General features: G+C 62.6%; 53 protein-coding genes and 2 pseudogenes (2 of these 55 running past the window's edge). 23 read left to right on the top strand and 32 right to left on the bottom strand.

Annotated features, from left to right (window positions below; genetic code table 11):
• The 8 genes from GA0004734_RS17900 to GA0004734_RS17865 all read right to left on the bottom strand — a co-directional run.
• On the bottom strand, window positions 1–635 hold the 5' portion of the coding sequence (locus GA0004734_RS17900; RefSeq protein WP_092936566.1) for a carbohydrate ABC transporter permease. The gene continues 283 nt to the left of window position 1, outside the view; 635 of the gene's 918 nt are visible here — the first part of the coding sequence; the start codon lies at window positions 633–635; its stop codon lies beyond the left edge, outside the window.
• 120 nt (window positions 636–755) lie between these two features.
• The gene (locus GA0004734_RS17895; RefSeq protein WP_092938137.1) at window positions 756–1,994 is read right to left on the bottom strand and encodes an ABC transporter substrate-binding protein; all 1,239 of its coding nucleotides are present in this window, start codon (window positions 1,992–1,994) and stop codon (window positions 756–758) included.
• A gap of 25 nt (window positions 1,995–2,019) precedes the next feature.
• Window positions 2,020–3,045: a LacI family DNA-binding transcriptional regulator gene (locus tag GA0004734_RS17890; protein WP_092936564.1), complete on the bottom strand. Its 1,026-nt coding sequence runs from the start codon at window positions 3,043–3,045 to the stop codon at window positions 2,020–2,022.
• A 108-nt stretch (window positions 3,046–3,153) separates the two neighbouring features.
• Window positions 3,154–4,728 carry a response regulator gene (locus GA0004734_RS17885; RefSeq protein ID WP_092938134.1) on the bottom strand — a complete coding sequence of 525 codons (1,575 nt, stop codon included), beginning with the start codon at window positions 4,726–4,728 and terminating at the stop codon, window positions 3,154–3,156.
• Entirely contained in the window at window positions 4,725–5,300 is a 576-nt protein-coding gene (locus tag GA0004734_RS17880; RefSeq protein ID WP_092936562.1) for a chemotaxis protein CheB, read from the bottom strand. Before GA0004734_RS17880 ends, GA0004734_RS17885 begins: the two co-directional genes overlap by 4 nt.
• A complete protein-coding gene (locus GA0004734_RS17875; RefSeq protein WP_092936560.1) occupies window positions 5,297–6,136 on the bottom strand; it encodes a CheR family methyltransferase in 840 nt (279 codons plus the stop codon). The genes GA0004734_RS17880 and GA0004734_RS17875 overlap by 4 nt, the downstream gene beginning before the upstream one ends.
• Window positions 6,133–9,615, bottom strand: a complete 3,483-nt coding sequence (locus tag GA0004734_RS17870) for a response regulator (protein ID WP_092938136.1) — start codon at window positions 9,613–9,615, stop codon at window positions 6,133–6,135. Before GA0004734_RS17870 ends, GA0004734_RS17875 begins: the two co-directional genes overlap by 4 nt.
• Window positions 9,616–9,775: 160 nt before the next feature.
• Window positions 9,776–10,135 carry a hypothetical protein gene (locus GA0004734_RS17865; protein ID WP_139056300.1) on the bottom strand — a complete coding sequence of 120 codons (360 nt, stop codon included), beginning with the start codon at window positions 10,133–10,135 and terminating at the stop codon, window positions 9,776–9,778.
• 200 nt (window positions 10,136–10,335) lie between these two features.
• On the opposite strand from GA0004734_RS17865, the gene GA0004734_RS17860 reads away from it, so the two are divergent.
• Window positions 10,336–10,557, top strand: a complete 222-nt coding sequence (locus GA0004734_RS17860) for a hypothetical protein (RefSeq protein WP_092936555.1) — start codon at window positions 10,336–10,338, stop codon at window positions 10,555–10,557.
• A 213-nt stretch (window positions 10,558–10,770) separates the two neighbouring features.
• On the opposite strand, the gene recX is transcribed toward GA0004734_RS17860, so the two are convergent.
• Window positions 10,771–11,352 carry a recombination regulator RecX gene (recX, locus tag GA0004734_RS17855; protein WP_280949522.1) on the bottom strand — a complete coding sequence of 194 codons (582 nt, stop codon included), beginning with the start codon at window positions 11,350–11,352 and terminating at the stop codon, window positions 10,771–10,773.
• Window positions 11,353–11,697: 345 nt separating this feature from the next.
• Between recX and GA0004734_RS17850 the strand changes: the two genes are divergently transcribed.
• A complete protein-coding gene (locus GA0004734_RS17850; protein WP_092936553.1) occupies window positions 11,698–12,072 on the top strand; it encodes a hypothetical protein in 375 nt (124 codons plus the stop codon).
• Window positions 12,073–12,146: 74 nt separating this feature from the next.
• Here GA0004734_RS17850 and GA0004734_RS17845 read toward each other — a convergent pair whose 3' ends face one another.
• The 4 genes from GA0004734_RS17845 to GA0004734_RS17830 form a co-directional block, all read right to left on the bottom strand.
• Complete coding sequence (locus GA0004734_RS17845) at window positions 12,147–12,443, bottom strand: PRC-barrel domain-containing protein (protein ID WP_092936551.1); 297 nt, start codon at window positions 12,441–12,443, stop codon at window positions 12,147–12,149.
• A gap of 69 nt (window positions 12,444–12,512) precedes the next feature.
• On the bottom strand, window positions 12,513–12,803 hold the full coding sequence (locus GA0004734_RS17840) for a hypothetical protein (protein ID WP_092936549.1): 291 nt from the start codon (window positions 12,801–12,803) through the stop codon (window positions 12,513–12,515).
• The gene (locus GA0004734_RS17835) at window positions 12,800–13,693 is read right to left on the bottom strand and encodes a hypothetical protein (RefSeq protein WP_092936547.1); all 894 of its coding nucleotides are present in this window, start codon (window positions 13,691–13,693) and stop codon (window positions 12,800–12,802) included. Before GA0004734_RS17835 ends, GA0004734_RS17840 begins: the two co-directional genes overlap by 4 nt.
• A gap of 16 nt (window positions 13,694–13,709) precedes the next feature.
• The gene (locus GA0004734_RS17830; RefSeq protein WP_092936545.1) at window positions 13,710–14,411 is read right to left on the bottom strand and encodes a RibD family protein; all 702 of its coding nucleotides are present in this window, start codon (window positions 14,409–14,411) and stop codon (window positions 13,710–13,712) included.
• Between the two features lie 176 nt (window positions 14,412–14,587).
• Here GA0004734_RS17830 and GA0004734_RS17825 point away from each other — a divergent pair, with 176 nt between their 5' ends.
• The gene (locus GA0004734_RS17825) at window positions 14,588–15,178 is read left to right on the top strand and encodes a 3'-5' exonuclease (RefSeq protein ID WP_092936543.1); all 591 of its coding nucleotides are present in this window, start codon (window positions 14,588–14,590) and stop codon (window positions 15,176–15,178) included.
• Between the two features lie 76 nt (window positions 15,179–15,254).
• On the top strand, window positions 15,255–15,578 hold the full coding sequence (locus GA0004734_RS17820) for a hypothetical protein (RefSeq protein WP_092936541.1): 324 nt from the start codon (window positions 15,255–15,257) through the stop codon (window positions 15,576–15,578).
• 27 nt (window positions 15,579–15,605) lie between these two features.
• Here GA0004734_RS17820 and GA0004734_RS17815 read toward each other — a convergent pair whose 3' ends face one another.
• Together GA0004734_RS17815 and GA0004734_RS17810 are read right to left on the bottom strand one after the other, a co-directional pair.
• The gene (locus tag GA0004734_RS17815) at window positions 15,606–16,028 is read right to left on the bottom strand and encodes a type II toxin-antitoxin system VapC family toxin (RefSeq protein ID WP_092936539.1); all 423 of its coding nucleotides are present in this window, start codon (window positions 16,026–16,028) and stop codon (window positions 15,606–15,608) included.
• Window positions 16,025–16,279: a type II toxin-antitoxin system Phd/YefM family antitoxin gene (locus GA0004734_RS17810; RefSeq protein WP_092936537.1), complete on the bottom strand. Its 255-nt coding sequence runs from the start codon at window positions 16,277–16,279 to the stop codon at window positions 16,025–16,027. The genes GA0004734_RS17815 and GA0004734_RS17810 overlap by 4 nt, the downstream gene beginning before the upstream one ends.
• Before the next feature lie 135 nt (window positions 16,280–16,414).
• On the opposite strand from GA0004734_RS17810, the gene GA0004734_RS17805 reads away from it, so the two are divergent.
• The 3 genes from GA0004734_RS17805 to gnd all read left to right on the top strand — a co-directional run bounded on the left by GA0004734_RS17805 (window position 16,415) and on the right by gnd (window position 21,058).
• Window positions 16,415–18,253, top strand: a complete 1,839-nt coding sequence (locus GA0004734_RS17805; protein ID WP_348626112.1) for a glycoside hydrolase family 15 protein — start codon at window positions 16,415–16,417, stop codon at window positions 18,251–18,253.
• Window positions 18,254–18,296: 43 nt separating this feature from the next.
• Entirely contained in the window at window positions 18,297–19,940 is a 1,644-nt protein-coding gene (locus GA0004734_RS17800) for a Na+/H+ antiporter (protein WP_092936533.1), read from the top strand.
• 107 nt (window positions 19,941–20,047) lie between these two features.
• The gene (gene gnd / locus GA0004734_RS17795) at window positions 20,048–21,058 is read left to right on the top strand and encodes a phosphogluconate dehydrogenase (NAD(+)-dependent, decarboxylating) (protein WP_092936531.1); all 1,011 of its coding nucleotides are present in this window, start codon (window positions 20,048–20,050) and stop codon (window positions 21,056–21,058) included.
• Between the two features lie 215 nt (window positions 21,059–21,273).
• On the opposite strand, the gene GA0004734_RS17790 is transcribed toward gnd, so the two are convergent.
• From GA0004734_RS17790 to GA0004734_RS17780, 3 genes are all read right to left on the bottom strand, one after another.
• Window positions 21,274–21,864, bottom strand: coding sequence for a TetR/AcrR family transcriptional regulator (locus tag GA0004734_RS17790; RefSeq protein ID WP_092936529.1), 591 nt, complete (start codon window positions 21,862–21,864; stop codon window positions 21,274–21,276).
• Window positions 21,865–22,390: 526 nt separating this feature from the next.
• On the bottom strand, window positions 22,391–23,377 hold the full coding sequence (locus tag GA0004734_RS17785; protein ID WP_092938130.1) for an acrylyl-CoA reductase (NADPH): 987 nt from the start codon (window positions 23,375–23,377) through the stop codon (window positions 22,391–22,393).
• Between the two features lie 37 nt (window positions 23,378–23,414).
• Window positions 23,415–24,203 (bottom strand): SDR family NAD(P)-dependent oxidoreductase, encoded by a 789-nt coding sequence (locus GA0004734_RS17780; RefSeq protein ID WP_092936527.1) that lies wholly within the window; start codon window positions 24,201–24,203, stop codon window positions 23,415–23,417.
• 279 nt (window positions 24,204–24,482) lie between these two features.
• Between GA0004734_RS17780 and GA0004734_RS17775 the strand changes: the two genes are divergently transcribed.
• Complete coding sequence (locus tag GA0004734_RS17775; protein ID WP_092936525.1) at window positions 24,483–25,070, top strand: TetR/AcrR family transcriptional regulator; 588 nt, start codon at window positions 24,483–24,485, stop codon at window positions 25,068–25,070.
• 4 nt (window positions 25,071–25,074) lie between these two features.
• On the opposite strand, the gene GA0004734_RS17770 is transcribed toward GA0004734_RS17775, so the two are convergent.
• Together GA0004734_RS17770 and GA0004734_RS17765 are read right to left on the bottom strand one after the other, a co-directional pair.
• Window positions 25,075–26,388, bottom strand: coding sequence for an MFS transporter (locus tag GA0004734_RS17770; RefSeq protein ID WP_092936523.1), 1,314 nt, complete (start codon window positions 26,386–26,388; stop codon window positions 25,075–25,077).
• Window positions 26,389–26,569: 181 nt separating this feature from the next.
• Entirely contained in the window at window positions 26,570–26,743 is a 174-nt protein-coding gene (locus GA0004734_RS17765; RefSeq protein ID WP_092936521.1) for a DUF2256 domain-containing protein, read from the bottom strand.
• Window positions 26,744–26,844: 101 nt separating this feature from the next.
• Between GA0004734_RS17765 and GA0004734_RS17760 the strand changes: the two genes are divergently transcribed.
• The 9 genes and pseudogenes from GA0004734_RS17760 to istB all read left to right on the top strand — a co-directional run bounded on the left by GA0004734_RS17760 (window position 26,845) and on the right by istB (window position 35,486).
• Window positions 26,845–27,342 (top strand): metallophosphoesterase family protein, encoded by a 498-nt coding sequence (locus tag GA0004734_RS17760; protein WP_092938128.1) that lies wholly within the window; start codon window positions 26,845–26,847, stop codon window positions 27,340–27,342.
• A 66-nt stretch (window positions 27,343–27,408) separates the two neighbouring features.
• A complete protein-coding gene (locus GA0004734_RS17755) occupies window positions 27,409–28,320 on the top strand; it encodes a LysR substrate-binding domain-containing protein (RefSeq protein ID WP_092936519.1) in 912 nt (303 codons plus the stop codon).
• A gap of 118 nt (window positions 28,321–28,438) precedes the next feature.
• Window positions 28,439–29,599 (top strand): ABC transporter substrate-binding protein, encoded by a 1,161-nt coding sequence (locus tag GA0004734_RS17750; protein ID WP_092936517.1) that lies wholly within the window; start codon window positions 28,439–28,441, stop codon window positions 29,597–29,599.
• A 265-nt stretch (window positions 29,600–29,864) separates the two neighbouring features.
• The gene (locus GA0004734_RS17745; RefSeq protein WP_092936515.1) at window positions 29,865–30,860 is read left to right on the top strand and encodes an ABC transporter ATP-binding protein; all 996 of its coding nucleotides are present in this window, start codon (window positions 29,865–29,867) and stop codon (window positions 30,858–30,860) included.
• A gap of 5 nt (window positions 30,861–30,865) precedes the next feature.
• Window positions 30,866–31,822: an ABC transporter permease gene (locus tag GA0004734_RS17740; RefSeq protein ID WP_175386644.1), complete on the top strand. Its 957-nt coding sequence runs from the start codon at window positions 30,866–30,868 to the stop codon at window positions 31,820–31,822.
• A complete protein-coding gene (locus GA0004734_RS17735) occupies window positions 31,812–32,627 on the top strand; it encodes an ABC transporter permease (protein WP_092936513.1) in 816 nt (271 codons plus the stop codon). The genes GA0004734_RS17740 and GA0004734_RS17735 overlap by 11 nt, the downstream gene beginning before the upstream one ends.
• A gap of 25 nt (window positions 32,628–32,652) precedes the next feature.
• Window positions 32,653–33,114: pseudogene (locus GA0004734_RS17730) on the top strand (aldehyde dehydrogenase family protein); the annotation flags it as partial.
• A gap of 120 nt (window positions 33,115–33,234) precedes the next feature.
• The gene (istA, locus tag GA0004734_RS17725; RefSeq protein WP_139056207.1) at window positions 33,235–34,731 is read left to right on the top strand and encodes an IS21 family transposase; all 1,497 of its coding nucleotides are present in this window, start codon (window positions 33,235–33,237) and stop codon (window positions 34,729–34,731) included.
• A complete protein-coding gene (gene istB, locus GA0004734_RS17720; RefSeq protein ID WP_092930036.1) occupies window positions 34,728–35,486 on the top strand; it encodes an IS21-like element helper ATPase IstB in 759 nt (252 codons plus the stop codon). Before istA ends, istB begins: the two co-directional genes overlap by 4 nt.
• A 133-nt stretch (window positions 35,487–35,619) precedes the next feature.
• Here the strand turns inward: istB and GA0004734_RS17715 are convergent.
• The 3 genes and pseudogenes from GA0004734_RS17715 to GA0004734_RS17705 form a co-directional block, all read right to left on the bottom strand.
• Window positions 35,620–35,793, bottom strand: a pseudogene (locus GA0004734_RS17715) (sugar ABC transporter ATP-binding protein); the annotation flags it as partial.
• A gap of 123 nt (window positions 35,794–35,916) precedes the next feature.
• Window positions 35,917–36,921 carry an ABC transporter substrate-binding protein gene (locus GA0004734_RS17710; RefSeq protein WP_092938124.1) on the bottom strand — a complete coding sequence of 335 codons (1,005 nt, stop codon included), beginning with the start codon at window positions 36,919–36,921 and terminating at the stop codon, window positions 35,917–35,919.
• 180 nt (window positions 36,922–37,101) lie between these two features.
• On the bottom strand, window positions 37,102–38,121 hold the full coding sequence (locus GA0004734_RS17705) for an aldo/keto reductase (protein WP_092936509.1): 1,020 nt from the start codon (window positions 38,119–38,121) through the stop codon (window positions 37,102–37,104).
• 162 nt (window positions 38,122–38,283) lie between these two features.
• Here GA0004734_RS17705 and GA0004734_RS17700 point away from each other — a divergent pair, with 162 nt between their 5' ends.
• On the top strand, window positions 38,284–39,174 hold the full coding sequence (locus GA0004734_RS17700) for a GntR family transcriptional regulator (RefSeq protein ID WP_092936507.1): 891 nt from the start codon (window positions 38,284–38,286) through the stop codon (window positions 39,172–39,174).
• Window positions 39,175–39,198: 24 nt separating this feature from the next.
• Here the strand turns inward: GA0004734_RS17700 and GA0004734_RS17695 are convergent, their stop codons facing one another.
• From GA0004734_RS17695 to GA0004734_RS17675, 5 genes are read right to left on the bottom strand one after another with little or no spacing between them, the layout of a single operon-like run.
• Complete coding sequence (locus GA0004734_RS17695) at window positions 39,199–39,714, bottom strand: GAF domain-containing protein (RefSeq protein WP_210173760.1); 516 nt, start codon at window positions 39,712–39,714, stop codon at window positions 39,199–39,201.
• Window positions 39,715–39,774: 60 nt separating this feature from the next.
• Window positions 39,775–40,584 (bottom strand): ABC transporter ATP-binding protein, encoded by an 810-nt coding sequence (locus tag GA0004734_RS17690; RefSeq protein ID WP_092936505.1) that lies wholly within the window; start codon window positions 40,582–40,584, stop codon window positions 39,775–39,777.
• On the bottom strand, window positions 40,581–41,621 hold the full coding sequence (locus GA0004734_RS17685; protein ID WP_092936503.1) for a FecCD family ABC transporter permease: 1,041 nt from the start codon (window positions 41,619–41,621) through the stop codon (window positions 40,581–40,583). Before GA0004734_RS17685 ends, GA0004734_RS17690 begins: the two co-directional genes overlap by 4 nt.
• Window positions 41,618–42,664, bottom strand: coding sequence for a FecCD family ABC transporter permease (locus GA0004734_RS17680; RefSeq protein WP_175386548.1), 1,047 nt, complete (start codon window positions 42,662–42,664; stop codon window positions 41,618–41,620). The genes GA0004734_RS17685 and GA0004734_RS17680 overlap by 4 nt, the downstream gene beginning before the upstream one ends.
• The gene (locus GA0004734_RS17675) at window positions 42,661–43,653 is read right to left on the bottom strand and encodes an iron-siderophore ABC transporter substrate-binding protein (RefSeq protein ID WP_092936499.1); all 993 of its coding nucleotides are present in this window, start codon (window positions 43,651–43,653) and stop codon (window positions 42,661–42,663) included. Before GA0004734_RS17675 ends, GA0004734_RS17680 begins: the two co-directional genes overlap by 4 nt.
• A 294-nt stretch (window positions 43,654–43,947) precedes the next feature.
• On the opposite strand from GA0004734_RS17675, the gene GA0004734_RS17670 reads away from it, so the two are divergent.
• Window positions 43,948–46,080 (top strand): TonB-dependent siderophore receptor, encoded by a 2,133-nt coding sequence (locus GA0004734_RS17670; protein WP_175386546.1) that lies wholly within the window; start codon window positions 43,948–43,950, stop codon window positions 46,078–46,080.
• A 46-nt stretch (window positions 46,081–46,126) separates the two neighbouring features.
• Here GA0004734_RS17670 and GA0004734_RS17665 read toward each other — a convergent pair whose 3' ends face one another.
• Entirely contained in the window at window positions 46,127–47,026 is a 900-nt protein-coding gene (locus GA0004734_RS17665; RefSeq protein ID WP_092938120.1) for a helix-turn-helix domain-containing protein, read from the bottom strand.
• Between the two features lie 329 nt (window positions 47,027–47,355).
• Here GA0004734_RS17665 and GA0004734_RS17660 point away from each other — a divergent pair, with 329 nt between their 5' ends.
• The 3 genes from GA0004734_RS17660 (at window position 47,356) to treS (ending at window position 50,841) form a co-directional block, all read left to right on the top strand.
• The gene (locus tag GA0004734_RS17660; RefSeq protein WP_245292536.1) at window positions 47,356–48,180 is read left to right on the top strand and encodes an alpha/beta fold hydrolase; all 825 of its coding nucleotides are present in this window, start codon (window positions 47,356–47,358) and stop codon (window positions 48,178–48,180) included.
• A gap of 135 nt (window positions 48,181–48,315) precedes the next feature.
• On the top strand, window positions 48,316–48,516 hold the full coding sequence (locus tag GA0004734_RS17655) for a hypothetical protein (RefSeq protein ID WP_092936495.1): 201 nt from the start codon (window positions 48,316–48,318) through the stop codon (window positions 48,514–48,516).
• A gap of 258 nt (window positions 48,517–48,774) precedes the next feature.
• Window positions 48,775–50,841, top strand: coding sequence for a maltose alpha-D-glucosyltransferase (gene treS, locus GA0004734_RS17650; RefSeq protein WP_092936493.1), 2,067 nt, complete (start codon window positions 48,775–48,777; stop codon window positions 50,839–50,841).
• A gap of 55 nt (window positions 50,842–50,896) precedes the next feature.
• Here treS and GA0004734_RS17645 read toward each other — a convergent pair whose 3' ends face one another.
• Together GA0004734_RS17645 and GA0004734_RS26095 are read right to left on the bottom strand one after the other, a co-directional pair.
• A complete protein-coding gene (locus tag GA0004734_RS17645) occupies window positions 50,897–52,225 on the bottom strand; it encodes a sensor domain-containing diguanylate cyclase (RefSeq protein ID WP_175386544.1) in 1,329 nt (442 codons plus the stop codon).
• A 70-nt stretch (window positions 52,226–52,295) separates the two neighbouring features.
• Window positions 52,296–52,532, bottom strand: coding sequence for a hypothetical protein (locus GA0004734_RS26095; protein WP_175386542.1), 237 nt, complete (start codon window positions 52,530–52,532; stop codon window positions 52,296–52,298).
• 578 nt (window positions 52,533–53,110) lie between these two features.
• Between GA0004734_RS26095 and GA0004734_RS17640 the strand changes: the two genes are divergently transcribed.
• Complete coding sequence (locus GA0004734_RS17640; RefSeq protein ID WP_245292535.1) at window positions 53,111–54,493, top strand: enoyl ACP reductase FabMG family protein; 1,383 nt, start codon at window positions 53,111–53,113, stop codon at window positions 54,491–54,493.
• Window positions 54,494–54,542: 49 nt separating this feature from the next.
• Here the strand turns inward: GA0004734_RS17640 and GA0004734_RS17635 are convergent, their stop codons facing one another.
• A protein-coding gene (locus GA0004734_RS17635) for an acyltransferase family protein (RefSeq protein WP_245292534.1) crosses the window boundary here: on the bottom strand, window positions 54,543–56,415 show its 3' portion. It continues 158 nt past the right edge of the window; only the last 1,873 of its 2,031 coding nucleotides appear in the window; its start codon lies beyond the right edge, outside the window; the stop codon is at window positions 54,543–54,545.

The raw sequence follows: 56,415 nt of genomic DNA, 5'->3' as shown, positions 1-56,415 counted from the left end.
TGCCAGCGCTTCGCCCCGTCGATGCGTGCCGCCTCGACGATATCGGCCGGAATAGCCTGCAGGCCGGTGAGCAGGATGATCATGGTGAAGCCCGCAATTTTCCAGACGACCATGACGATGATGGTCAGAAACGCGCTGTCGAAACTGGCAAGCAGGTTGGGGATGCGCTCGACAATACCAAGCGCTTTGAGGAGTGGCCCGATGAAGCCACTGTCCACATTGGCCAGCCACACCCACAGGAGCGATGCAGTGGCCAACCCGACGACGACGGGCAGGAAGATGACCGTGCGATAGGCGCCCACGAAACGCCGCTGCTTTTCCACAAAGAGCGCCAGCGGAAAGGCAACGGCGAAGATCGCGATGGTGGCAACGACCGTGTAAAGCGCCGTGAACCGCAGGGCCGACAGAAACCGCGTGTCATTGATCATACGGATATAGTTGTTGATCCCGATCCAGCGCTGAGCGCCCATCAGTGGCCAGGCATGCAGGCTCATCCAAGCCGTCATTATCACCGGAATGACGAAGAACAGGAGGACGAGCGCCATGGCGGGTGCGATGTACAGTAGACCACGCCAGGCCGACGACCTCGGTTTCGGGCGTCCCGCAGCGGGCGACAGGTTGGAAACGACGGTCATGAGCAGATCTCACACTTCACAGTCCGACCGACGACCCGAACAATTCCGGGCGCGGTCGCTGAAGGAACCGGGCGGAGGGGATACGTTCCCTCCTCCGCCCGTGGGCGACCAGCGGGAGGATCACTGGCCGCTGTCGATGATCGACTGCATCTCGGACTGTGCCGAAGAGAACGCGCCATCGACGTCGTCGCCGAAGATCGAGGCGTTGATGAAGGTTGCCCAAGGACCGTTGGCGCTGTTGATCAGATCGTTGAACTGCAGGGTATAGGGCGTCTTTGCGACCGCGATCGCCTTCATGCCCACGCCCATGCGCGGATCGAGACCCTTCAACACCTCATCGGCGATATCGCCACGGGTCGGCAGGCTGCCGTACTTCGCCATGATCTTCTGGCCTTCTTCCGAATAGATGAACTGGATGAAGGACTTGACCGGCTCTAGCTTGGTCGTGCCCTTGGTCACCACCACATTGTCGCCGCCGGCAAAGGACGAGGGTTGCCCGTTGACGCCGGGGATCAGCGTGACGCCGAAATCGATCGTCGGATGCTCGGTGACGAGTGTGCCGATGGCGAAGGCGCCAAGGCTCTGCTGGCCGATCTTGCCATTGGTAAAGGACAGAAAATTCGTGCCGTTGTCACTGGCCGCACCCGATGGCACGAGGTCCTTCCTGACCATATTGCGGTAGATATCGACCGCCTTGCGCATTTCCGGTGTATCCAGCGTCGCAGTCTTGCCGTCTGCCGACAATATATCGGCACCCGCACCCCAGACGAGCGGCGTGAAGGTGAAGATCATGCAGCCGCCACAGCCGCCGCCCGAAAAGTAGAAGCCGTAGGTGTCGTCGCCGAGCGCGCGGATCTTCTCGGCGTTCGCGGTGATCTCGTCCCAGTTGGCGGGTGCCTTTTCGGGGTCGAGGCCGGCTTTGCGGTAGAGGCCCTTGTTCCAGGCGAAGACGGAGGTCTCGACGGACAATGGCAGGCCGTAGAGCTTGTCCTCATAGGTGCCGAGACGAACATGCGACGGCGACAGGGCATTGAAGTAGGGCAGGCTTTTTGCCCAGTCGGTTAGGTCTTCGAGCTGGCCAGCAGCGGCGAAGGCCGGGGTATAGATCAGGTCCATCGACAGCGCGTCCGGCGCCTGACCGCCGGCAATCGAGGTCGCGTATTTCTGCACGAGTTCCGAGAAAGGAACTTCGGTCAGCTCGACCTTGTCCTCATGGCCCGCATTGTAGGCGGCGACGACATTCTTGAAGGCGTCGCCAACGCCGGTGCGCACCCACATATTGATGGTTTCGGCCGAGGCGAGGCCTGGGCTCAGAGACAGAGCGAGCAGGCTTGTCGCAGCGAGAAGCTTTTTCATCATGGTCATTCCTCCCTTGTGGCGCTCCTCAGCGCCGTTTCTCAGTCTCGGGGCTCCCGACCCCACATGATTGCCGAACCACCAACCGGCACGGCAACGTTCTCACGCCCGGCTCCACGGGCTGGCCTTCCGCCAGCGCGAGGATGGTCAGGCCCGCCTGACGCCCGAGTTCTTTCAGGTCCATGTCCACCGATGTCAGTGGCGGACGCATCTGGGCTGCGACAATCTCCCAATTGTCGAAACCGACGATCGCAACATCCTCAGGCACACGAATGCCGCGTTCTCGTAGAGCGTCCACCGCGCCCCGAGCGATCTGGTCGTTGCCGCAGAAGAGACCATCGGGCTTCTCGCCGGGGGAAGCCCAGATCCTGTCGACGGCATCCCGTCCCCAGGTCTCCGACCATTCGCCGAAGAGAACGCTTGCCCCCTTCCCGATCACTGCGCGAAAGGCGCCGCTCCGCTCGCGGACCGAAAAGAAGTCCTCCGGGCCGGTCACATGCACGATCCGTTGCCGCCCGCTCGCCTTCAGCCATTCCACGGCGAGCGTCGCGCCATGCGCATCGTCCGAGCGGAAAGACACACTGTCCGGTCCGCCCTCGGTAAAGGCGTAGACCACGGGCACCGGCACATCCGACAGGTCGATCGGCAAGCGACGATCGACGCGTTTTCCCGTAGCGATGATACCGTCCACCTGCTTGTCGAGCATCGCATCCACATGCACCTGACCGAGCGCCGGATCGTCCTCGATGGCGCAAAGGAAAACCGAGACGCCGCGATCGACCAGGGCTTCGGAAACGCCCGCCATGACCGGCAGAGTGAAGCGACCGTAGGTGTCGTTCGTCAGGAGGCCTATGGTGAAGCTGCGCTTCGACAACAATCCCTGCGCCAGCGCGTTCGGCCGAAAGCCGATCTCGCGTGCGACGCGCTTGACCCGCTGGCGCGTCTCCTCGCCCATGCGACCCGTGTCGTTCAGCGCCTTCGACGCCGTGGAAATGCTGACCCCTGCCATGGCCGCAAGATCCCGGATCGTCTGCCGTCCTCCCTTGCCGCGCATGGCGTCCCGCAACCTCCCTGCCGCTGTTAGTGCAGAGAAAAGCTTTTCTCACGCGCTTAGTCAAATGAGAAAACGTTTTCTCAGTGAAAAACTTGCGGAGGGGGTTTTTCAGGCGACGGGGATCATTTTGAGCAGGTGCTCAAGGTCGTCGATCAGGACCGGCTTCGTCAAGTGATGGGTAAAGCCCGCCTCGAGCGCCTTCACCTTGTCCTTGTCCTGCCCCCACCCCGTCTGGGCGATGATGGTCGTCGCCTTGAACCGGTCCTGGTTGCGGAAGGCGCGGCAGACTTCGTAGCCGTCCATGCCCGGCAGGCCGATATCGAGAAGGATGACATCCGGCCGGAAGCGCGTAGCGACGTCGAGCGCTTCGCGCCCGTCATGGATCGCCTCGCACTGATGGCCGATCTCTTCCAGCATCAAGCCGAGCGCATCCGCCACGATGACATTGTCATCCACGATCAGCACCTTCAGAGAACGCGGCGTCTGTGTCGCCCCATGCTGGGGCTCGTCCGTCGTCGGCTCGATGAAGATAGCGGGCGCGGCGACGACGTCAGGCGCTTGCCCAAGCGGAAGGCGAACAGTGAAAACGCTCCCCTTGCCGGTGCCGGCGCTCGTAACCTCGACGGTGCCGCCATGGAGAACGACGAGTTGGCGGACGAGGGCAAGCCCGATACCCAGGCCGCCCTGCGCGCGCTCCAGATGACCATCGACCTGCGCGAACAGCTGGAATACGTCGGACTGCAGCGTTTCGGGAATGCCGATGCCGTTGTCGGAGACGTCGATAACGGCGCTGCCGCCCAGCGCGCGGACCGCAATCCCGATCTGCCCGCCGGCCGGCGTATATTTCGCGGCATTGTTGAGAAGGTTGGCGACGACCTGCGCCATGCGGGTCGGGTCTGCATCCAGCCAGAGGGGTTCGCCGGGCAGATCCACGGTCAGCCGGTGTCCGGAAGCGTCGATGAGCGGAAGGCTCGCCTCAATGGCGGACCGGATGATCGTCTCGACCGCGATGCGCTCCTTGCGCAGTCCGATCTTGCCCTGGCTGACGCGGGAAACGTCAAGCAAATCATCGATCAGCCGCACCAGATGCACCATCTGCCGATCCATCATCTCGCGAATGCCCTCGGCGGCCTCCCCTGTCGGGTTCCGGCGCAGCACATCGAGCCCATGGCGCAGAGGTGCCAGCGGATTGCGCAACTCGTGCGCCAGCGTCGCCAGAAATTCATCCTTGCGGCGATCCGCTTCGCGCAGGGCCTGCGCCTGCGCCTCCAGTTCGTCGCGCTGCTCGGAGATTTGCTGGCGCTGCCGGTAAAGTTCGAAGAAGACGTCGGCCTTGCTCCGGAGAATGTCGGTTTCGATCGGTTTCTGAATGAAATCGACGGCTCCAGCCTCGTAGCCGCGGAATCGGCGCTTTCCATCCGTGCTGCCGGCCGTGACGAAAATGATGGGCACGCGGCGGGTGCGTTCGTTGCCGCGCATCAGCTCGGCAAGCTCAAAGCCATCGAGGCCGGGCATCTGCACGTCGATCAGCGCCAGAGCCACGTCATGCTGCAGCAGGAGTTCCAGTGCCTGGTCGCCGGAGCGCGCCTTGAGAAGCGTCAGGCCGTCGCGGCGCAGAAGGGCTTCCAGCGAGAGGAGGTTTTCCTCCAGGTCATCGACCAGCAGAAAGGTAACGGGGGTCATGCGCATACGACCTTCTGAAGGTACGCCGCGATTGCGTCAAGCGGCAACACTCGAGCGTCGGGACACCGTGCGATTGCACCTTCGGGCATTGCTGCGGCAAAAGCCGTCGCCGGATCCTGAACGACGGCATGGCCGCCGGCATCCGAAATGGCACGAAGGCCCCGGGCGCCGTCGTGATTGGCGCCGGTGAGCACGATGCCGATCAGCGCTCCCCCGAACGCATCAGCAGCACTCTCGAAAAGGACATCGATGGAAGGTCGGGAGTACATCACAGGTTCGTCGCTGGAGAGTGAAAGCGTTCTATTCCCTTCGACGAGCAGATGATAGTTGGGCGGCGCGAAATAGGCCGTTCCGCCGGACAGCGGCTCCTTGTCCTCCACCTCCATCACTCTGATCCGGCATTTCGCCTGAAACAGCTCGGCGAGCACGCTGCGTTTGTCGCCGGGAATATGGACGACGAGCATGATCGGCACTGGGAAATCGGCCGGCAAAGCCGGCAGGATGAGCGTGAGGGCCTCCAAAGCACCGGCAGAGGCACCGATGACGACAGCTTGGGGGCGAACGTCGCTCATTCGCCGATCCTCTGGTAGATCTTTTCCTCGCGCACGAAGTCGCGAAACGCGCCAGCATGATCGGAAAAACGGATGCTTTCCTTCGCGCCGAGGCCGAGGAACCCGTTTCGTGGCAGCGAGTCCTTGAAGAGGCCCAGCGCGCGATCCTGTAGGGTGCGATCGAAATAGATCAGCACGTTGCGACAGGAAACCAGGTTCATCTCGCCAAAGACGGCATCCGTGACGAGGCTGTGATCGGAGAACACAACGTTGCGCCGCAGTGTCCGGTCGAAGGATACCCGGCCATAGGCTGCCTGATAGTAATCCGAGAGCGACGACTTGCCGCCTGACTTACGATGGTTTTCGGTGAAAAGCTGCATGCGGTCGAGCGGATAGACGCCGGCCTCCGCGATCTGCAACGCGTCCTGGCTGATGTCGGTCGCGTAGAACAGCGTCCGGTCTTCGAGCCCCTCCTCGCGAAAGAGGACGACGAGGGAATAGAGTTCCTCGCCATGGCTGCAGCCAGCCACCCAGACTTTCAGCGAAGGGTAGGTCCGCAGATGCGGTATGACCTGTTCGCGGATCGCACGGAAATAGTCGGGATCGCGAAACATCTCACTGACCTGAACGGTCAGGTAGCCAAGCAGTTGCGGCAGCATGTCCCGGTCGTGCAGAAGGCGTTCCTGAAGCCCCGAAATGGTGGAGATATGAAGCTGCTCCAGCGCCTGGCGCAGGCGTCGTTTGATGGATGCCATGGCGTAGCCGCGAAAATCATAATGGTATCGGGAGTAAAGAGCTTCCAACAGCAGCCGGATCTCGATATCCTCGACCTTTTCCAACGCGCAAAGATCACTCATCGCGGCATCCAGACGCGAACAAGCGACAGCAGTTTCTCAACGTCGAGCGGTTTTGCCATGTAGTCGTTCGCCCCGGCCTCGATGCAGCGCTGCTGGTCGTCGGGCATGGCTTTGGCCGTGAGGGTGATGATCGGCAGCTTCTTCCATTGGGTGTTCTTCCGGATCTCCCGCGTCGCCGTCAGGCCGTCCATGACCGGCATCATCACGTCCATCAGCACGAGATCGATGCCGGTACCCGGCTGGCCTGTCGATTTTGCCAGCGCATCCAGCGCTTCCTGTCCGTTGCGCGCGATCTCGATCACGGCGCCGCGCGGCTCAAGAATATTGGTCAACGCATAGACGTTGCGCACATCGTCCTCGACGACGAGGATGCGGCGGCCTTCCAGAAGCGCGTCACGGCTGCGGGCCTTGCGGATCATCTTCTGCTGCTCGGCAGGCAGGTCGGACACGACCTGGTGCAGAAACAGACTGACCTCGTCCAAGAGCCGCTCCGGCGATTTCGCGCCCTTGATGATGATCGACTTGGAATAGCGGCGCAGTTGCAGTTCGTCATCGGCCGACAGCACACGGCCGGTATAAACGATGACCGGCGGGAAGGCGCTTTCGCTGTCCTGGCTCAGCGTCTCCAGCAGCGAATAGCCGGAGGCATCGGGCAGCGAGAGATCGAGAACGATGCAGTCGAAAGTCTGCTCCTGCAGGAGCTTCAGGCATTCGGCCGCGGTTCCCGCGGTCACTGTCTCCACGTCGTGGGAGGTGAGGAGGCGCGCCACCGCCTCGCGCTGGACGTCGTTGTCCTCGACGATCAGCACGCGGTGCACCCGCTGCGAAAGTTTCGCCTCGAGCTTCTGCAGCACCTCGACCAGCTGCTCGCGTTTCACCGGCTTCAGCATGTAGCCGACGGCACCAAGCGAGAGCGCCGTTTCCGTATGGTCGTCGCCCGAAACCATGTGGATGGGAATATGCCGCGTCTGCACGTCGCGCTTCAGCCGGTCGAGGACCGAGAGCCCTGACTGGTCAGGAAGGCCGACATCGAGCACGATGGCGCTCGGCATGAATTGGCGGGCGAGCTCCAGAGCCTCCTGCGCCGTGCCGGCAACCAGCGTGCGGAAGCCCATCTCGCGCGAGAGGTCCCGCAGGATCGCCGCGAACGTCACGTCGTCCTCGATGATCAGCAGCACGCGCTTGTTGTCGAACGGTGCGGCGCGGTCGTCTTCCACGAGACGTGCCCTGGAAACGGCAGGTGTCTCGCGTTGCTCGATCATGGCAGTGCCGACCGGGGGGCGCACAGGTGCAGGTGCGGCAGGCGCCGCCGCAGCGCTCTCGCGCGGCTGCCGCGCGGCGACCCGCGTCGCGTCGTAGGTTTCCGGGACGGTGATCGTAAACGTGCTGCCCTGACCCGGCTGGCTCTCCAGATGGATCGCCCCGCCCAGCAGACGAACGAGCTCGCGGGAGATCGACAGGCCGAGGCCCGTTCCGCCATAACGACGGCTGATCGTGCCGTCGGCCTGATGGAAGGCCTCGAAGATGTTGCGCTGCTGGTCCTCGGGGATGCCGATGCCGCTGTCGGTGACGGCGAGCGCGACCTGCCCCTCCCCGCCGCCATGCCTTATCCCAGCACGACGGATGGACACGGATACCTTGCCGGCGGAGGTGAACTTGAACGCGTTGGACAGGAGATTCTTCAAAACCTGTTCAAGCCGCTGCAAATCGGTCTCGATCACCGGCGGGCATTCCGGCGCGATCTCCACCGCGAAATCAAGTTGCTTGTTCTTCGCCACGGGATCGAACACCTGCCGCAGATTGTTGGCAAGCCGCTCGACAGAAACCGCCTCCGGGCGAATATCGATGTGCCCTGCCTCGATCTTCGAGAGATCGAGGATGTCGTTGATCAGGGTGAGAAGGTCGTTGCCGGAGGATTCGATCGTCTGGGCGTACTTCACCTGTTCGCCGGTCAGGTTGTCCTCGGAATTGTCGGCGAGCAGCTTTGCGAGAATCAGCAGCGAGTTGAGCGGCGTGCGCAACTCGTGCGACATGTTAGCGAGGAAGTCGGATTTGTAGCGGCTGGCCTGCTCCAGCTCACGCGCCTTCAGTTGCACCGCCCCGTTGACGCGCTCCAGATCGTCGCGCTGCGTTTCCAGCTGGCGCGTCTGCTCTTCCAGCTGCGAATTGGTCTGTTCGAGTTCCACCTGCTGCTGCTCGAGCTTCGCCTGGGATTCCTTCAGCGCCCGGCCCTGCTCCTCCAGCTCTTCGTTGGAAACCCGCAGCTCTTCGCTCTGGACTTGCAGTTCCTCGGATTGGCGCTGGGTTTCGGCCAGAAGGTTCTGAAGGTCGGTGCGGTAGTTTGCCGACCGGACGGCGGTCGCGATCGATGCGGCCGCCTGCTCCAGCAGAGCGAGAACGCTCTCGTCGATCGGGCGGAGGAATCCCAGCTCGATCACCGCATTGACCTCCCCATCGATGATGGCAGGGGAAATGACCAGGTGCCGAGGCTTATCGCCCCCGAGCGCCGAGCCGAAGGACAGGTAGCCATCGGGAACATCCGCGACCAACACCGCCTTCTCGCCGGCCGCCGCCTGCCCGAGCAGGCCTTCCCGCAGCTTGAACTGACGCGGAATGTCCGCGCCATCGGGAACGCCATAGGTCGAGGACCGTTGGAAAATGCCCCTGTCACCGACGAAAATCGCGCCCGCTAGGGCTCCGGCATAGTCCGCCAGAAAGGTGAGAATACTGTCGCCCAGCTGCTCCGTGCGCTGGTCGCCCATGACCGCGGTGCTGAGGCCCACCTGCCCTGCCTGCAGCCAGTCCTCTCGGCGGCGCGCAAGGGTGGCGCGGCGGATGAGGACGCCGATGGCAACCGTCAGGAGAAGCCCCAGAATGCCGGAAAAGATGCTGCTAACGAGGGCGGTGCCATAGGCGTCGTCCATCTCGCTCAGCCACTGCTGCCGCTGGCGCGTTTCTTCCTGTCCCATCTCGAAAAGCTGTGATCGAATGGCGTCCATCGCCGCCTTGCCGCGATCCGAGTTGACGACGGCAAGCGCTGCCGGAAGGCCTTGGCTCCGGCGCAGCTCGATAGTTTCTCTCAACTCGGCGAACTTGGCATCGACGCTGAGACGGATCGCCTCGATACGGCGCTCTTGTGCGGGATTGTTCTGCACCAGCCGGGCAATATCGTTGAGGTGCCGGGGAACGGCAAGGACGGCGACATTGTAAGGATCGAGATAGCGGGCATTGTCCGTCAGCAGGAAGCCACGCTGCCCGGTTTCCGCATCCTGCGCACTCGACAGAAGCTTGCCAAGCGCCACGATGACCTCGTGGGTATGGACGATCTTGTCGTTGTTGTCGCGCAAGGTATGCAGGTTGAGATAGGCGACGGCGCCGCTGATCAGGAAGAAGACCAGCGCTCCGGCAAGGCTGAAGGCGACGACAGGATCAAGACCGAGCTTGAGGCTCGATGTTCTGGGCTGATTGATATCTGTCATCGGAATCTCGGCGAGGTAGGAGCGGCGACGGTACGGAAGCAGATGGCGACGGAGCTGTCGCGCAACGCGCTGTATCATTGCAGACGATCACTGCACAACGCGTTCCGTCGTCAACGCGGGCGGATATGGATCGAAACCGCGGGAAGACAAGGACGCCGGCTCATGACGACACCGTGAGATGCGCGATCAATGGCCCGAGTGTGAAAGAAAGACCGGAGGCTGGTACGTAAGCCGGATTCTCGATAGCGTAGAGACCGACGTGTTTTTCTCGCGTCATGGAGACGACCAAACCATCCGCATCACGGTCCGCACGGTCCTTGGTGAGAACGACCCGCTGTTTCTGGAGGACGACCACCAGAAATTCCCGGTCTTTGGGGTTTCCCACGTCGTGGAGAGGCGGCGTGAACGGGTTGGTGTAGGTGGCGCCCTTCACCCAGACGGTGGAGGCGAGCGGAACGAGTTCGCCATCGATGCGGGCATACCGACCGTCCACCTCGCCGCTGATCTCTTTTACGATCACGTTTTTCTCCTCGTGCTTGCGAACAAGCATCGGCCTTTCCAGTCCTGCGACACCCTCAGGACCGGAACGAATCGAGAGGCCGTCTGTTATCACCGCAGCCACGTCCGTTAACGGCGTCTTTCGCAGTGTTCCAATGGTCGTTTGCGCGAGAGACCGGCACAACGGGCTCGACAGGCGCCAAACGTCAAGAGGATCGCATCATGGAAGACAAGACCACGACACCGTCCAAGAAGATCGCCGAGGAATATCTGGCGCTCGGCGGCCGCCGCAAGGCGAAGGTGGACGACAACATCGTCAGCACGCGAGCCTGGGAAGACGATGCGCCAGAGGCGGATGCCTTCTGGAAGGAAAAGGTCGAGCCCATGAGTGACGAGGAGCGCCGCGAGGTGGAACTCCATCTTCCCTCCATGTCGGATACCTGAGGCAAAATCCTTCGATAACGTCTTCCTGCCGACATCAGGGTGACGCCGATTGATGGAACAGAGAACGTCGCCAAGCATTCTCTTTTCAGACCATAAGCGCGGCGCTGACATGGACTTCACCGGCGAATGACCGGCTAGCGATTGTCTCAGCGCCGCGCATGGTTTTTTTTCTGACGTCTATGTAGCGTGTCGCCGCGCATCAATGCGAAGACACTATAGTCGATCGCCTCTCAGGATCTCCTCAGCTTCGTCGCGCGTCATGTCGTAGACTCTGCGACCGGTCTCGAAAGCGAACCCGCCGCGGGCGAAAGCGGAAAGCTCCTTCATCTTGCGCTTATCGTCCGGTGCCACCTTGCGAAAGGGACCGAAGGCCCGCTTGCGGGCAAGGATTATCGCAGCCTTGAGGTCGTCCACGTCTGCGACGGCCGCGGTTGCCGTCTCGCGATCAATGCCCTTGACGACGAGCCGCTGCGAGATTGCACGTCGGGAGCGTCCACTCTGCTGGCCCGAGCGCGTCGCAACATCCGCATAGGCAACGTCATCAAGCGCGTTGTTGTCGTAACCGAAGGCGACTGCGAAGGCAGAGAGGGCCGTGACTTGCTCTTCGCTGATACCCTCAAATTTTTCGCGCGCCTTGCGGGCGATGGCGTCGGATAATTGCTTTTCGGTATGCATCTGCTTACCCAGCCGATAGGCCGCTGAGTTGCGGGTCCAGGATAGCATACGAGGCGTAGGGATGGGAGAGAGCCCGGCCTCCTCGTTTTTATCGCGTCCTTCCTTGTCGGAGTCATGCACTGACGTCTTCCTCGATTCAAAAGCGGACGTGAACGGCACGTTCCGCCCATCTATTTTCTTTGCGAGCCAGCGTGAAAAATCCCTGACAGGATCCTGTCCATAAACCGCAGAGCGCTCACTTATGTCAAAGACCGTTGACGACATCGTGGTCCGGAATCCGCCCTTCTTTGCTTGAAACCGCCCATGATACGACCACACCAGCCTAACACGCGGACCGTCAAGAACGCGTTTTCCCACGGGCTTCCCTGTGCTATGGACCGGCACTAAGCCTTCGACAACGCATTGGGATGCCCCGGAGCGTTGTCGAAGGCATATCTTGAAACGTGACCCGGAAGAGATGGACGCATGGCAAAAGTTCCGGAAATGACGAAGCACCGCGGCTTTCCGGCCGGACTGTCTGGAACGCAGTGGCAGTTCACGCTTCGCAGGGCAAATTCGAAAGTGACCGTTCTTGGGCAATGGCGCCGGCATCCTACCCTCGACAAGTCGGTCGGGCTTGCCGACACCGCCTTCGTGCATTCGCTCTGGCACTATTTTGGCACAGAACCCTTCGAGCGCGGAAACCTGGATGGCGAACGCCTGTCCCGCCTGTTCGGACGAGAGCTCCTGCCGGCCGAACGCGATTTCGATCCGGCATCCTATCAGGCGCTGCTGAAGCTTAACGAGCCTCTTGCACGGAAGAACTTTCCCGACGCCTTCGTCGATGTTCTCGACGTGTAAGCCCGGTCGGGTATCCCAGACATGCAAAAGCCCGGCACGATGTCCGGGCTCTTACGATAAAAGGTTCGACGTGATCAGTCGCGGTGCTCAGGCATGTCCTTAAGCTGATCCTTGGTCCAGGTCGTCACGGCATGGATGTCACCGTCTTCGTCGCGCATGAACTCGAGGTCGCTCAAGGGGACTGCAACCGGCTTCGCGCCGATACCCAGGAAGCCGCCGACATCGATGATCGCCTTGCCGCCGACACCCGTGCCGTGCATGTGGTCGAGCTTGCCGACCTTGTGGTCATCGGCACCATAAATTGTCGCGCCTTCAAGGACAGCCGGGGTCAACTCGGTGGGCGAAAGGCGAACGTGACTGCTGTGATCCATTGGATGGTCCTCCTTGATTGCTGTCCAATTGTAACCCCTCGCTTGCAATGTTTGTTCCCGGGCGGAAGCTCATTCTACAGCGGGTTTGAAACCGATGACAAAGGCTGTGACCTTGTCCGATGACATTTCGCAGGGCTTCAGGACGGCACCGCCTGACGCAGTCCGGTAGAGGTTGAAGCTGACGATGTCATTGCCCCTGAGGTCCCGTGCAAACAGCCAGACGCGTCGATGATCGGTGGATCGGCGAACGATCGCGCCCCATGGCCGGCCTTCGAACGCGCCTTCGATGTAGCCGCTCGGCAGCCGCGCGAAAGCCTGTTCGAACGCCATCTGTTCATCGGCCGCCTTGCCCCCACTCATCGCCTGCGCACCGTGTCGCTACCCTCGCGAACCCGGGCGGCGCGGCGCGCGGGCCTCAGCTCCTCGATCGTCGGCATCCACCAGTCGCCCGGCGGGTCCGGGATCGCTTTTGCCGGCCACGTCGACAGCAGCTCATCGAGGGACGGCGCGCGCCAGAGGCCCCAGACATGGTTTCCCGTCGCGCCCGGGTAAAAATCGGAGACAGCAGCGTAATCGACCAGTTCGCCGGGGATCTCGGTGAAGACCACGATGCCGTAGGAGATCGCCACCGGCATGCCGGGCGGCGGCAGATCGTCAGGCAGCAAGGGATAGCGGTGCTTGCGGCGCTCGGTGGAGCGGGCCTTGGATTTCAGATCGTCTTCGGTGCCCTTTCGCTCTTCCGCGCGCCGCGCCCGCTCGGCCGGCTCGTTCCGACGCGCTGCCGCCTCGATGGCGGGCCAGTGGCTGCGCAGATCTTCGAATGAGCGGAAGGGAACATGCCAGAGGCGCAAATCCCCATCCCAACGTGCAAACCGGATTTCCCGCAGCTCCTCGACCACCGTTTTCGAGTAGGGCGTGCGGATCTGGAAGCCGGCCCGCCCGAGCTCGAGATAGGGGCTGACGATCGGTTCGAAGGCGAAGGCGTCGCGTCCGCGGGCATCGGCGTGCGCATCCGCTTCGGCCTCCTGTTCCGCCAGCCACCGCCCGATCCGGCGAGGTGCCGTCTTTCCCGGAACCCACCACGCCTTGATGTCGTCGCGCCAGCGAGCGCGGGGAAAGCGATGCCGGAACTGGTCGACCGTCATCCGGTCATAGGAAAATGAGACGATGCCGCCGGGCGCCGCTTCATCGTCCGGTTCAGGACGAGAACCCGGATCGCTCTCCAGCGGCTTTTCGGACTTCGACTCCATCCCCGCTCCTATCGCCTCAGCTCGACGCACGCACGTCGTAACGGACGTGGATGGCGCCGTGTGCGAGGACGTCGCAGGATTTCAGAGACAGCTCGATCTTGCCCGCGAGACCCTCCTCTCCGAATGCGATGACCCGGTCGCTGTCGGCGCGGCCTTCCAGCGCCGGTGCGATGACGAGGCTGATCTCATCGACGAGCCCCGCCGCCAGCATCGACCCGTTCACGTTCGCCCCGCCTTCCAGAAGGATGCGGGTGATGCCGAGTTCCTGCCCAAGGAGTGTCAGCATGGCATGGAGGTCGAGCGCCTTCTTGTCCGACACGACATAGGAAACGCCGTCGCCGGCCAGTTCCGCCAGATGGCTGTCGGGTACATCGGGACCGAGCAACACGACGATATGATCGCCGAAAAGCTCGTCGCCTGCGAAATGCAGCTTGCCACCCGGGTCGAGTGCGATGGCGAAGGTCGACGCGCCCGGCCGGGCGAAGTGGTGCGGGCGCGCGACGTCCACAGGTCCCGTCGGCGGATGGGCCTTGGCCTTCGACATCTCCGCCATCGTCACCCGCCCGACCATCCAGGCATTGCCGGCATGTTCCGTGTGGATCTTTTCGTAAAGCGTCGTCCAGTCGGACCGCTTACCATCCGGGCTCTTTGTCCAGCGGCTCGGATGAAGGCTGCCGTCCGGCGAGGTGATCATCAGGCAAATGACGTGGGGTTTCATGGCGCGGCGGTCCTTTCTGTCAGGTCTTCTCGCCTTAGATAGGGCTGGCGCGACCGCGCACCATGGTCCGGGCTTGACGTTCCCAGACATCATGGCGGTTCGACGAGCGTCTCTCCCTTTGCCAAATCACGCTCCAGCCAGTATGCCGAGAGGGAAACGGCAGACGGATACCGGACGTGAAGACGATCGCCATCGATTTCGAAACAGCCAACGAACAACGCGGCAGCGCCTGTTCGGTCGGGCTTGCGTGGATCGAGGATGGACGGGTCGTGCGGGTTGAGGAACGTCTCATCCGTCCGCGTGACATGCGCTTCTCCTCCTTCAACGTTGCCATCCATGGCATCCGGCCGGAGCATGTGGAGGATGCGGCGGAGTTTCCGGAGGTCATGGACGAGTTTGCCGACGACTTTAGGGGCGCGACGATGATCGCGCACAACGCATCCTTCGACTTCAGCGTCTGGCGCGCCTGCCTTGATGTCTACCGGCAGAGCTATCCCGATCTTTCCTATCTCTGTTCGGTGAAGATGGCGCAGCGGGTGTGGCCGCATCTCGGCTCCCACCGCCTGAACATCCTGGCCGGCCACCTCGGCCTCACCTTCCGGCACCACAATGCCGGGGAAGACGCGGCGATATGCGCAGAAGCGTCGATCGCCATGGCCATTGCACTGCACGTTGCCCATGTCAGGGATGTGCCACTGAGGATCGGCATGCAGGCCGGCCGGCTGTTTGCCGGAGGTTACGATGCCTGCCGGTGCCGAAAGGCCTAAATTTCAGGCCTTCTGTGAACAGCGGGACGATCACATTTCAAGACTGCGAACGGGGTGCCCCGGAAAGGACGATGGGATGGAGACGGTGAACGAACTGATCGTCGAGTTGGTAACGGCGTCAAACGATGTGGAGACGTTGGACCACCGGGATGTCGCGCGGTTGATCGACGCAGCCCTACGCCAGATCCGGGACCTTCGCGCGCAGCAGAACGTCGTCGCTGAGGGGGATGTGCCCGGGCTGGAACGCGTGTCCTCCGGTGCGGAGCATCTGACTGAGGACGACCGGCAGCGTGCGCTTCGCCACGCGGCAGACATGCTGCGAAACCTTCAACCGACCATCGATCCCGAACCGGCCCTGCCAGCCCACCAACCGGATGGCGGCGATGGGGGCAACTACTGACGCGTCAGCGTCTATCGACGATGCATCTCACCCGCGCCAGGGGTCGATCACGACGACGCCGGTGCCTTCGAAATCGCGGATGTTGCGTGTGACGACGGAGAGGCCATGGACGAGACCCGTGGCAGCGATCAGGGCGTCTGCCTCGTTGCGCCGGTCGGGAATGTGAAGATGGGCGCAGCGGGTCGCGATCGCATCGTCGATGGCGAGGATCCTTCCAGAGAACCCCGGCCGCACGTGATGATCAAGCCAGGTGCGCAACCGCGCGCCCTGTGCCGGATCGCGGCGCTGGACGCCCCGCACACCGCGTTCGAGCTCCAGAATGGTGATGGCGGACAGGCAGAGATCGTCGGCGTCCTGCCCTCGAACCCAGTCCGCCACATTTTCGTCCGCCTTGCCGTCACCGAGTTTCCGCAGTTCCGAAATGACGTTGGTATCGAGGAGATATTTCAAGACAGATCCACGTCGCGACCCGCGATGTTTGCGCGTGGCGTGTTGAAATCGATTTCCGACAAGCCAGGCATGGAGAGGGCATCGACGAGGCTGCGGCGCGTCCCGGTCAGGCGTTCATAGGATTCGTAGGTCATCAGCACATGCGACGGGCGCCCCCGGTCGGTGATAACGACCGGCCCCTTCAGCGCCGCCTTTTTAGCGCTGCTCACATCGTGATTGAGTTCACGACTCGAAAGTCGGGTATGCTTCATGGGAACCTCCATGTAGAAACGTAAGTACATATAAGGCATATCTGCGCGAATCGCAATCCTCGACCTCTCCGCTTCAATGCTTTAGCGGTGTCACCGCTCGGGCCATCCGCAAGGCTGGCCTGACGAGCATGGCCTATCGGAGGATGTCGAATGTCGACAAGGATCGAGGATTACGCGCTCATCGGCGACTGCGAGACCGCTGCACTGGTGGGAAGAAACGGCTCGATCGACTGGCTCTGCCTGCCCCGCTTCGATTCGCCGGCCTGCCTTGCGGCCCTTCTCGGCGACGAGACGAACGGCCGGTGGAAGATCGCGCCGGCAGACGGCGCCTTCCGGACGCGGCGCGCCTACCGCGAGGATACGCTGATCCTCGAGACGACGTTCGAGACGGCAACGGGCAAGGCCGTCATCCACGATTTCATGCCGCTCCGGGACGGGTCGAGCAACATCATCCGCATCGTCGAGGGCATAGAGGGCACCGTTGCCTTCGATTTCGAATTCATGGCGCGTTTCGATTACGGGCAGACCGTGCCATGGATGTCGTTCGAAGAGGAGGGCGTGGTCACGGCGGTCGCGGGACCGGATATGCTCATCCTGCATTCGGCCGCGCCCCTGACCGGCAACGACAGGCGGGTGACGGGCGCATTCACCGTTGAAAAGGGCGATCGGCTGACCTTCGCACTGACCTTCTGTTCCTCCTACCTGCCGCGGCCGAAGCCGGTGGATGCGGAGGCCGCTTTGGAGGCAACAGAGAGCTTCTGGCGCGAGTTCACCGGGCGGTGCCCTGATGTCGATGGGTGGACGGGGCCGGTCAAGCGATCGCTGATCACGCTGAAAGCGCTGACCTACATGCCGACAGGCGGTATCGTGGCCGCCGTCACCACGTCGCTGCCGGAGAAACTGGGCGGCACGCGCAACTGGGACTACCGCTATTGCTGGCTTCGCGATGCGACATTGACGCTTCTGGCCCTGATGAAGCTCGGCTACTACGAAGAAGCGAGCGCCTGGCGGAACTGGCTGCTGCGCGCGGTGGCGGGCGCGCCTGAGCAGATGCAGATCATGTATGGCGTGGCGGGCGAGCGCAATCTCCGGGAATGGGAAGCCTCATGGCTTGCGGGCTACGAGAACTCGCAGCCGGTGCGTATCGGCAATGCCGCCTCCGAACAGTTCCAGCTCGATGTCTATGGCGAGGTCGCGGACGCGCTGATGCAGGCCTCCAAGGGCGGCCTTGCGCGTCACCCCCGCGGCGCCGAGATCGGCGATGTCCTGATGCCGTTTCTCGAGCGCGTCTGGCGCGATCCGGACGAGGGCATCTGGGAGGTTCGCGGCGAGCGACAGCATTTCACCTATTCCAAGGTCATGGCCTGGGTCGCCTTCGACCGGGTGGCACTGATGGCGGAAGAGGCGGGAGAGCACGACGCTTCCCGCCGCTGGCGCAAGGTCGCCGACGAGATCCATGCAGAGGTCTGCGCCAGGGCCTTCGATCCCGCACTCAACAGTTTCGTCCAGGCCTATGGCTCGAAAGCGCTGGATGCGAGCGTGCTGCAGATCGGCATGGTCGGCTTCCTGTCGCCCGACGATCCGCGCTATGTCGGCACGGTGGAAGCCATCGAACGTCATCTGACCAGCGACGGCTTCGTCCTTCGCTACCGCACCGGCGAGACCGACGACGGATTACCGTCGGACGAAGGCGTGTTCCTTGCCTGCTCCTTCTGGCTCGCCGATGCGCTCAACCTCATTGGCAGGCGGGAGGATGCGCAGGCGCTGTTCAAACGCCTGCTGGCGCTCTCCAACGATGTCGGGCTTCTCTCCGAGGAGTACGACCCGAAGGACAGGCGCCTGCTCGGAAACTTCCCGCAGGCCTTCAGCCACATCGGCGTCATCAATACGGCGCTCAACCTGTCCCGGCGCAAGGGACCGGCCGACGAGCGGTCCGATGGCACCCCCGACGTCACGGTCGGGCTGGACGGCTGACCATAAAGAACGGACGAACCTTGCGACGGATGAAAGGACGATCATGGAAGGCGTGACGATTTCCCTGTTCCTGCTGCTGGCCGTGGTGATCAGCGGTATGCTGGCGCGGATGTCGCCGATCGCCGTGCCGGTACCGCTCGTGCAGATCGGGCTCGGTGCGCTGCTGGCCACGGTGACGGGTTCCGCGATCACGCTGGAGCCGACGCTGTTCTTCCTGCTGTTCCTGCCACCGCTGCTGTTTCTCGACGGCTGGCGCATTCCCAAGGAAGGGCTGTTCCATGATAAGGGTACCATTCTGGAGCTTGCGCTCGGGCTCGTCATCTTCACGGTTCTCGGCATCGGCTTCTTCATCCATTGGATGGTGCCGGCGATCCCGCTTCCCGTCGCGTTCGCCCTCGCCGCCATCCTCTCGCCGACCGACCCGATCGCCGTCTCCGCCATCACCGCTCGGGTACCGATTCCCAAGCGCGTGATGCATATTCTCGAAGGGGAGTCGCTCCTCAACGATGCGTCCGGCCTCGTCTGCATGCGCTTTGCGATCGCCGCCACGCTCACCGGCACGTTTTCTGCCGGCGAAGCGGTGCTGACGTTCCTGTGGCTTGCGATCGGCGGCATCGCCGTCGGATTGGGGATGACATGGCTGGTGACGCGCGCCAAGGACATCGTGTCGCGCAAGCTTGGCGAGGAGACCGGCTCGCAGATCCTCATCAGCATCCTCATTCCGTTCGGTGCCTATCTGCTGGCGGAACACCTGCATTGCTCCGGCATTCTCGCGGCCGTCGCAGCCGGCATCGCCATGAGCTACGAGGAGCAGCGCGGCAAGGTGCTCGCCGTGACCCGCGTGCGCCGCGCCGCCGTGTGGGATACGGTCCAGTTCACCATGAACGGCATCATCTTCGTGCTGCTCGGCGAACAGCTTCCGGGCATCGCTTCGGGTGCGGCGCGCATCGTCAGCGACACGGGCCACCTGCATCCGATCTGGCTCGGCTACTACGTCGTCGCCATCACGCTGGCGCTGGCAGGACTCAGATTGGCCTGGGTCTGGGTGTCGTTGCGCTTCACGCTGTTCAAGGCGGCCCGTCGTGGAGAGGTGATTCACAAGCCGAGCTGGCGTCTCGTCATCGCTATCTCTGTCGCGGGTGTGCGCGGCGCGATCACGCTGGCCGGTATTCTGACACTGCCGCTGGTCATGAACGACGGTGCGCCCTTCCCCGCGCGCGATCTGGTGATCTTCCTGGCAGCCGGCGTCATCATCGTCTCGCTGGTGGCGGCAAGCATCGCGCTGCCGGCGTTGCTGCAGGATCTCGAACTGCCGCCCGAACCCTCCCACCAGCGCGAGGAGGACGATGCCCGCATTGCCGCTGCGGAAGCCGCGATCAAGACCATCGAAGCCACGCAACATCGCCTCGGCAACGGCCGGAACGACGCCGATCTCTATGCCGATGTCGGCACGCGCCTGATGGAGGTCTATCGCCAGCGCATCGACGGGCGGTCGCGGTCCGGCGACGAGAACGACCAGATCCGTAAGGTGGAGGAGATCGAACGGATCCTGCGGCTTGCCGGCGCGCGCGCCGAGCGGGACCAGATCCTCAAGATGGCCCGCGCACGCAAGCTGCCCGACCAGATGGCGCGCAGGATCGTGCGCGAGATCGACCTGACGGAGGCACGCCTGAGTTCTCCGACATGAGGGAAGCACGCGAACCGCCGCCGGCGGGAGGTTCCCTCGGGCCTGAAACGGCCTACATACCGTCTGCCGCCAGCAACCGGCGACAGAAGCAGGAAGGTTTCAATCCAATGCAGATCGGAATGATGGGACTGGGCAGGATGGGCGCCAATATGGTGCGCCGCCTGCTGCGCGGGGGCCATGAATGCGTCGTTTACGACATCAACCCGGCGAGTGTCGCGGCCCTCGTTGCAGAAGGCGCTGTTGGTGCCACCTCTGTGGAAGAGCTGGTGGCGAAGCTCGCAAAGCCGGCCGCGGTATGGCTGATGCTGCCGGCGGCGATCACCGATGAAAACCTCGAGCGCGTGGCAGCCCATATGGTGCCAGGCGACATCATCATCGACGGTGGCAACTCCTTCTACCACGACGACGTCGACCGCGCCGAGCGCCTCTCGGCCCGATCGCTAAACTATGTGGACGTGGGAACGAGCGGCGGCGTGTGGGGTCTGGATCGCGGCTATTGCCTGATGATCGGCGGGCCGGACGATGCCGTGCGCCACCTCGACCCCATCTTCGCGACGCTCGCGCCGGGCGGCGATATCGATCCGGCCGACGTTAGCGAGAACATGAAGACCGCGGATCGCGGCTATCTCCATTGCGGACCGAGCGGCTCCGGCCACTTCGTCAAGATGGTCCATAACGGCATCGAATACGGCATGATGGCGGCCTATGCGGAGGGTATGAACCTTCTGAAAGCGGCCAATGCCGGCAAGGCCGATCGCGCCGCCGATGCGGAAACCAGCCCGCTGCAACAGCCAAAATACTATCAGTTCGATCTCGATCTCGCCGCCATCGCCGAAGTCTGGCGCCATGGCAGCGTCGTCAGTTCCTGGCTGCTCGATCTTACGGCAGGCGCGCTGAAGACCGATCCGGAACTCGCGGGGTTCAGCGGCCGAGTGTCGGACTCCGGCGAGGGCCGCTGGACGGTCAAGGCGGCGATCGACACCGGTGTGCCCGTGCCTGTTCTCTCGTCTGCGCTCTACCAGCGCTTCACCTCGCAGGGCGAAGCCGAGTTCGGCGACAAGCTGCTGTCGGCCATGCGCTTCGCCTTCGGCGGTCACCACGAAAAACCGAAAAGCTGATCGCCGCTAGAACCAACCGTAGCGGGCAAGGTATCCCAAACCCGCTACGATCATCTTGAACGTACGATCCGAACTTGATCAAGCCCTTGCCCTTGGCGCGGCTTGTTTCGACAAAGGCTTTCGCGCGTTAATTTCGGTCTGCTGCGTCCGTCGATACGGCATTGGGCGTATCTTTGAGGGCGATGTTGCGCCCGGTCTTCATGAGGAACTCGAGGTTAATCCACGTCAGAGGCGGACATGCGCGAACGGCCGACCAGAACGCCGATCGCGTCTTTTCCAGCCTGCAGGATGCGATCCGAGACCTTGGCATCGACAGCGCGTGAGAGCTGAAGCGTTCCGATCAGCAAGGCGAAGATCGCCGTCGCCACGTCTTCCCTGTTCTCGACATCTGCCGGAAGCGCTTCCGCAAGCTGGAGCACGAGGACACGGGACTGCTCGGCATACATGCCGCGCGTTTCCTCCGGCTGCCGGGAAAGCTCCGGAAGGAGTGCTGCAGAGGCGCAGCCCTTCCCCGGCTCGTCGCGGTGATCGGGCGAGAGATAGATATCGACGATACGGTCGAGGCCGCCTTCGTCCAACACACCGCGCAGCCAGGTGGCCTGCTGGCTCAGAGCATCCGAAACGGTCTCCCGCACCAGATCGGCCTTGGAAGGAAAGTGCGGATAGAAAGCCCCATTGGTCATCCCCGCATCCTTCATGATCGCGGCGAGGCCGGAGCCGGCAATTCCATTGGTGCGGAACCGATCGACAGCAACATCCATGATCCGGCGGCGCGAGGCATCCTTCCGGCCTTTTTCATATCGCATGACGCGTCCCTTATATTGCTATGTAATTATGATCGTAATCATATCAATTTAATCCGGTAAGACAACAGCCTCCGGCGCTGAAATGCGGGGCGGTTATCGTAAGGGGTGCATCCCGTGGGTTGACGACGCCACCGCCAAAGGCCTTGCCTGAGCCGGCTTTGTCGTTTTTGGAACCAGCCGGAAAATTAACAACGACGGTTCCGGGGGCGTGACAATTCTGGGGTGCGACGCTTCCTCTACCGCGTTTGGCGCGGATGTCGTTGCGCGGGCAGGCAAGATTGACCTCTTCGTCAACAATGCAGGCATCGGCAATTCCGCGGCGTCGCGGAATCCTCCATCGCCCAGTCGGTCGTCCGCATATTTCCCTGCCGCACTCTGCCGCGAAACATTCGGTCGAGGGCGGTAGGTCGTCTGCGATACCTCGAGATCATCCAACGATCCCAGATGAACAAAGGCCGCGCGTCGTCATCGACACGCGGCCTTTGTCGCTTTTGAATGCCGACCCCGAAAAGGCCGGCGGTTTGGTTTAGAGATTGACGTCCACGATCGTGCGGCCTTGAACATGCCCGCCCAGAATGCTCTCGGCGACAGCTGGCACCTGCTCAAGTCCGATGACTGTCGTCGTCCGCGCAAGCTTCTTCAAATCGAGATCGCGCCCGAGGCGCTCCCAGGCTTGAAGGCGTACGACCTGCGGGGCGTTGACCGAGTCGATACCGGCAAGCGTGATGTTGCGCAGGATGAACGGCAGAACCGTTGCCGGGAGGTCGCGGCCCTGGGCCAGGCCGCAGGCCGTGACGATGCCGCGGTACTTCGTCTGCGCCAGCACATTCACCAATGTGTGGCTACCGACACTGTCGATGGCGCCGGCCCAGCGCGGTGTCGCGACGGGCGCACCCGGCTCCGAAAGCGTCTTGCGGTCGATGACTTCGGCTGCCCCGAGCTCCCGAAGATAGGCTTCCTCCTCGAGGCGTCCGGTGGACGCAACAACGCGATATCCGAGGCCGGACAGGAGCGTGATGGCGACCGATCCGACGCCGCCATTGGCACCGGTCACGAGGATATCGCCTTTGTCAGGCGTGATGCCGCCATGTTCGAGCGCCAGTACGGAGAGCATGGCGGTGTAGCCGGCCGTGCCGATGGCCATGGCATCTTTGGTCGACAGCGTGTCGGGAAGCTTGACCAGCCAATCGCCGCTTAGCCGCGCCTTCTGGGCATAGCCGCCATGATGGCTCTGGCTCAGGCCCCAGCCATTGGCGACAACGCGGTCGCCAACCTTGAAATCGGGATGCGACGACGCCGATACCGTTCCTGCGAGATCGATGCCCGGCACGAGCGGGAAGCGCTCGATGACCGGAACGCGACCGGTGATCGCCATCCCGTCCTTGTAGTTCACGGTCGAGTAATCCACGTCCACCGTCACATCGCCGTCCATAAGGTCGGCTTCGGTGAGGTCAACAACCCTCGTGGAAAACACATCGCCATCCTTGGTGGTAAGCAAAGCTTTGAATGTCATTTTGGTGTTCCTGTTGAAGACAATGTCGGCATGCACCTTAGCCCGCAGTGCGGTAGCGCTCGGCAGCATGCTCCTGCCGGGTGTTGGGAAGCATCGCCTGACGTGCCGTCTGATAGGTTTCCCACTGGGCAGCATCGGGCAGCGGCGGGATGGTCACGGCTTCACGGCGATCATAGCCGACAAGCGCGGCATCGACCAGTTCTGCGACTTCCATGACGCCGCTCATCGTATTGACGTCGATGCCGGAATGCTCCCAGATCTCGGTGCGGGTGGCGGCGGGAAGCACGGCCTGGACATAGACGCCCTTCGGTCCGAGCTCGACGCTGAGGCTCTGCGACAGGAAGGTGACGAAAGCCTTGGTGGCGCCATAGACCGACATGGCGAATTCGGGTGCAAGGCCCACGACCGACGAGATATTGACGATAGCACCCGTACCGGCTTCGGCAAAGCGCGGTGCGACGGCGCTAGCCAGACGAACGACGGCGGTCGTGTTCAAAGCCACAAGCCGGGCCACGTCGTCCGGCGTCTGGGTGAGGAAGCCGCCGCGCAGATTGCCGCCGGCATTGTTGATCAGCACGCCGATCGTCGTATCGTCGCGGAGACGCGCCTCGACGATTTCGAGGTCGGAGACGAGGGTAAGGTCGGCCTGAATTATATCGATGGCGACGCCGGTTTCCTGGATCAGCCGCGCCGCAACGGCATCGAGCCGGGTTTTGTTGCGAGCGACAAGAACGAGGTCATGGCCGCGACGGGCAAAACGCTCGGCATAGACTTCGCCGATACCGGTGGATGCGCCGGTGATGAGAACTGCTGGGAGTTTGGACAAGATGCACTCTCGCTTTGCGAATAGGTTCTAATGATGACGATGGTCATCTGCGGATTATTTATGATGATCATCATGAAACTGTCAATGGCTTTGTTCGGGAGACCGTTCTTCGGTGTCCGTGTCGACGAGGTGCGCCGACGAGGTGCCCGGCGGGAAATACGGTTGCAAGCACCAAAGGCCGGCCATTGCCTTCGCAGGTTGCAACCTTTACAATGATGACAACAATCATGATTGCTGCCGGCACGGCGATGTGCGGCAAGGACTGGGGAGACGATCGACATGAAGGTCAGTCGGGAACAGATGGCGGAAAACCGCCTGCGGATTCTGGATGCGGCCAGCAGGCTGTTTCGGGAAAAGGGTTTCGAGGCGGTCACCGTCTCCGAGGTGATGAAGGCCGCCGGCCTTACGCATGGCGGGTTCTACGGCCACTTCACCTCGAAAGACGATCTGGTGGCCCAAGCCTTGGCCAGCACCTTCCGCGCGCAGGTGAACGAGACGCAGGATATCGCGGCCTATCTGGATCAGTATCTTACCCCGCGTCATCGCGACAATCCAGGCGCCGGCTGCCCGATCGCCGGCTTGAGCGCCGAAAGCCGTCATCAGGGTACCGCGGCGCGGACCGCAATTACAGAAGGCCTGCAGACACAGATTGCGCGCATGAGCCGGGCGGAGGATGGCGACACGAGTCCTGAAATGCGACGGGCCGTCATCGGCAGCTGGGCCGCGATGGTCGGCGCGATCATTCTCTCCCGCGCCATCGTTGATCCCGAGCTTTCCGACGAGGTGCTTCGGGAAACGCGCGCCTGGATCAAGGCGGAGGGCGGGGTTTCCGAGGCCAAGGCGTCTGACGGACTGCTTTGCCGATAACGCTTCAGGCGAGCGATGCCTGCCGCGTTTCCGCATCGATCAGGCGGGCCGCGAAAGCGGCGCAGACGAGGAGCGCTGCAAAGAGCCCGACCGCCACACCGACCCCGAAGGTCACGACGAAGGTCATCAGCGTCGGAGCGATGAGGCCGCCGAGCCGCGCGACCGCGCCTGCGGCACCCATGCCGGTGGCGCGGGAGGCCGTGGGGTAGAGTTCCGGGGTGAAGGCATAAAGCGCACCCCATGTTCCAAGCAGGGCGAAGCTCATCACAAGCAGCGACGCCCCGATCAGAACATCGTCCGGAGACAGGACGAACAGCAGGCAGCCGAGCGCGGAGAGAAGGCAGAAGCCGATCAGCGTCGGCCGCCGTCCCCACCGCTCCACACCAAAAGCGGCGAGTGCATAGCCGGGGATCTGCGCCAGAGCCACGAACACCAGGAAACCATAGCCGCGCACGAAGCCGAAGCCCTCGCTCGCAAGGCGCGCCGGCATCCATGTAAAGATGCCGTAATAGGAAACGGAGACCAGAAACCAGACGGCGAGGATCAGCAGGCTGCGACGGCGCAAGGGTGGCGAGAAGACGCCTTCGGACGCTGTTTTCGGCGCCGCGACCAGCCGTTCGCCGGCCGTGAGAGCAAGCTTGCCATGCATCACCAGCATGCGGTTGACGATAGCTTTCGCGTCCTCCGTCCGGCCTGCACGCAGAAGGTAGTAGGGCGATTCCGGCACGAAGACGCGAAGGCCGACGCCAATGATGGCCGGCAGCGCGGTGACCGCGAAGATGTAGCGCCAGGCATCCGCCACGCCGGCGACACTTGCCGCCCAGGCAGCGAGCGCGATCACCAGCGTGCCCACCGCCCAGAAGCCTTCCAGCATGACGAGCCAGCGGCCGCGGTTTCGCGCCGGCAGGAACTCCGCCATCATGGCGTAATCGACCGGCAGCGTGCCACCGACCGCGACGCCGGTGAGAAACCGCAAGGCCAGCAGGCTCGTGAAATCCGGCGCGAAAATCGAGAGCGTCCCGAACACGGCGTCACAGGCGACGGTGAGCAGAAGCACGCGCCGACGACCCCAACGGTCCGCGAGCCGCCCGAAGACAACGGCGCCGATGAGCATTCCGAGGAAGAACAGCGTCCCCGTCTGCAGCGCCTGCGGCACGGTCAGTTCAAAGGTTGCCGCGATGGAGGCAGCCGTAAAACCCACGGCGAGCACCTGCATGGCATCGGCCGTCCACACGAGACCGAACACGCCGAGCAGCCTGCGCTGGAACCGACCCGTGCCGGCACGATCCAGCGCTTCATCCATCGTCATCGACGCCATATCGCCATCCCCATTCCGCAGCGCAAAGGCAGATCTCCGCCGAGAGCGGAAAGATCTGCGCATTCCTGCGAGACTCTATAGACGAGCCTGCCGCGGAGTATAGTCCGGTGGGCGTGGCGTAATCGCCCGAACATGCGTTTTCCAGGAGCGCCGCGCGCCATTCAGGACGTGCCAAGCTCGCTTACGCGGGTGACCCTGCTGATGTCTTCCGACGCAGTTCCCCCTTGCAACGTTCCGAGCACGTCTTGACGTCGTCCCAGTCGCGCGCCCACTTCTTGCGCCATGCGAATGGTCGTCCGCAGGCGGCACAGATCTTCTGGGGAAGGTTGGATTTCGTGTAGCGCGGTTCTTTCATAGGCTGGAACGTGTGGCGCTGATCCACTTGGGTCAAGCGGCACGACCATCGACGGGCTTTTAACGGGTTGATCTCGTCCGCACCGGCGCCAGATCATGCCGATGATCTACTTTACCAGCGACACGCATTTCGGCGATCCGCGCGTCCTGCGCATCGACCGCCGCCCGTTTTCCACAATGGCCGACCACGATGCTGCTCTGATCGCAAATTGGAACGCCATCGTCGGAGAGGATGACGAGGTCTGGCATTTGGGCGACGTCATCTCGCCGCGGGGCGACTGCGCGGCATTGCTCGACGCCTTGAATGGCCGCAAGCACCTCATCATTGGCAACAACGATCCGGAAACGACGACCGCAGCGAAAGGCTGGTCGAGTGTTCAGGCCTATGCAGAGATCCTTCTCGACGGTCAACATCTGATTCTCTGCCACTACGCGTTCCGCACCTGGAATAAGATGGGCAAGAAATCGATCGATCTCCATGGGCATTCGCACGGACGCCTGAAGCCGATGCTGCGGCAGTTCGATGTCGGCGTGGATGCACAAGGGCTGCGGCCGGTGACGCTGTCCGAGCTGCTCATCGGACGGGGGACAAACCCGTAAGACAAGCGTACCGTTCCGGTCACCGCAGGACTTGCCAAGCCGCAGCCACATCCCGATAACCAAGGGATGGCCTTCACGCTCCGCCAGCTTCAGTTCTTCGTTGCCGTTGCCGAACAGGGGTCTGTCACCCGGGCGGCACAGAATCTGTCCATCTCACAATCCTCGATCACCGAAGCGATCAAGGAACTTGAAAGCGATCTCGGCGTGGCGCTCTTCGACAGGCATCCGCGCGGCCTGCATATCACCCATAACGGGCACCAGTTTCTGCGCCATGCGACGAAGATCCTGGCAGGCGTGCAAGATGCCCGCCGCTCGTTTGCCGAAACACCGGAAGCCGCGACGGGCAAGCTCAATCTCGGCGTGACGTCGCTGGTGGCGGGCTATGTTCTGTCGGATCTTCTGGCGCGCTATCGCCGGGCATTCCCCTCGGTCGATGTCAGCGCGATAGAGGACAACGGTTCCTATCTCGAACATCTTCTCGTCGGCGGCGAGCTCGATGTCGCCGTGATGGTCATTTCCAACCTGCGCGATCGCATGGCGCTGCAGGCGGAGATCATCGAGACCTCGCCCTACAGGCTCTGGCTGCCGCTCGGCCATCGGCTCGTCTCGGCCGATATCATTTCGATATCGGATGTCGCGCAGGAGCCGCTGATCATGCTGACGGTGGACGAAATCGAGGAAAACACCGGCAAACTGCTCGCTGCCCTCGGCGCCCGTCCGCATGTGGCGTTCCGCACCCGCTCGGTGGAAGCCGTGCGCAGCCTTGTTGCCACCGGCGCCGGTATCGCGCTCCTGCCGGATCTCGTCTATCGGCCCTGGTCTCTGGAAGGCGACCGGATCGAAAGCCGCGACGTGTCCGGCGCCCTGCCCGTGGTGCAGGTCGGAATGGTCTGGCGGAAAGGATCGAGCCTGCCACAGTCCGCGCGTGATTTCATCGGCGTCGTGGAAAATCTGCGCAGCGGGCGCGGACGCAACTAGCTTTCGGTAAAACCGATACCGGCTATCTGTTTAATGAATTTGCGAATGCGGCAGAAGCGCGGCACCTTTCTTTCCGGGAACAGACGAGCCGAACAACGGCCGAACCGGGAGACCACAGATGATCAAGATTCTGAAGTCCTGCACCACCCTTGCCCTCTCGCTTGCCTTTGCCACGTCCGCCATTGCACAGGAGCCTTTGAAGACGCTTGGCAAGGGCGAAGGCGAACTGTCGATCGTGGCATGGGCCGGCTATATCGAGCGCGGCGAGACCGACAAAGCCTATGACTGGGTTACAGATTTCGAGAAATCGAGCGGCTGCAAGGTCTCGGTGAAGACAGCCGCGACCTCCGACGAAATGGTCGCGCTGATGAACGAAGGCGGCTTTGACCTCGTCACCGCATCCGGCGACGCGTCACTCCGTCTTGTGGCCGGCAAGCGTGTGCAGCCGGTGAACACCGACCTCATTCCCAGCTGGAAGACGCTGGATGCCCGCATGCAGGATGCACCCTGGCACACGGTCAAGGGCGTCCACTACGGCACCCCCTATGTCTGGGGTCCGAACGTGCTGATGTACAATACCGAGGCGTTCAAGGGTGAACCGCCGAAAAGCTGGAAGGTGGTCTTCGAGGAGATGACCCTGCCGGACGGCAAGTCCAACAAGGGCCGCGTTCAGGCCTATGACGGGCCGATCCACGTCGCGGACGCCGCCAACTACCTGATGGCGCACAAGCCGGAACTCGGCATCAAGGACCCTTACGAGCTGAACGAGGAACAGTACAAGGCGGCACTCGATATTCTTCGTGTCCAGCGCACGCTGGTCGGCCGCTACTGGCACGACGCCATGATCCAGATCGACGACTTCAAGAACGAAGGCGTTGTCGCCTCCGGCTCGTGGCCGTTTCAGGTCAATCTGCTGACGGCCGAAAAGCAGCCGATCGCCGCCGTCTTCCCGGAGGAAGGCACGACCGGCTGGGCCGATACGACGATGCTGTCCTCCGAAAGCGCCCACCCGAACTGCGCCTATATGTGGATGGAGCATTCGCTTTCGCCCAAGGTTCAGGGCGATGTGTCCGCCTGGTTCGGCGCCAATCCTTCCGTCGGCGCTGCCTGCAAAGGCAATGCGCTGCTGACGGACGAAGGCTGCAAGACCAATGGCTACGAGAACTTCGACAAGGTGAAGTTCTGGAAGACGCCGGTTGCCAAATGCGCCGGCCAGAGCGAATGCGTGCCTTACCACCGCTGGGTGTCCGACTATATCGGCGTCATTGGCGGGCGGTGACGCGAGACAGCATGCCGACCGCCTCATCTCTCTCTCCTCCGTCATCCTCGGGCTTGTCCCGAGGATCTGCTGAAAGCGACCGCGCATAACGTCGATTTCCCGATGAAGGGCTCAGATCCTCAGGACAAGCCCGAGGATGACGTCGCGGGTCTGGTACGCGTGAAGATGGCGCCATCGACCACTGCACAAGGCGCCTCCCGCCCCCCCCGCAGACCACGGACACGGCACACCGTCACGACATTCGTCCTTGCCCAATGGAGCCACAATGACCGCCATCCTCTTCGAAAACGTCTCGCGCCATTTCGGCAGCGTGCGCGCCGTCGATGGCGTCGATCTCGCGGTTGCGGACGGCGAGTTCTTCGCCATGCTCGGCCCCTCGGGCTCCGGCAAGACGACCTGCCTGCGGCTCGTCGCCGGCTTCGAGCAGCCGACATCCGGCCATATCGAGATCTTTGGCGAGACGGCGGAAGGCGTGCCGCCCTACCGGCGCAACGTTAACACGGTCTTTCAGGACTACGCGCTGTTTCCGCACCTCTCCATCCTCGACAACGTCGCCTACGGGCTGATGGTCAAGGGCATGGGGAAGACCGAGCGGAGGCGGGCGGCGAAGGAAGCGCTGGCGATGGTCGCCCTGCCCGGCTATGGCGCGCGCAAACCCGGCCAGCTCTCCGGCGGCCAGCGCCAGCGCGTGGCTCTGGCCCGGGCGCTCGTCAACCGGCCACGCGTGCTGCTGCTGGACGAACCCCTGGGCGCGCTGGACCTGAAGCTGCGCGAGCAGATGCAGGAAGAGCTGAAGACCCTTCAGAAGACGCTCGGCCTCACCTTCATCTTCGTCACCCACGACCAGAGCGAGGCCCTGTCGATGGCCGACCGGGTGGCCGTTTTTCAAGAGGGCAAGGTGCGACAGGTGGGGACGCCCGAAGAGATCTACCGCCGCCCGAAGACGCGGTTCGTCGCCGATTTCGTCGGCTCCTCCAACGTTCTCTCCCGCGAACAATGCCAGCGGCTTGGCCTCGACGCCCCCGCCGCCAGCCTGCGTCCGGAGTCGATCCTGCTCGGAACGCCCGCCGATGATCAGCTGGGGCTCACCGGCGTGCCGATTGCCGCGAGCTTTCTCGGCCCGATCAACCGGCTGACGCTCGATTGCGGCGGCCAGCGTATCGTCGCATCGCTCCCGGCCGGCACGCCCGTTCCCGCCAACGGCATACCCATAACGTTCGCCTTCGACCGGCAGGACCTCCACGTGATGGAGGAAGCCTGATGGCGATGGCCTCGCAGGTTCACCAGGGCAATGCGACGATGACCCCGGGCAGGCCTGGGACGGGTCGCCTTTCAGATATCTTCTGGCGGCACCCCAAGCTGTTTCTGGCCTTGCTTCTCTGCCTGCCGCTCCTTTGGCTCGGCGTCGTCTATCTCGGCTCGCTCGCGATCTTCCTCGCCCAGAGCCTTTTCGCCATCGACGATTTCTCCGGCCTTGTGACCTACGAGCCGACGCTTGCCACCTACCGGCAGCTTTTCTCGGACGCGAATTTCGACATCATCCTGCGCACCGTCCTGATGGCAGCGAGCGTGACGCTGGCCTCGATCGTCATCGCCTTTCCCATCGCCTACTATGCCGCGCGCTATGCGCAGGGCGTCTGGAAGGCCGTCTTCTATCTCGGTGTCATGCTGCCGCTCTGGTCGAGCTACCTCGTGAAGATCTACGCCTGGAAGCTGATCCTTGCGAAGGAGGGCATTCTCACCTGGCTGTTTACAAAGCTGCATCTCATCTGGCTTCTCGATGCCTGGCTCGCGATACCCTTTATCGGCGGCAACTCGCTCTCGGTCAGCTATACAGGCACCTTCATGGTCTTCGTCTATGTGTGGCTGCCCTTCATGATCCTGCCGATACAGGCGGCGCTCGAACGGGTATCCGGCAGTCTTGTCGAAGCCTCGGCCGATCTCGGCGCCCGTCCGCGCCAGACGTTTCGTCATGTACTGCTGCCGCTTGCGCTGCCGGGTATCGTCGCCGGCTCCATCTTCACCTTCTCGCTGACGCTCGGCGACTACATCATCCCGCAGATCATCGGCTCCTCCCGCCTCTTCATCGGGCAGGCGGTCTATGCGCAGCAAGGCACCGCCGGCAACCTGCCCCTCGCTGCCGCCTTCACGCTGGTCCCCATCGTCATCATGAGCGCCTACCTCTGGGCCGCCCGCCGCATGGGAGCTTTCGATGCGCTCTGACCGTCTCGACCGGGCGCCGCTACCCCTGAAGATCTCGGCTTGTGTCGGCCTGCTGTTCCTGCATCTGCCGATCCTGCTGATCTTCCTCTATGCCTTTACCACCGAGGAGAAGAGCTATCGCTTTCCGCCGCCGGGGCTGACGCTGCAATGGTTTGCCGTCACCTGGAACCGGCCGGATGTCTGGGCGGCGCTCATGCTGTCGGTGAAGGTGGCGAGCCTTGCGACGGCCATCGCCCTCGTGCTCGGCACGCTCTGCGCCGCCGCCGTTTCCCGCTCCGCCTTCTTCGGACGCGAGGCAGTGTCGCTGCTCGTCATCCTGCCGATCGCCCTGCCAGGCATCATCACTGGCATCGCGCTCCGGTCGGCCTTCTCGATGGCGGATATTCCGTTCTCGTTGTTCACCATCGTGCTCGGCCATGCCACGTTCTGCATCGTCGTCGTCTACAACAATGCTGTCGCCCGCTTTCGCCGCCTGTCGGGCTCGCTGGTGGAAGCGTCCATGGATCTCGGGGCCGATGGCTTCCAGACGTTTCGCTACGTCATCCTGCCGAACATCGCGACAGCGCTTCTGGCCGGCGGCATGCTCGCCTTCGCGCTGTCCTTCGACGAGGTCATCGTCACGACATTTACCGCCGGACAGCAATCGACATTGCCGATCTGGATGCTGGAAGAGCTGATCCGTCCGCGCCAGCGGCCGGTGACCAATGTGGTCGCCATGGTCGTCGTGCTGGTGACGCTTTTGCCCATCCTTGCCGCCTACTTCCTCACCCGCGATGGCGACCGCATTGCCGGCGCGGGCAAATGATACGAACCTGAACAGGAGATCGACCATGGACACGGACCTTTTGATCGGCGCGCGCTTCGAAGCCGGCACGGAGGCGGAAGAGCAGATCCTCAACCCGAAGACCGGCGCGAAAATCCTTGCGCTTGCCGAGGCGTCGCACGGGCAGATCGATGCGGCGGTAGACGCCGCCGAGCGCGCCTTCACCACATGGTCGCGCACGACACCGGCCGAGCGTTCGACCTATCTCCTGCGGATCGCCGATGCGATCGAGCGTGACGCGGACGGGTTCGCAAGCCTCGAGGCGCTCAATTGCGGCAAGCCGCTGCATGCCGTGCGCAACGACGAGATCCCGGCGATCGTCGATTGCTGGCGGTTTTTTGCCGGCGCCATCCGCATGCTGAACGGGCCGGTAGCGGGCGAATATCTGCCCGGACACACCTCGATGATCCGGCGCGATGCGATCGGTGTCGTCGGCTCCATCGCGCCGTGGAACTACCCGCTGATGATGAGAGCGGCGGTGCAAAATTAGACCACGGTAGCGGCGGGATTGTCCCGCTTCGGGCGGCGTAAAAGTCGGCCACCTATTTCTCTTCTGCAATGAGCGCAGGAGGGCCTGGGGATCTATACCGTGGAATTATATCTGAAGGTTCGACTGGCTTGCTCGGAAGGCATGAGCCGGCGTCAGGCTGCAAAGCATTTCAACATATCGCGCGACAGCGTTTCCAAGATGCTGTCCTATTCGACGCCACCTGGCTATCAGCGACAATCACCGATCCGGCGGCCCAAGCTGGATGCGTTTGTCTCGACGATCGATCACTGGCTGGACGAAGACAGACAAGTGCCGCGCAAGCAGCGCCATACGGCCAAGCGGGTGTTTGACCGGCTTCGAGACGAATGCGGGTTCACTGGCGGCTATACGATCATCAAGGATTACATGCGCGAGCGGGATCAGCGCCGCCAGGAAGTGTTCGTGCCGCTGTCGCATCCGCCCGGCCATGCGCAGGCCGATTTCGGTGAGGCGATGGTGGTCATCGGCGGTGTCGAGCAGAAGGCGCATTTCTTCGTGCTCGACCTTCCGCACAGCGACGGCTGCTACGTGCGGGCCTATCCGGCGGCAGTGGCCGAGGCCTGGGTCGATGGCCATGTCCATGCGTTCGCTTTCTTCGGCGCCGTGCCGCAATCGATCGTCTACGACAACGACCGTTGCCTGGTGGCGAAGATTTTGCCTGACGGCACCCGCAAGCGCGCGACGTTGTTCAGCGGCTTCCTGTCCCACTACCTTATCCGGGATCGCTATGGCCGTCCCGGCAAGGGCAACGACAAGGGGAACGTCGAGGGTCTCGTCGGCTATGCCCGGCGCAACTTCATGGTACCGATCCCGCAGTTTGCGACATGGGAGGCGTTCAACACCTTTCTGGAGGAGCAGTGCCGGAAGCGCCAGCGCGACAGGCTGCGCGGCGAGAGCGAGACGATCGGCGAGCGCTTGCGGCGCGATCTGGCTGCCATGCGCGCCTTGCCAGCCTCGCCATTTGATGCCTGCGACCAGGCAAGTGCCAAGGTGACGGCGCAGTCGCTGGTGCGCTACAAGACCAACGACTATTCCGTCCCGGTCGCCTATGGCCATCAGGATGTGTGGGTGCGCGGCTATGTCAACGAAGTGGTCATTGGTGGCCGTGGCGAGATCATCGCCCGCCATCCTCGGTGCTGGGAACGGGAAGACGTCGTCTTCGATCCTGTCCATTACCTGCCGCTGATCGAGCAGAAGATCAATTCGCTGGATCAGGCAGCGCCCCTCCAGGGCTGGGACTTGCCGCAAGAGTTCGCTACGCTGCGCCGGTTGATGGAAGGCCGCATGGCCAAACACGGCCGGCGTGAGTACGTGCAGGTCCTCCGCCTGCTGGAGAGCTTCGAACTCGCCGATCTGCATGCGGCGGTGAAGCAGGCGATCCAGCTTGGCGCCATTGGCTTTGACGCCGTCAAGCATCTGATCCTGTGCCGGGTGGAACGCCGGCCGCCCAGACTGGACCTGTCCATCTACCCGTATTTGCCGAGGGCGACGGTCGAGACGACATCGGCGAAGGCGTATATGCGTCTCCTGTCGTCGGATGCGGGAGAAGTCGCATGAACACCCAAGCACCCGAGATCCTTCTCACCCATTATCTCAAAACCCTGAAGCTGCCGAGTTTCCAGCGCGAGTACCAGAAGCTGGCCCGGCTGTGCGCCACCGAAGGCGTCGATCATGTCGGATACCTCACCCGGCTTGCCGAGCGGGAGATGATCGAACGGGACCGTCGCAAGGTCGAGCGTCGCATCAAGGCGGCCAGGTTCCCGGTCGTCAAAAGCCTCGACAGTTTCGACTTCGCCGCCATCCCAAAGCTGAACAGGATGCAGGTGCTGGAACTGGCGCGCTGCGAATGGATCGAGCGCAGGGAGAACGTTATCGCTCTCGGCCCCAGCGGCACGGGCAAGACCCATGTGGCGCTCGGCCTCGGCCTGGCCGCCTGCCAGAAGGGCCTGTCCGTTGGGTTCACGACAGCGGCCGCACTGGTCAGCGAGATGATGGAGGCGCGCGACGAGCGGCGTCTCATCCGGTTCCAGAAGCAGATGGCCGCCTACCAGCTGTTGATCATCGATGAACTGGGCTTCGTGCCGCTGTCAAAGACCGGCGCGGAATTGCTGTTCGAGCTGATCTCGCAACGATACGAGCGAGGCGCGACCCTGATCACCAGCAACCTTCCTTTTGACGAATGGACGGAAACCTTGGGGTCCGAGCGCCTGACCGGCGCTTTGCTCGACCGCATCACCCATCACGTCAGCATCCTCGAGATGAACGGCGACAGCTATCGTCTCGCCCAAAGCCGCGCCCGAAAGGCCGGCTGACGCCCTTCGAAAATCGCAACGCGCGCATGAGACCCCCGCTCGGGCCTAAGCCCTCCCGGCGGTCTCATGCGCGCGCCACAAGTGGCCGACTTTTGCGCCGCCGCGTGGCAGGATTTTACTCCGCCGTTGACACGTGGATTTCGCCCGAAAGGAAGGTGATGGAGGCAGGCCGCAGCGCTTCCACCGTTCCGTAGCGTTTGTGCAGGCCGCGGAGTTCGAGGATCGGCGCGCCCTTGGCGACGGGGCCGCCCGAAAGCGCCTCGACCTCCGCGTCATGCCGGTGGCTCACATCGTTCAATCCGGTCATTCGGCTCTCCTCTCGAGGTCGCGCACGCGCGCGGCAACCTCGCCCAGACGAGGTGCGCCGCGACCGCGTTGATCGTCGGACGGCAAGGCTCCGCTCTCGCAGCGCCCTCCCGTCCGACTATCTTCAGTTGATCTTGGGATTGAGAAGAGCGTCGATCTTCGGATCTGCCATGTTGGCCTTCGTCACGAGGTTTGCGCCGGTATCCACGTTGGCCTCCACCTTCTCCTTCTTGGAGACGGCAAGGGCTGTCTTGATGCCGTCATAGCCCATGCGGTAGGGATCCTGCACCACGAGGCCGGCGAGCACGCCTTCCTTGAGGAAGCCGACCGTCTTCTCGTCGCTGTCGAATCCGATGACCTTGACCTTCTCGCCCAGCTTGTTCTCGGCAATGGCCTGACCGACGCCCTGCGCCATGATCAGGTTGGAGGCGAAGACGCCGACGAGGTTCGGGTTGGCGGTGATGAGGTCGGTCATGATGTTGAGGCCGGTCGAGGCCTGACCATCGGCGTACTTGTCGGCGACGACCTTCAGGCCCGGATATTTGGACTTGATCTGGTCGAGGAAGCCTTCCTTGCGCTGCTCCAGCGAGCCGGCGCCAGGCGTATTGGTGATGATGGCGATCTCGCCTTCGTCCTTGCCGGTCGCCTGCTTGATCGCCGCAGCCAGACCATCGGCCGCAATCCGCCCGCCCTGAACGTTGTCGGTCGTGAGGAACGAACTGAAGGCCTTGGAGTCGGCGCCGGAATCGATGCCGATGATCGGAACCGACTTGGCGGCTTCGTCGACCGGCTTGCCGAGCGCCTTGAACTCCGTCGGCGAAATGACGATGGCTGCGGGGCTGCCGGCAACCGCATTCTCCAGAATGCTGATCTGGCCGTTCACATCGGTTTCCGCCTGTGCGCCGAGCTCCGGCACGTTGACGCCGAGGTCCTTTCCGGCCGCGCGCGCGCCGGCGAGAACGATCTGCCAGTAGAACGAGGTCGTGTCCTTGACGATGATCGGAATGGTGACGTCTTGCGCGAAGGCGCCCATCGGCATCATCGTGGCGATGACCGCCGCGCCGGCAACGCTTGCAAGCGACCGACGTGCAAAGGCGCGACGCGAAAGAATATGGTTCAGCAGTGTCATGGTGTTGTTCTCCTCCAACAACGTCTTGTTTCGTTCTCCTCCAACCGTACCGAAGACGCGGCGATACGATCTTTATCTATAAAAAACATATTATCGTGGGACGCTAACCCAAGACTGACGAACTTGCAACCGGCATCCTCACGGTCAACAGAGCCCTCCCCGGCCCTGCCTTGCCGCCGGTCAAACGCGCACGGCCTCCGTTCCCAGAGGCGGCGCGACAAGGGTATGCGCATCGTATGGCCCAAAGTCTTCGGGCTGAAGCCGGCGAGCCTCGAGCGCCATGTTGCGCGTCAGGCTGGAAGGCCTGGCCGTGCCGAGAAGGACGGAAGCGACCAGCGGGTTTTGCAGCGGAAACTGCATGGCCGGAGCGGCCAGCGGCACGCCCTGAGACGCCGCGATCTTCTCCATGGCGGCCACCTTTTCGAGAACCTCCGCCGAGGCCGGCCCGTAATCGAAATGCGCGCCATCGACCGCGCCTGTCGCGAGGATGCCGGAGTTGAACACGCCGCCCACGACCAGCGAGGTCTTTTTCGCGGCGCAGAGCGGCAGCAGCTCCGAGACGGCGGTCCGGTCGAGCAGCGTGTAGCGTCCGGCGAGAAGAATGCAGTCGAGATCGGCCGCGCGCATCACGTCGAGGCAGACCGGGACTTCGTTGACACCCAGACCGTAGGCGGAGATGGCGCCGCTTGACTTCAGCGCATCCAGCGCCTTCAGGCCGCCATCGAGCAACTGCCTGAGGTAGACGGCGTTGCGCTCGGCGCCATGGGTGTAGACGCCGATATCGTGCACGAACAGGATGTCGAGGCGGTTCAGGCCCATGCGGGCGTAGCTGAACTCCACCGAGCGCATGATGCCGTCATAGGAATAGTCGTAGTCCGTTTCGAAGGGCAGCGGATCGACGAAACCGAAATCCGGCACCTTGTCATCGGCAACGGGACGCAACAGCCGACCGACCTTCGTGGAAAGCACGTAATGGCCGGATGGCTTGTCGCGCAGAAAATCGCCGACTCGACGCTCGGCGAGGCCAAAGCCATACCACGGGGCCGTATCGAAAAACCGCATGCCGGAATTCCAGGCAGCTTCCAGCGTCTCCATCGCCGTGTCGCGCGGGCAGGTGCGATACATCCCGCCCAGCGGCGCGGTGCCAAAACTGTATTCCGTGACGGAGAGGTCTGTCGTGCCGATCTTACGCGTCTTCATCGCATCATCTTCCGTCTGAACGCCTGCTATCCAAACCACGGTCGAGCCGTCTTGGTCAGCACCAAGTGGGCTCTCAGGATCCGTCGATTTGTTATTTTATCTACAATAGACAGTTTTCCGTCAACTTGTATTATGCACCCGCCCACCGCACCGGAAACGAGAATGGCAAAACAGAACACGGTCTTCAAGGACGCCTTCAACCGGTGTCTGACCCTCATCACGGAAACCGAGGCGCTTCCCTCGGAGCTTGAACTCGGCACGTCGCTGGGCGTCAGCCGTACGACGGTGCGCACCATTCTCGCACGCCTGAAGGCGCTGGAGATCATTTCCTGGGACAAGCGCGCCAAGGCGATGCTGCGCGCGCCGCAACCTGCCGATTTCTTTCCCGCCGAGGAGACCAGCTCGCTCGCGGAGATCATCGAGCGGAGCTTCATGCGACGGATCCTTGCCGGAGGCGCCGAGCCGGGCATGCAGATCAACGAGCTGGAGCTTGCCCGCGATATCGGCACGGGTACGACCAGCGTGCGCGAATTCCTGATCCGCTTCAGTCGTTTCGGGCTGATCGAAAAGCGGCCGAACAGTCATTGGGTGCTGAAGGGCTTTACCCGTGATTTCGCGCTGGAACTCACTGAAATCCGCGAAATGTTCGAGCTTCGCTCCGCCGCCGGTTTCGCCGCTCTGCCGGAAGATCATCCGGCTTGGCACGATCTTGAGGAGATGGAGACGCTCCATCGCGACATGCTGGCGAACATCGACACGCGGTACCGCGATTTCTCGGAGCTCGACGAGCGCTTCCACCTTCTGGTGCATCGCTCGTCGAGCAATCGCTTTATCATCGATTTCTATGACATCATCACCATCGTCTTCCACTATCACTACCAGTGGAACAAGGCGAATGACCGCGAGCGCAACGCGCGGGCGGTGCAGGAACATCTGGAGTACATCGCGGCACTGAAAACCCGCGACCTGCCGACGGTCGAGCGCGCCTGCCGGCAGCACCTGCGCTCGGCGCGCGAAACGCTGCTGCAATCGATCCAGCAGCCGGACGTCTGAGCGGAGACCGGGCCGGCGCTCGATTCAAACGACGGCGACGTTCTCGCTGTCCGTCCTGCCGCTTGCGGCCAGCAGCATGCAGACCGCGCCGGGAAGCTTCAGCGCCTCGGCCGCCGCAACGCGTTCCGGCGTGTAGAAACCGGTCTCGTGCAGGCAGTTGATGGTGCCGATCACGGTTCCTCCGACGACGATCGGCACGTTGATGACCGACTGGCAGCCGAGGGAATCGATGAGTTCGTAATCGCCGAATACCTCCGCGATCTCCTCGATCGTGTTCGCCACGAAGGTCTGCTGCCGCGTGAGGGTGATGTCGGACCAGTGCGTCTCGTTATAGGGCTTGGTGCCGAAAACCGGATATTGCTCCGGCATATTGGAATAGACCCGCTCGGCCACGCGGGTGGTCGTGTCACTCGTCATGATGGTGAAGAGCTTCACCCCAACCAGAGCCTGCGTCAGGGCCTCCAGCGCGGCATAGGCCGCCATCGGCTGCCCCTCGCCGGCCAGCGCGGCGACGAAGGCCGTGTAATCCGTAGTCGTCATGGGCTTTCTCCATCAGCATGCAGGGTCTCGATGCGGCGTAACATCCGCCAGGGCTGGAGATCAACTCCCGCTACCGGCCATCCTGTGGCGCCCGATGGGCAGCATCATGGGGCGGCCCGACAGGGGATCTTTAATGATGCGGCTTTCGAGGCCGAAGACCTCGCGGACCATGTCTTCCGTCAGCACCGCTTCGGGCGTGCCGAAAGCGTAAATCCGTCCCCCGGCCATGGCGACGAGATCATCGGCATAGCGGGCCGCGAGGTTGAGATCGTGCAGCACCATGACGACCGTCGTGCCGCGCTCGCGGTTGAGATCCGTGAGGAGGTCGAGCACCTCGATCTGATGGTTGATGTCGAGGAAGGTCGTGGGCTCGTCCAGCAACAGGATTTCGGTCTCCTGGGCCAGCGCCATGGCGATCCAGACCCGCTGGCGCTGGCCGCCGGAAAGCTCGTCGACGGGCCTCTCGGCGAGATCGAAGGTTTTCGTCGCGGCGAGCGCGCCATCCACGGCCTCGTCGTCGCTGCGCGTCCAGCGAGAGAACAGGCTCTTGTGGGGATGACGACCACGGCTGACGAGATCGGCGACGGTCATGCCCTCCGGCGCGATGGGCGCTTGCGGCAGAAGGCCGAGCGTGCGGGCGAGCTGACGCGCCGGCGTGCGGTGGATCGACCTGCCATCGAGCAGCACATGTCCCTTCGTCGGGACAAGCAGCCGCGACAGCGTGCGCAGGAAGGTGGATTTCCCACAGGCATTGGCGCCGACGATCACGGTGATCCGGCCGGAGGGGATCGTCAGATCGAGCCCGTTCAGGATCTCCTTGCCGTCATAACCTGCGGAAAGCCCCGTTGCGACGAGGGAATGATTGGTCACAGCGAACCTCCTGTCCGGTTGACGCGGACAATCAGGAAAATGAGGTATGGCGCGCCGAGAGCGCCGGTAATGACGCCGACCGGGTAGCGGCTGGGCAGCAGCACCTGCCCGACATAATCGCCGACGAGAACGAGGATCGCCCCGACGAGCGCTGCCGGCAGGAGCAGAGATCCGTTTGAGCGAACGATGCGTGCGGCGATAGGGCCTGCGAGGAAGGCGACGAAGGCAATCGGCCCGGTGACGGCGGTGGCCGCCGCAATCATGCCGACGGCGGAGACGATGACCAGCATTCGGGTTTGCGAGACGCGAACACCGAGGGCCGACGCGGTATCGTCGCCGAGCCTCAGCGCTTCGAGATCGCGGGTGCGGCCGAGGAGAATGCCGCCGAAGACGGCAAGCGCCAGAAGAAGCGGCAGGGCCTGCTGCAACTGGGCGCCGTTGACGCTGCCCGTCAGCCAGCGCATCGCCTCCTGCAGGCTCCAGGAGGGCGCGGTGGAGAGGATATAGGCGATGACGCTTTGCAGCATGGCGGAAACGCCGATGCCGACCAGAATGAGACGCGTGCCACCGACGCCATTTCGGAACGACAATCCGTAGACGAGCAAGGCGACGCCAAGCCCGGCCCCGACAGCCAGCAGCGACACAACCGGCCCCGACATCTGGAGGACGACGATGGCAAACACCGCTGCGGCACCCGCGCCCGAGGTGATGCCGATAATATCCGGGCTCGCCAGCGGATTGCGCAGCATGATCTGAAAGGCGACGCCGCCGAGCCCGAAGCAGAGGCCGGAGACAACCGAGAGGACCGCGCGCGGCAGGCGCAGTTGCCCGACGGTGAAGGACGTGCCGGGAACCGGCTCGCCCGAGAGCACTCTGAGGACATCCAGTGGCGCGACGATGCTTTTGCCGACGGAGAGGGTTATGCCGAAGACAACGACCATCAGCGCGAGCAAAAGGCCGAGCGCCATCGAATGACGGCGTGCACGACGACGGCGATGATCGGCAAGGAAATCGATTGTCCGGGACGGCACGCTCACAGCTCCCTCACCCGCTGCCGCCGCACGATCCAGATGAAGAACGGGGCGCCGATGAGCGCGGTGATGATGCCGACATCGATTTCACCCGGCCGCGCAACGATGCGTCCGAGAATATCGGCGCCGAGCAGCAGGGCCGCGCCGCCAAGGGCCGAGAACGGCAGCAGCCACCGGTGATCGACGCCGATCAGTGTCCGGCAAAGGTGCGGCACTACGAGGCCGAGGAAGCCAATCGGACCGCAAACAGCTGTTGTCGCGCCGCAAAGCAGGATCGCGCCGAGCGAAGCGACGGCACGGGCGGCGGCGACATGCTCGCCAAGGCCAGCGGCCACATCGTCGCCGAGAGCCAGCGCGTTCAGCTTGCGGGCGGAAAGGAGGCTGATGGCAAAGCCGACGCCGAGAAACGGCAGGACGGGAACGACGCGTTGATAGGTGGCACCGCCGACGCCGCCGATCTGCCAGGCATGGATGCCGCCTGCGATATCGCCGCGTGGCAGAACGATCGCGATGACCAGCGAGGCGAAGGCGACGGAGGTCGCGGCACCCGCCAGCGCCAGCTTGAGCGGCGTCGCACCGCCGCGACCGAGCGATCCGATCGTATAGACGAACACTGCAGCACCGCCCGCACCCGAAATCGCCGTCCAGATATAGGCATGCGCCGAGGTCACCCCGAACCAGGCCACGCCGATGACCACGGCAAGAGAGGCCCCCATATTCACGCCGAGAATGCCGGGATCTGCGAGCGGATTGCGCGTAACGCCCTGCATGATCGCGCCGGCAAGCCCGAGTGCGGCCCCAGCAAGCACGGCAAGAAGGGTGCGTGGAAGACGAAGTGCGACCGCCGCCTGACCGATCGTCTCCTGCGCGCCGCCCAGCGCCGTCCTGATCTCCGCCCAGGCAACATCGCGTGTGCCGATGGTGACCGACAGCGCGGCAAGCAGCGCGAGCACGGCGACGAGCACGAGAAGCCAGAGCCCGCGCATCCGGCTGGAGCGGGCGACGATGCCGTGGCGACGGGCGGGGTTTTTGATCGCGGCCGATGTCATTTCCGGGTCTTGGCCGCCGCGCCCAGCCGCGAGACATAATCCTTCAGCACCCAGCGGATCGAAAGCGGCGTCGGGTTGGCGGCGTTGCCCACCGGATCGTTGCCGAGCATCACGAGCGCTCCGTTCGCCACCGCCGGCATGTGCCGCGTCAGCGGATTGGCCTTGAGCGAATCGAAAAGCGCCTGATCTCCGTAGGTCACGAGAATATCGACGTCATCGAACGCATCGATCTGCTCGGCGCTGACGGAACCGGAATATTTCCCCGGCTGCGATGCCTCGATAACGCTTTTCGGCGAGGCCAGCCCCAGATCTGCGAAGAACTTCACCCGCGTGTCATTGGTCGTGTAGAAATTGATGATGCTGAGGTCCGACGCGCTCAGATGCGTGATGAACATTGCCGATTTGCCCTTCAACTCCGGATGCCCGGCGAGCGTGCTGGCGATGTCGGCCTCGATCCCGGCAATCAGCGCCTCGCCCTCCTTCGCCATTCCAAGCCCGGCGCTGTCGAGCCGGATCGTCTCGCGCCAGTCGGTGGACCAGGGCGCTTGGGGATAGGCAATGACGGGTGCGATCTGGCTCAGCGTGTCGTAATCTGCCTGGCTGATACCGGAATAGGCCGCGAGAATAACATCAGGATGGGTCGCTGCGACCGCTTCGAAGTCGATACCGTCGCCTTCGTCGAAAAGCACTGGCGTCTCGCCACCCAGTTCGTCCAGACGTGCCTTTACCCAGGGAAGGATCCCGTCATTGTCGTCGTCGCCAAAATTGGCGCGCGCCATGCCGACGGGAACGATGCCGAGCGCAAGCGGCACTTCGTGATTTGCCCAAGCGACGGCCGCCACGCGCTCCGGCTTCTTTTCAATGACCGTTGTACCGAACGCATGCCGGATGGTGATGGGATAGGCGTCGCCCTGGGCTGCCAGCGCATGACCCTGCATAAGCAGCCAGACAGCCATGACGATCTGCGTGGCGAAGCGGAAATATCTCATCTCCCGAACCCTTCAACGGACATAAGTTGACCTCAACTTTCAGCTTCATTCCGTGGCGTCAACGGTAAAGCAACCCCACCTCGGAAAGTTGGATAGTTAGGCATCGGATTCTACAAAACCGGTGGATTCGACAATACTCGATAAAATTCCTCCAGTTATAGGGTACGCGGGGACGAACACGCAGTCGAGCGAACTGGACGGCGAGATATCACGCAGACGCGCAGTGCGAACCCACCCGGACTACCGACCGGCCCGGCCGGCCGCCCTCGCGTCACGTCAATCTGGATACTGCACATGGATATCGATAGAACACGCACCCACCGGAGGCTCGCGCCGCTTTCCCACCGGGGCGCCATCCTTCTCGGCTGCACCGCACTGGCCGCCCTGTCGCCGACCATCGCATCTGCCCAGGACGCGGCGAGCGGCGCGACGGCGCTCGAAACCATTGTCGTCCAGGGCGGGTCGAGCGGAACGGTGCTCAACACGGACAATGATTCGCAATCCATCGTCGCCACGGAAACGACCGCCACCGGCAAGCTGCCGACGGACATCCTGAAGGCGCCGGCCTCCGTCTCCGTCATCACCTCGAAGGAGATCGAGCAGCGCGGCGCGGATACCGTCGAGCAGGTGGTCCAGTATACCGCCGGTGTCATCACCGACTTCTACGGCTCGGACGACCGATACGACTATTTCGACATTCGCGGCTTCACGCCCTACACCTACCGTGATGGCCTTGCGATCGGCCGGACCTTTGCCGGCACGCGGGAAGAGCCTTACGCCTATGAGCGGATCGAGGTGCTGAAGGGGGCAAGCTCCTCCGGCTTCGGCGCGGCCGAGCCGGGCGGCTCGGTCAACTACGTCACCAAGACACCAAAGCGGGAGCGTTTCGGCGAGGTCTACGGCACCGGCGGCTCGTTCGCGCACAAGGAACTCGGCTTCGACTTCGGCGACAACCTCACCGGCGACGACACGCTGTCCTACCGCCTCACGGGCAAGTTCCAGCGCGCCGATGCCGAATACGACTATTCGCAGGACGACGAGAACTTCATCATGGGCGGCCTGACCTGGCGCCCGGATGCGGCCACGAACCTGACCGTCGTCTTCGATCACCTCGACAAAGACGGCGTTCCCGGCAGCGGCGGACATCCGCTTGGCACGGATTTCGACCGGGACACCTTCTTCGGCGAGCCGGACTATTATTTCCGCGATACGAACCGCAACAGCTACAGCGTCATGTTCGACCACGACTTCGGCAACGGCCTGAGCTTTGGGTCCAACGCGCGCTACAGCAACCTCAACGACGGGTTCGGCAGCGCCTATATCGGGGGAACGCCAACCGATGGCTCGACCACCGCAAGCCGCTACTTCTTCGGCAGCAACAAGTCGTCCGAGCAGTTCATCATCGATGCGAACCTCGTCTACGAAACCCGCACCGACACTGTCGAGAGCCGGACGCTGTTCGGCACCGAGTACAACAGATTCGAGTCCGACACCGATAACTTCTACACATCGGCGCCATCGATCGACTGGGAAAACCCGATCTACTCCGGTGGGCCGGGCAGCCTGTCGCCCTATTCCAGCGTTGACAACGACCAGAAGACGGCCGCCGTCTACATGCAGCAGGACCTGACCTTCTTCGACAAGCTGACGGTCAGCGTCGGCCTGCGCAACGACTGGCTGGATCTCAGCGAAACCGATCTCCTCGCCGGCTCCACGTCGTCGGGCAATCACAGCGAATTCACCAAGCGCATCGGTGCGAGCTACAAGATCACCGAGGAACTGGCACCCTACATCAGCTATGCCGAATCCGCGGCACCGCCTGCCTCCGGCGCGGACCCGACGACCGGCAAGCAGTACGAACTCGGCATCAAGTACCGTCCGGAAGCCTTCCCCGCCCTCATCACCGCATCCGTCTACGACCTGACCAAGGGCAACATCACCGTCTACGATCAGGTAACCTACCTGCCGCAGACGGTGGAAAAGGTGCGGCATCGCGGCTTCGAACTGGAAGCCAAGGCGGAAGTCACGGACCAGATCGACATCATCGCGGCCTATAGCTACATCGATTCCAAGATCGAGGAGCCGGGCGGCGCCAATGACGGCAACCGGTTGATGCGCGTGCCTGAGCACCTCGCCTCGATCTGGGGTACATACACGCTGGCAGGACAGGGCGCGCGCGGCGACATGACCTTCGGCGTCGGTGCACGCTACCTCGACTCCTACTATACCGACATCGAGAATACGAAGACGTCGGAAAGCGCCGTCGTGTTCGACGTGGCCTACACCTACAGGGTTCAGGAGAACACGACGTTCCAGCTGAACGTCAACAACGTGTTCGACGAGAAGCACATCGCCAGCACAGATTCGGGTGCGGTCTACTACAATCCCGGCCGAAAGCTGATGGCGACGCTTCGCCAGACGTGGTGAACTGACGGCGCAGATGCCCGCCTGCGCATCACGCGCCGGGCGGGCGTCAGAGCGAGCGGATCTGTTGCAGACGCCGCCACGCCGCCGGCGTCTCGCCCTCTACCTGCCGAAACACCTTGGTCAGGTGCGCCTGATCGGAAAAGCCGAGTTGGGCTGCGATGCTGGCCACCGGCAGGTCACCCTTGCCGAGCATCTGCTTGGCCTGTTCGATCCGCTTGCAGAGCTGCCATTGCAGCGGCGTCTGGCCGGTCGTCTTCTTGAAGACGCTCGAGAACCAGCTTTCCGAGAGCCCGACGGTCGCCGCCATGTCGGCCACCGACATGCGATAGCCGCCGACCTTGTCCACATGCATCAGCAGCTTGTTCATCTGCGCCTGTGTCAGGCGGCCTCCGGCCCTTTGATCGGCTTCGGCTGGAATATCGAGCAGCCCCGCCACGATGCTGCCGACGAGGCTCTCGGCATAGACGGCATGTTTGGTCGGAGACCGGATCTCGGTTGCAAGCAGCCGCGCGAGCGCGTCGATACCGGCGATATCGTGAAGTTCGGCCGGACGGCGAAGCGCCGCCTGCGCGCAGGAACTGCCGACCGACGGGGAGAGGTAGCGAAGAATCCGATCCTTGTGCAGATGGAGATTGAGATGGCTGAAGCGGTGCGCGCTCCGGCTTGTGGTCCACATCGGCATGCCTGCGGGCACATAGACGGCTCGCGGCATGGCGCGCGCGTTGCGGGTGAAATCATCGCTGCAGTTTGAAATGCGCACGTTCGGCGAAACGTCGTTGAAGAAGAACATGATGCGGGGATCATCCGCCAGATAGTAGCCGCTGGCCCCGGCCTGGCTTTCCGCCTCCCAGAGCACCGTCACCATGCCATCCAGCTGCCGCCACTGCACCGGAGCCGACACGGTGATCCCGTCCGTCTTCCACGACATCGTATGCCAGAAGCTCATGATGAAATGCCCGCTTGCTTGAAACCCGTTCATCGGCCTGCAGATCGACAAACCCACGACGCCATCGAATGCCACGCTAAGCTGACGGTTTTTGTCAGATTTACGGGATCAGGACAAGGGCGTCGTCGTCGGACCTCGTCTCGAATATTGACGCGTGCCGATTGACAAAAAGATTACGGTCATAATATAAAGCTATCAATGATGACAATCATCATGTTTAAAGCATTGCAACCACCGGGGCTCCCCTCGCTGCTGGGCAACGGCCACCGATCAGGAATCGAGAAGACGCACATGACCGAAGCCCGCACGTCGCACATCAGCAAAATCTCGTGGAAGACGTGCCGACGAAAAGCGTCGATATCGCAGGCACCACCTTTGTCTACCGGCAGCTTGGCGGCGGAGCGGATGTTCCTCTGGTCATGTTCAATCACTGGGGCGCCACGTTAGACAATTTCGACCCGCGCATCGTCGATGGCCTCACCGCAACGCGCACCGTGATTGCCTATAACTACCGCGGCGTCGGGGCCTCCGGCGGCAAGGCGCCGCTGACGATCGGCGAGATGGCGGACGACGCCAGTGCCTTCATCCACGCGCTGGGTCTGGGCACCGTCGATATTCTCGGCTTTTCGCTCGGCGGGTTCGTCGCACAGGACGTCGCCCTGAAGGCGCCGCATCTCGTCCGCAAGCTCATCCTCACCGGCACCGGACCCGCAGGCGGAGACGGCATCAGCAAAGTGGGCGCCGTCTCGCGGATCCCGATCCTGAAGGGGATGCTGACCTTTCGCGATCCGAAATACTATCTCTTCTTCACTTCCACCGCGAACGGCCGCAGAGCGGCGAGTGCTTTTCTCGACCGGCTGAAAGAGCGCAAGGCGGATCGGGACAAACCGATTGCCCTGGTCGCGTTCCTTCGCCAGCTGAAGGCTATCAAGGCATGGGGTCTGCAGAGGCCGCAGGATCTCGCTGCAATCCGCCAGCCCGTGCTCATCGCCAATGGCGATCAGGACAAGATGGTGCCCACTGTCAACTCGAAAGATCTCGCCAGACGCATCCCAAACGCGGACCTCGTGATCTATGACGATGCCGGACATGGCGGCATCTTCCAGTATCATGAAGCCTTTGTCGCCCGGGCGCTGGCGTTCCTCGCAAAATAGGCAAGCAGCGACAGCGCCGCTCGATTGTCAGGCAGCGTGTTGGTGGAAACGCTGCCGTAGTCCGCTTCTTTCATGAAAAGCTTGGACAATTCTGCTTTCGCGGATAGGTTAGTGTAGCTAACCAAGGAGGCAAAATTGAACCGCAACACCATTATCGCAGCCGTCGTCGCCGTCATCGTCGTCATCGTTCTCTGGAGCGTCCTGCGCACGCCTGAGCCGGCTCCGGCTCCGCCCGTCACGCCGCCGGCAGCTTCGACACCTGCTCCCGCACCGACAACGACACCGCCGGCCACCACCACGCCGGCTCCGGCACCCGCAACACCGCCGGCAAACTAATCTATAAGGCGGCCGCTTCACCTGCAAGCGGCCGCCGAGAAACCTGCCACGCCGGTCGCGATCAAGGCATTAGAACCTTGCTGCGCCGGCGTTTGGCGATTTCGAGCCTGTCGGCTCGTGGCATCATCGTCATCCCATTCCGGCGCCAGACCGTCGACTGAAGTTCGACGTTGCCGTTTCCTTTCGCCGCGCGACGCCTACATCGATCAGCATGGACCAAAGGCACGGCCATGCACAGGCGCGGGATCAGAAGCTGAGATGACATCACCTATCAAAGACGATATCGAGAACCTGGTATCCTCCTCCATGCTGTATCAGGCGCGACAGTTTGCCGAAAATTACGGTGGACAGGGGCGTTTCTGGCAACGACCTTATGCTGAGCCGCGCCCGCGCTCGGCCTCTGCCTTTGCTTCGGTCTGGTTCACGGCTTACCCGCCTTCCGTCATCACGCGGGAAGGAGACTCGGTGCTGAAGACGCTGGGCGATCCCCAACTCTGGTCGGCCCTCTCTTCGATCGGCGTGCGCGGTATCCATGTCGGTCCCACGAAACGATCGGGTGGCCTGAAGGATGGCGCCTACACGCCGACCATCGACGGCAACTTCGACCGCATCGGCTTCGATATCGATCCGGCGTTCGGCACGACGGAAGAGTTCGTGGCCATCAGCCGCATGGCTGCCGCCTTCAACGCGATCGTCATCGACGACGTTATCCCCTCCCACACCGGCAAAGGCGCAGACTTCCGGCTCGCCGAGATGAAGTATGGTTCCTATCCCGGCCTCTACCACATGGTGGAGATCCCCGAGGAGGAATGGTCGCACCTGCCCGAGGTGCCAGAGGGGCGCGATGCGGTGAACCTGGGCACGGAAGCGGTCGATTACCTTAAGGAAAAGGGCTTCATCGTTGGCCAGCTCCAGCGCGTTATCTTCTTCGAGCCGGGCGTGAAGGAGACCGACTGGAGCGCGACGGCGCCGGTCGAGGGCGTGGATGGCAAGCTGCGCCGCTGGGTCTATCTCCACTATTTCAAGGAAGGGCAGCCGAGCCTCAACTGGCTGGATCCGACCTTCGCGGCCCAGCAGATGATCATCGGCGATGCCCTCCACTCCATCGACCAGCTCGGCGCCCGCGGTCTTCGCCTCGATGCCAACGGCTTCCTTGGCGTCGAGCGCCGGCTGGACGGCCCTGCGTGGTCCGAAAGCCATCCGCTGTCGCTGACGGGCAACGCTCTGCTTGCCGGGATGGTGCGCAAGGCGGGCGGCTTCTCGTTCCAGGAACTTAACCTGACGGTCGACGACATCGCTGCGATGTCGAAAGGCGGCGCCGATCTCTCCTATGATTTCATCACACGCCCCGCTTATCACCATGCGCTTCTGACCGGGAACACCGAATGGCTGCGCATGATGCTGCGCACGGTGCACGAGTTCGGCATCGATCCCGCATCCCTTATCCACGCGCTTCAGAACCATGACGAGCTGACCACGGAGCTTGTGCATTTCTGGACGCTGCATGCGGACGACATCTACAGTTTCAGCGGCCAAACCTGGCAGGGCCGGACGTTGCGCATGCACCTGCGTGACGTGATCCGCGAGCGGTTGTCCGGCGCGAATGCCCCCTACAACCTGCCCTTCGTCACGAACGGTATCGCCTGCACTACTGCCAGCGTCATCACGGCTGCCCTCAACATCGCCGATCTCGACACGATCGACGAGGACACGGTGAAGCTCATCCGCAAGATCCATCTGCTGCTCGTCATGTACAACGCGTTCCAGCCCGGCATCTTCGCTCTGTCCGGCTGGGATCTGGTCGGCGCCCTGCCGGTGAGCCCCGACGACGTGCAGCATCTGATGGGAGATGGCGATACCCGGTGGATCGAGCGCGGCGCGTATGACCTCACGGGTCAGTCGGATGCGGGACAATCGGCCGAGGGCGTTCCGCGCGCCCGCGCGCTCTACGGCCCGGTGACGGAGCAGCTGACGCAACCGGACTCCTTCGCCAGCCAGCTGAAGCGGCTCCTTGCCGTCCGGGAAGCCTATGGCTTTGCCGCCAGCCGGCAGATGATGATCCCCGACACGACGGCGCCAGGACTTCTCGTGATGGTGCACGAGCTGCCCGACGGGCGCGGCACGCAGGTGACCGCGCTGAACTTCGGCGATACGGCGCTGGAAGAGGTGATCGTGCTGCCAAACGTCACGCCCGGCCCGGTGGTCGACATGATTGGTGAAACGATCGAAGGCGACCTTCAGGAAAACGGAGCGCTGACAATCAACCTCGAACCCTATGAGGGCCTGGCGCTTCGCATCGTGGGAACACTGCCCGTTCTGGCTTGATCCCGGTCGTGATCGAGGTCACCGATCGATCGTGGCTGTCTAGGAGAGCGCCGCGTCAATCGTGATGCCCGGCACTCTCGTCGTGGATGGTCCGTAACGGGAAGGCTTGCCGGTCGAAGCCGACCCCATCTTTCCCCGAAGCTTTCACGCGGTACAGGAACGTATCCGCATGCGCGATCATGCCGTCGAGTTCACTGTTGACCACAGCCCATACACCGCCGATGCTTGCGCGCACGTCTACCAGGACATCCGCATCTGCGCCGGAGTCGCCGAGCGAGAACGGTGTGCGCATCGTACCGACCATGCGGTTGGCAACGGCGACGCCCGTTTCCCTATCGCCGGCGATGACAACGACGAACTCGTCCCCGCCCACCCGGCTTACGAGATCATCGCCGCGGACGCATGACATCAACCGGTTGGCAGCTTCTTGAAGGACGGTGTCGCCGGCCGCATGGCCGTAGCTGTCGTTCACCTGCTTGAAGCCATCGAGGTCGATGGCCAGAACGGCATAGCCGGATGAAGAGCTCATCTGCGGGAAGCGCGCCTCAAGGCCACGCCGGTTCAAAAGCCCGGTCAGGCTGTCCGTCTGCGAATTGCGCTTCAGGCGCTCGATCTGGTGATGTTCCTCGGTGAAATCAATCGCCATACCCACGATCTTCAGCGGCCGGCCATCCGCGTCCCGCAGCAGGCGACGGTCGCAGCGCATCCACCGCTCTCCGACAATGGTGTTCAACCGGTATTCGGCAACGTTCTGGTTGATCGAGCCCTCGATGAGGGGCGTGAGATCGGCAGCGGCCATGTCCAGCCGACTGATCTTGCCGAGATAGGCCTCGAGGTCGAGTCGCGCGGCCTCCGGGCCGTCGATATACTGCGCAAGACGATCGGATGTTTCGAAGGTCCGGGCGGGAATATCGAGCTGCCAGAACCCGCCTCTGACGGATTCCAGTGCCAGTTCCAGCTGTGCCGCACGTTCGGCAAGCTGACGCTCCGCATCCTTCGCCTGGGTGATGTCTTCCACCTGCGTGATAAACCGAACGACCTCTCCTTCGCCATCCCGCATGGCGGCGAAGTGGATCCGGACATCGAGCGGCGCCTTATCCGGGCGGATGTAACGCTTTTCTATGGTGTAACCGTCGCGCCGCCGGGCCAGGACCTCGTTGAAAAGGCGCACGTCGGCTTCAAGATCGTCGGGATGGGTGAAATCTGCGAACGCGACGCCGCTGAGATTCTCGGGCGAGATGCCGATCATCCGGGAGAACGCCTTGTTCCCCCGCACGATACGACCCTGCGTATCCACAAGGGCCATACCGATGGGTGCATGGCGAAAGGCGAAGTCGAACAAGGCAAGACGGGATTCCGCATTTTCCTCCAGCGCTCCCATCATGGCTTTTCGCTTCTCGGCTCGTGCGGAAAACCTTCGCAGAAACGATACCGGGCGCGGAACGGAGTGCTGATCATGATCCATCAATGTCGAAACGTTCGATGACAGCATCGAGTTGCACGGGAAGAGGCAATGGCGCATCAGCTCCGCCCACGACGGTTCCCAGCCGCTGCGCGCGCAGCCGCTCTGTCTTCTGTCGCCGCTCCTCATCCTGTCGGCGCTGCATTTCCATCACCGCTTGCTTCGTCGCTGTAAGATCACCCAAAGCACCAGCTCCGCGCGTGCGCCGCTTCTTCATTATATCATCCATATCGACCTCCGTCGTCATGAGAAGAAGGAGATTGGCCTCCGCCGCAGGAATTCAAGTTATAGGAAGTCTAGTCAGGGACATATTGCGCAGATTTGAAAATCAATATTCCACGAAGCGATATGTCATGAGCTCTTATATCTATTCGAAAATATTAATATTCATATATTCCAAATTTAATGAGCTTTAAAACCCAATTTCTAGGGGTGAATACTTTAAAGCGCTCTTCGCCTGTACAATCCAACGTAGCACCCGCGAGATGCGGTCGTCTGCTTCAAGACTCACAGGCCACACAGGCACACATTCAAAGTGTGATACGCCTGATGGGCGCAACGGCTCGGCGGATAAGATCAGACGCCAACCAAAGACGATCCCAAGACGGCAACAGGTCGGAAGCCCGGCTACTGTCCATTCGCACCACCTGACTGACCTTCAGCGTCCGTCGTCAATGGCACGTCCGGTTCACGTTTCGATATAAACCGTCACGTTAAATGACTTTCCATTGCGGCCAACTCGGTTCATGGGATCATCAACGACTGTTGCGAACTGCGCGCAACGACCCACGACCTGAAGACATGACCATGAAAAAGCCGATCGCACTGGAAAGCATCGCCGAAAACACGCTGTTTCGGAAGGGCGATATCTTCGTTCTCTTCGGGGAGCTGTTTGGGCGCGGCTACGCGACCGGGCTTCTCGATCAGGTGCGCAAAGCCGGCATGCAGATCGTGGGCATCACGGTCGGCCGGCGGGACGAGAACAACGCGCTGCGGCCTCTGACGCAGGAAGAGCTTGCGGCAGCGGAGGAACGTCTGGGCGGCAAGATCATCAATGTGCCGCTAATGGCGGGCTTCGATCTCGATGGCCCGGACGGCGGCCCGACGCCAACGGATCTTCTGGCCGAGATGACGCTCCAGACGTGGCAGGATGCCAAGATCGACTGGGACCACATCGAAACCTGCAAGACCATTGCGACGGACCGGTTCAAAGCGGCGCTGGCGCAGGTCATGGCAACGCTCGACGGCATGATCCCCGATGGTCGCAACGTGTTCTTCGCGCATACCATGGCCGGCGGGATTCCAAAGGCAAAGGTTCTGCTCGTCGTCGCCAACAGGATCTACAAGGGCACCGGCGCCCGTCACATGTCGTCGCAGACACTGCTTGACAGCGACATGGGCAAGCTGATTCTGCAGAATTTCGACGAAGTCTCGGCCAACACATTCCGCCATCTCATCGACGCCAGCACGGCCATCCGCGCGCGAATCGAGGCATCCGGCGGCGCCGTGCGCTACACGGCCTACGGCTATCACGGTACAGGAATTCTCATCGGCGACGAATACCGCTGGCAGACCTATACGAATTACACGCAGGGCTACGCCAAGATGCGCCTTGAGGCCATCGCGTCCGAAGCCTGGGACGCAGGTGTGAAGGCGACCGTTTATAACTGCCCGGAAATTCGCACGAATTCCTCCGATGTGTTCACCGGCATCGAGCTTCCCCTGATCCCTCTGCTGCTCGCTCTCAAGAAGGAGAACGGCGGGCGTTGGGCCGACGAACAGTGGAACGCGTGCGAGGCATTGCTTGCGGATGGTCGGACGGTCACGGATGTCCTGCGCCGGATCACCGAGCTTCAGGCAAGCGCCGTCATGGTGCCGTTCTACGACTTCAACGCCTGGCCGATGCCCAACAGCCAAGCTCAGGCAGATCTCACCATCGGCACATCCAACGACATCACAGCGATGCACCACGACGGTAAGGCTTTGATCAGTGATCTCCTGAGCACGCTCGTGGTTGAGGCGACCGGTCGGCTCATCTTCGCCGCGACATCGGCTCCGTCCGGTCCGGTGCGCTGGATCCATCACGATCTTGTCGCCCGCTGCCTGAATGCGGCGCATGGCGATACCGGGACCGTGCAGGAGACGGCGCAGAGCCAGCCGGAGACGGAAAAGCTAAACAAGGTTGCCTGATCGACCCGGCACTCCCACAGTGACGATGACGATCCGCCAATGCTAACGTCTATCGCTCAACCGAAGGCTGCGATGTTTCGCGTGCAGATCCGGCGATCATGGCCATTGTTCCGCTAAAAAGCGGCGCCAGATATTTCGCCCCTGTCAGAGAAAGATGATCGCCGTCGCGGTAGAGGATGCCGCCCTCGGCGATGGGATGGCATCGTGTCTTGTCGCAGAGCGACACGAACGGATCAACGGTCGAGGATCCCGTTTCCCGAGCAACCGCGGAAAGCATGTCGCGAGCGAGCTTCTGCCGCTGAAGCGTGTAGCTGAGCGGCAAGCTCGGATCCCCGTTTTCGCCCGTCATTTTTGCCCGCGCCAACGCCTCTGGTACCTTCACGCCCATTTCCGGAACGTCCTGCACGAGGATGACGCGCGTTCCCTGTTTCGTAAACGTCGCGATTGTCGCCTTGAGGCTGTCGCGGACTGGTGCCGACCAGTCAGGAAGAACGAGCGCTTCAGAGGCGTTGAAGAACACTCCCTCTTCCGGCAGTTCGGTGCGGTGGACATATTTTGGCCAGTAGCCGACCATGAACACGTAAGGAAACCGCTGTTTTTCGATCAGGCTCATGATTGCCGCATTGGTTTCCACACATCGCGCGACGATATGATCCGGCCCAAAGACAGCCCCCGGAATGGGGGGGCACGAGGCCCGCCCGACAAAGAGACCCGAGATATCAGCCTTTCGTGCGGCTTCATCGATGGCCGGCGCGATGGCTGCGGCATGCGAATCGCCCCAGACGAGAAACGTCGGCGGGCTGGCGAACGGCGAGCCGAGCGGGCAGAGGTCCCCATCCCGAATGGACTGCGGATGCAGGCCGTCCCCATTGCTGTTTGCGAAGCACTTCGGCGCGAAGAACGGGCTTTGGTCGTATGTTGCCGAATAAACCGCATAGACATCTGCGGGTAGGCGCTGAGGTAGCCCGTCATATCGGGTGACGACGAAACCGAACGCTGCCGCCGCAGCCATGCTGCCCCCCATCAAAGACAGGACCAACCCGCGCGACGTGAGAGCGGCGGCGTAGCGGGCGGGCTGCTCGACGAAGCGCCAGGATAGGATGGCGCAGACGAAGGACAGAGCGACGACGATGAGGGTATCGGTCAGCGTCAGACCATGCCCGGTCTCATACCGGTAGAAGACGATGACCGGCCAGTGCCAGAGATACAGCGAGTAGGAGATGCGGCCGATGAAGACGGAGACGCCATTGGTCAGAAGACGGGCGGGGAACCAGCTTTGCGATCCCGCATGGATGACGAGAGCCGCACCGAGGACAGGAATGGCCGCGGAGGGTCCGGGAAACGGCGTGGAGTCGGAATAGAGAAAGATCGCGGCCAGAATGGCGGCAAGTCCGGCCATGCCGAGCCCGGCCGCCACCCGCGCGCCGTAGTCCGGGCGGGGAGCAAAGGCGGCGAACGCGCCGATCAGCAGTTCCCAAACGCGGAAATGCAGGAGGAAGAAGGCTTTCTCTGGCGAATGGGTGGTCGCCCACAGGCAGGCGACGAACGAGACCAGGATGAAGCCACCCGTGATGTGCAGGATGAACTTGCGGGTGAAGGTGAAAGCGAGAAACAGCGAGATCGGGAACAGAATGTAGAACTGCTCCTCCATGGACAGAGACCATGTGTGCAGCAGCGGCTTCATCTCGGCGGAAATATCGAAATAGCCGCTTTCCTGCCGGAAGAGAATATTGGCCGTGAAGAGCGCGGCCGCGCGCACGCTGTCGCCGAAGTAGCGGAACTCCTCCGGCATCAGCCGGAACCAGGCAATGATAGCCATGACGGCCATCATTGTGAACAGGGCAGGAATGATCCGCCGGATCCGACGGATATAGAAGCCGGAGAAAGAGAATGTGCCCGCGACGAGATCGGACAGGATGATC

The sequence above is a fragment of the Rhizobium sp. 9140 genome (assembly GCF_900067135.1).
Lineage (GTDB): Bacteria > Pseudomonadota > Alphaproteobacteria > Rhizobiales > Rhizobiaceae > Ferranicluibacter.
This window is presented reverse-complemented; position numbering and strand designations above follow the sequence as displayed.

What these genes read in the sequence shown, in the direction of transcription:
- GA0004734_RS17895 (WP_092938137.1), bottom strand. Translation starts at nt 1,994, where the DNA reads ATGATGAAAAAGCTTCTCGCTGCGACAAGCCTGCTCGCTCTGTCTCTG.
- GA0004734_RS17890 (WP_092936564.1), bottom strand. Translation starts at nt 3,045, where the DNA reads ATGCGCGGCAAGGGAGGACGGCAGACGATCCGGGATCTTGCGGCCATG.
- GA0004734_RS17885 (WP_092938134.1), bottom strand. Translation starts at nt 4,728, where the DNA reads ATGACCCCCGTTACCTTTCTGCTGGTCGATGACCTGGAGGAAAACCTC.
- GA0004734_RS17880 (WP_092936562.1), bottom strand. Translation starts at nt 5,300, where the DNA reads ATGAGCGACGTTCGCCCCCAAGCTGTCGTCATCGGTGCCTCTGCCGGT.
- GA0004734_RS17875 (WP_092936560.1), bottom strand. Translation starts at nt 6,136, where the DNA reads ATGAGTGATCTTTGCGCGTTGGAAAAGGTCGAGGATATCGAGATCCGG.
- GA0004734_RS17870 (WP_092938136.1), bottom strand. Translation starts at nt 9,615, where the DNA reads ATGACAGATATCAATCAGCCCAGAACATCGAGCCTCAAGCTCGGTCTT.
- GA0004734_RS17860 (WP_092936555.1), top strand. Translation starts at nt 10,336, where the DNA reads ATGGAAGACAAGACCACGACACCGTCCAAGAAGATCGCCGAGGAATAT.
- GA0004734_RS17850 (WP_092936553.1), top strand. Translation starts at nt 11,698, where the DNA reads ATGGCAAAAGTTCCGGAAATGACGAAGCACCGCGGCTTTCCGGCCGGA.
- GA0004734_RS17845 (WP_092936551.1), bottom strand. Translation starts at nt 12,443, where the DNA reads ATGGATCACAGCAGTCACGTTCGCCTTTCGCCCACCGAGTTGACCCCG.
- GA0004734_RS17840 (WP_092936549.1), bottom strand. Translation starts at nt 12,803, where the DNA reads ATGAGTGGGGGCAAGGCGGCCGATGAACAGATGGCGTTCGAACAGGCT.
- GA0004734_RS17835 (WP_092936547.1), bottom strand. Translation starts at nt 13,693, where the DNA reads ATGGAGTCGAAGTCCGAAAAGCCGCTGGAGAGCGATCCGGGTTCTCGT.
- GA0004734_RS17830 (WP_092936545.1), bottom strand. Translation starts at nt 14,411, where the DNA reads ATGAAACCCCACGTCATTTGCCTGATGATCACCTCGCCGGACGGCAGC.
- GA0004734_RS17820 (WP_092936541.1), top strand. Translation starts at nt 15,255, where the DNA reads ATGGAGACGGTGAACGAACTGATCGTCGAGTTGGTAACGGCGTCAAAC.
- GA0004734_RS17810 (WP_092936537.1), bottom strand. Translation starts at nt 16,279, where the DNA reads ATGAAGCATACCCGACTTTCGAGTCGTGAACTCAATCACGATGTGAGC.
- GA0004734_RS17800 (WP_092936533.1), top strand. Translation starts at nt 18,297, where the DNA reads ATGGAAGGCGTGACGATTTCCCTGTTCCTGCTGCTGGCCGTGGTGATC.
- gnd (WP_092936531.1), top strand. Translation starts at nt 20,048, where the DNA reads ATGCAGATCGGAATGATGGGACTGGGCAGGATGGGCGCCAATATGGTG.
- GA0004734_RS17790 (WP_092936529.1), bottom strand. Translation starts at nt 21,864, where the DNA reads ATGCGATATGAAAAAGGCCGGAAGGATGCCTCGCGCCGCCGGATCATG.
- GA0004734_RS17785 (WP_092938130.1), bottom strand. Translation starts at nt 23,377, where the DNA reads ATGACATTCAAAGCTTTGCTTACCACCAAGGATGGCGATGTGTTTTCC.
- GA0004734_RS17775 (WP_092936525.1), top strand. Translation starts at nt 24,483, where the DNA reads ATGAAGGTCAGTCGGGAACAGATGGCGGAAAACCGCCTGCGGATTCTG.
- GA0004734_RS17770 (WP_092936523.1), bottom strand. Translation starts at nt 26,388, where the DNA reads ATGGCGTCGATGACGATGGATGAAGCGCTGGATCGTGCCGGCACGGGT.
- GA0004734_RS17765 (WP_092936521.1), bottom strand. Translation starts at nt 26,743, where the DNA reads ATGAAAGAACCGCGCTACACGAAATCCAACCTTCCCCAGAAGATCTGT.
- GA0004734_RS17760 (WP_092938128.1), top strand. Translation starts at nt 26,845, where the DNA reads ATGATCTACTTTACCAGCGACACGCATTTCGGCGATCCGCGCGTCCTG.
- GA0004734_RS17755 (WP_092936519.1), top strand. Translation starts at nt 27,409, where the DNA reads ATGGCCTTCACGCTCCGCCAGCTTCAGTTCTTCGTTGCCGTTGCCGAA.
- GA0004734_RS17750 (WP_092936517.1), top strand. Translation starts at nt 28,439, where the DNA reads ATGATCAAGATTCTGAAGTCCTGCACCACCCTTGCCCTCTCGCTTGCC.
- GA0004734_RS17745 (WP_092936515.1), top strand. Translation starts at nt 29,865, where the DNA reads ATGACCGCCATCCTCTTCGAAAACGTCTCGCGCCATTTCGGCAGCGTG.
- GA0004734_RS17740 (WP_175386644.1), top strand. Translation starts at nt 30,866, where the DNA reads ATGGCCTCGCAGGTTCACCAGGGCAATGCGACGATGACCCCGGGCAGG.
- GA0004734_RS17735 (WP_092936513.1), top strand. Translation starts at nt 31,812, where the DNA reads ATGCGCTCTGACCGTCTCGACCGGGCGCCGCTACCCCTGAAGATCTCG.
- istB (WP_092930036.1), top strand. Translation starts at nt 34,728, where the DNA reads ATGAACACCCAAGCACCCGAGATCCTTCTCACCCATTATCTCAAAACC.
- GA0004734_RS17710 (WP_092938124.1), bottom strand. Translation starts at nt 36,921, where the DNA reads ATGACACTGCTGAACCATATTCTTTCGCGTCGCGCCTTTGCACGTCGG.
- GA0004734_RS17705 (WP_092936509.1), bottom strand. Translation starts at nt 38,121, where the DNA reads ATGAAGACGCGTAAGATCGGCACGACAGACCTCTCCGTCACGGAATAC.
- GA0004734_RS17700 (WP_092936507.1), top strand. Translation starts at nt 38,284, where the DNA reads ATGGCAAAACAGAACACGGTCTTCAAGGACGCCTTCAACCGGTGTCTG.
- GA0004734_RS17695 (WP_210173760.1), bottom strand. Translation starts at nt 39,714, where the DNA reads ATGACGACTACGGATTACACGGCCTTCGTCGCCGCGCTGGCCGGCGAG.
- GA0004734_RS17680 (WP_175386548.1), bottom strand. Translation starts at nt 42,664, where the DNA reads ATGACATCGGCCGCGATCAAAAACCCCGCCCGTCGCCACGGCATCGTC.
- GA0004734_RS17675 (WP_092936499.1), bottom strand. Translation starts at nt 43,653, where the DNA reads ATGAGATATTTCCGCTTCGCCACGCAGATCGTCATGGCTGTCTGGCTG.
- GA0004734_RS17670 (WP_175386546.1), top strand. Translation starts at nt 43,948, where the DNA reads ATGGATATCGATAGAACACGCACCCACCGGAGGCTCGCGCCGCTTTCC.
- GA0004734_RS17665 (WP_092938120.1), bottom strand. Translation starts at nt 47,026, where the DNA reads ATGAGCTTCTGGCATACGATGTCGTGGAAGACGGACGGGATCACCGTG.
- treS (WP_092936493.1), top strand. Translation starts at nt 48,775, where the DNA reads ATGACATCACCTATCAAAGACGATATCGAGAACCTGGTATCCTCCTCC.
- GA0004734_RS17645 (WP_175386544.1), bottom strand. Translation starts at nt 52,225, where the DNA reads ATGATGGGAGCGCTGGAGGAAAATGCGGAATCCCGTCTTGCCTTGTTC.
- GA0004734_RS26095 (WP_175386542.1), bottom strand. Translation starts at nt 52,532, where the DNA reads ATGGATGATATAATGAAGAAGCGGCGCACGCGCGGAGCTGGTGCTTTG.
- GA0004734_RS17640 (WP_245292535.1), top strand. Translation starts at nt 53,111, where the DNA reads ATGAAAAAGCCGATCGCACTGGAAAGCATCGCCGAAAACACGCTGTTT.